A 56342-nucleotide genomic window follows, 5' to 3' on the forward strand; every position below is an offset into this window, starting at 1 on the left:
CTTCATTCGGAATCTCCTCGTTCATCTTGGCGAGAAAATTCTACTTATCCAGCCCCTTAAGAATGGGGGGGATTACCTTGCCACCCCGTGTGACCTCTGTCCGCAGGCCACCTGGGTCTTGGCTTCAAATTGGCAGCGCGACATCCCGCTTTTGGCGGGAAAGGCGTGGCCTCAGAAATTCTGCCACTTCGGGTTTCCGTTCGCGCCCGCCACCTTGGCAGGAGGTAGATATTCCATTTGGGAGAAATCAGGTGCCTGCGCCGCATCAGCCTCATGGCGCGCGCCCTGGGCTGCAGCACGATCATGCCCCAACAAGGGCTTGATCCGCGGCACCTTGAACAGCGACACGATTTTGGCGAGCCCGGTGGAATCCTCCCGCAGCGCGAGGCTTGCCGCGGTGGTTTCCTCGACCATTGCGGCGTTCTGCTGGGTCACCTGATCCAGCTGCGTGACGCCCGTATTGATCTCGTCAAGTCCTGTGGATTGTTGACCGGAGGCTGCCGCGATGTTGGAAACCAGCGCGGAGATCCCGACGACCGAACCCAGCATGGTGTTCAGCGCCTCGCCAGCCTTGCCGACCTCGTCCACCCCCCGGCCGACATGCCGGGCAGAGTCGCTGATCAAGGTCTTGATTTCTTTCGCAGCTTCAAGAGCGCGTTGCGCCAGCGCCCGCACTTCGGAGGCCACGACGGCAAAACCCCTCCCCGCCTCTCCGGCGCGTGCGGCCTCGATCCCTGCGTTCAGCGCCAACAGATTGGTCTGAAACGCGATGTCGTCGATCGAACCGATGATCTGCGAGATCTGTTGCGACGAATTCTCGATTTCGGACATGGCCGACACCGCCGCCTGAACGACCAGCTTGCTGTCTTCGGCCTTGCGTTGCGCGTCCTGCACGATGCTTTCCACCTCGCGGGCGCCATCGGCCGCCTGTTTGACCGAACTTGTCAATTCATCCAGCGCGGCGGCGGCTTCCTCCAGTGCGGCGGCCTGATGTTCCGTGCGACGGGACAAATCTTCGGTGGCCCCGCTGATCACGTTGGACCTTGCATGGATGCTTTGCGAGGCGTCGATGACCTGAATGATCGTCCCGGACAGGGTTTCGATGGCGGCGTTGAAATCGTGGCGCAGGGGCTCATAGTCACGGGCGAAAGTCACCGTCAGCGGACGGGTCAGATCGCCCGACGACAGATCCTTCAGGCCGCCGCCCAGAGAGCTTACCACCTGTGCCAAGGCCACGCGTTCGTCTTTTTGGGCCTCGGCGTAGCTTGTCGCCTCTTGTTGGGCCGTCCTTGCCTCGGACAGCAAAGTGTCTGAGGCGGAAAACAGCCGGACCAATACGGTAGAGAGCCAGATCAGGGGGATGGCCTCTACGATCAGGACAAAGGCATGCAGCGTCACGCGGCCAATCGACGCTTCGCCGGGGAAGATCGCTTCGGTCAGGGTGAAGTTCAACAGCAGGTGATGCACCGCGATCACGACAGCATAAGTTGCAATCGGCCGCCAATCGCAAAAGACGGCGGTCAGGGCAAAGGCGGCGAAAAAGATCATGTGGCTGTCAGCCTGCCAGGGATGTCCGCGCAGCAAATAGACGATTGACGACACCGCAATCGCCAAGCCGGCCGAAGCAGAGATCTGCGCCGACAGGGTCGCCCCTTGCCGTCGGACTTGCACCGAGACGATGGCCGCAATGGCGGCAAGCAACACGGCGCAGCTTACCCCGTCCTTGCCAAGCACATAGCCCAAGGCCGCCACCAGGGGCACATGCACCCAAAGCAGAATGACCGCGTAAGAAACAGCCCGCGTCCGCAGGTCTCCGATTGTGACAATCATATCAAGTCCTTGTTTCTGTGCTTTCGCAAAGCGCTGTTCCCGTCGCATCCAGAAGCCACAGCCCTTGGCTGCGCAGGCGGTCCAGAGCGGCGGGGTCGCCCCCGGTATCCACGACGATGACGTGCCGATCCCAATGCATGGCGACAATCGCCACACCGGTCGAGGCCGCGCGGCTTAATCCATCCGCCTGCCACGGCGGGATCAAAAGGGCGATCTGGCGCGACTGCGCGTTTGGCGCGAAGGTCAGGGCGGTCAAAACGGCAACGCCCAGAACGGCAATGAAAATGGGAGTGGCGGCGGCTGACATGGCGATAACCTCTTTGTCCTTCGCACCCTAAGGCCAAAGAGTGAAAGCAGATTTAACAAGTGGCCGAGAGAAAAGGCGGGTGGGGTGCCCCTGTCACGGGTCACGGCGCGCAGGCTCTTGCTTTAAACCCTGTCGAAATCGGCCGGATCAATCGGCAGGGTAAAGCCTGTCTTGATCCGGTCCATGATCACCATCGTCTTGAAGCTTTTGATATCCGGGTTCTCGTAAAAGAACTTGCGGGTGAATTGTTCATAATCGGCCATGCTTTGCGCCGTCACGATGATGGCGAAGTCCGCGTCGCCGGTGACGTAATAGCCGTTCATCACCTCGGCCGTGTTGCGGATCGACTGTTTGAAACGGTCGATGATATCGGCCCTTTCGCGCTCCAGCGTCACCAGCACGAACATGGCCAGTGGCAGGCCGACATGGGCGGGGCTGATCACCGAGACATCCGCCTCGATCACCCCACCCTCACGCAGCCGCTTCAGCCGCCTTTGCACGGCGGTCGACGACAAGCCGATCATCGCGCCCAGCTCCTCCGAGCCCAGCCGGTTCGAGCCCTGCACCGCATTCAGAAGTTTGGCATCCAGCCGGTCCAGCTTCATCTTTCGCTCCTGCAGCAATTCTGCGCGTGATGGCTATTTTCGCCGGAAATCTGCGTCCGGGCCATGGCCTACGCAGATCATCGGCCCGAAATCGCAGCTAAACTGCTCTAAGTCAGACGAAACGGAGCGACAATGCTTGCGATCCCCTCATGCTCTCAGGCGGCCCTGCGCGGGCTTGGTTGTCCGCAATTGTTGCGCCATGATGCTTTTCTGGGCGGGTCCTGGATCGCGGGGGCGGGCCAGGACCCGGTGACGGACCCCGCCACGGATGAGGTGATAGCCCAGGTCGCGCGCTGCTCCACCCAAGACGCCCTGCGTGCGATAGATGCCGCCGAGGCCGCCTTTCCGGCCTGGCGCGACATGCTGGCGCGCGACAGGGGCCGCATCCTGCGCCGCTGGGCCGAACTGATCCGCAAACATGCCCAGGATCTGGCGGTGATCCTGACCTGCGAACAGGGCAAACCCCTGGCCGAGGCAAGGGACGAGATCCATTACGGGCTGGACTTCATCGACTGGTTTGCCGCCGAGGGCGAGCGGGCCTATGGCGAGACGATCCCCGCCCACAAGCCCGGGCGGCAATTGATGGTGACGATGCAGCCGGTGGGCGTGGTGGCGGCGATCACGCCGTGGAATTTCCCCTCGGCGATGATTGCGCGCAAGGCTGCGGCGGCGCTGGCGGCGGGTTGCACGGTGATCGTCAAACCGGCCGAAGAAACGCCGCTCTCGGCCCTCGCGCTGGCCGTGCTGGCCCAGGAGGCCGGGATGCCCGCCGGGGTGTTTCAGGTCCTGACCGGAGATGGCGCAGAGCTTTGCGGCGTCTTGACCGGCGACACAAGGGTGCGGGCGGTCAGCTTTACCGGCTCGACCCGGGTGGGGGCGATCCTTGCGGCGGATGCAGCGCGCACGGTCAAGAAGGTCTCGCTGGAGTTGGGCGGTCATGCCCCGGTCATCGTCTTTCCTGATGCCGATCTGGATCAGGCGGTCACCGATTGTCTGGCGGCCAAGTTTGCGACCTCGGGGCAGGATTGTCTGGCCGCGAACCGGATCTATCTGCATGAGACGATCCATGACGCCTTTGCCCAGCGGTTCACCGAAAGGGTCGCGGGCCTGCGTCTGGGCCACGGCCTGACCCAGGGCACCGAGATCGGCCCGATGACCCGCCGCTCGGTCGTCGAAACCTGCGATGCGCAGATCACCGATGCGCTGGCCAAGGGCGCGCGGATCCTGACCGGCGGCAGGCCCCCGGCAAGCGGCAATTTCGTGACCCCGACCGTGCTGGTCGATGTTCAGGACGGCATGCGGATCACCCGCGAAGAGACCTTTGGCCCCGTCGCGGCGCTGATGCGCTTTGCCACCGAGGCCGAGGTCACAGCCCGCGCCAATGCCTCCGAGATGGGCCTCGCCGCCTATGTCTTTACCCGCGACCTTGGCCGGGCCATGCGCCTGAGTGCGGCGCTGGAATATGGCATGGTCGCGGTCAACACCGCCTCTTTCACCGGCCCGCCCATTCCCTTTGGCGGCTGGAAAGGCTCTGGCCTTGGCCGCGAGGGCTCTCGCCACGGGTTAAGCGAATTCATGGACCTGAAATACGTCTGTTTTGGCGGCTTGGCTGCCTGAGGAAATGACCATGCAAGATATCGACGCCATCATCGCCAAGGACCGCAGCGCCGTGCTGCATCCTTTCACCTATCTGAAGGGTCATGCCGATGGCTCCGGGCCGGAGCCCATCGTGATGCAAACGGCCAAGGGGGTGCGGATCACCGATGCCCGCGGCCGCCAGCTGATCGACGGCTTTGCCGGGCTTTACTGCGTCAACGTCGGCTATGGCCGCACCGAGGTCGCCGAGGCCATCGCCCGCCAAGCCTATCAGCTGGCCTATTACCACAGCTATGCCGGCCATACGACCGAGGTCCTGGCCGAGCTGTCAGACCGACTGGTGCGGATGGCACCGGGGCGGATGTCCAAGGTGTTTTACGGCATGTCGGGGTCGGATGCGAACGAGACCCAGGCGAAACTTGTCTGGTATTACAACAACCTGCGCGGCATGCCCGCGAAAAAGAAGATCATCGCACGCGAACGCGGCTATCACGGCTGTTCGGTCGTGGCGGGGTCGATGACGGGGCTGTCCTTCTATCACGACCACATGGATCTGCCGGTCAGCGGCATCCTGCGCACCGGCGTGCCGCATCATTGGCGCGGCGCCGAGCCTGGCGAGAGCGAGGTCGATTTCTCGGCCCGCCGCGCGCGTGAACTGGAGGAACTGATCTTGCGCGAAGGCCCCGAGACCATCGGCGCCATGATCGCCGAGCCCGTCCTTGGCACCGGCGGCATCATCGCGCCCCCCGCCGGTTACTGGGCCGCGATCCAGGCCGTCTTGCGCCGCCACGACATCCTGTTGATCGCCGACGAGGTCATCACCGGCTTTGGCCGCACCGGGGCGATGTTCGGCTCGACGCTTTACGGCATGGAGCCCGATTTGATCACCGTGGCCAAGGGCCTGACCTCGGCCTATGTGCCGCTGTCGGCCTGTATCGTCAGCGAAAAGATCTTTGCCGTCATGGCCGAGGGCACGGCCAAGGTGGGCAGCTTCTCGCATGGCTATACCTATTCCGGCCATCCGATCGGGGCGGCGGCGGCCCTGGCCGTGCTGGACATCGTGGAATCCGAAAACCTGCCCGCCCGCGCCGCCGAAAACGGCGCCTATCTGAACCGCCGCCTGCAAGAAGCCTTTGCCCAGCATCCTTTCGTGGGCGAGGTGCGGGGCGTGGGCATGATGGCGGCCGTGGAATTCGTGGCCGACCGCGAGACCAAGCGCGGCTTTGACCCAAGCCTCACCGTGGGGGCCAAGGTCTCGGCCGCCTGCCGCGAACGCGGGCTGATCGCGCGCGCCATGCCGCATGGCGACATCCTGGGCTTTGCGCCGCCCCTGGTGATGACCCGGGCCGAGATCGACGAGATGATGGAGATCACCATCGCCGCCGTGGCCTCCGTCACCGACAGCCTGGGCGGCTGACCCGCGATGCAACACGCCCTCAGGCTCTTGAACCTGCGCAAATCCTTTGGCCCGGTCACGGTCTTTGACGGGATCGACCTGGCTGTGGCCCCGGGCGAGGTCGTCTCTTTGATTGGCGCCTCGGGGTCGGGCAAAAGCACGATGCTGCGCTGCATCAACTTCCTTGAAATGCCGGATTCCGGCACGGTCGAGGTTTTTGACAAGGGGCTTTCGGTCGAGGCGGGGGGCATGACCCGGGGGCAGCTTCACCAGATCCGCGAGATCCGCAAGATCACCGGCATGGTGTTCCAGAACTTCAACCTTTGGCCGCATCGCACAGCCCTTGGCAATGTCACCGAGGCCTTGATCCATGTCCTGGGCCAAGACGCGCCCCAGGCCCGCGACACGGCGATGGCCGCCTTGGAAAAGGTCGGCATGGCGGGCTTTGCCAACCGCTATCCGGCCCAGCTTTCGGGCGGCCAGCAACAGCGCGTGGGCATTGCCCGGGTTCTGGCGATGCGGCCCCGGGTGATGCTGTTTGACGAGGCCACCTCGGCGCTGGACCCCGAACTGGTGGGCGAGGTGCTGAAGGTCCTGCGGCTTTTGGCCCAGGAGGGCAACACGATCTTGCAGGTCACCCACGAGATGCGCTTTGCCCGCGAGGTCTCGGACCGGATGGTGTTCCTCAGCCAGGGCCGGATCTTGCAAGACGCGCCACCCGAAGAGCTGTTTACCAATCCCGCTGACGAGGCCGTCAAGCGGTTCCTGTCTGGCACGCACTAGGCCAGGGCCTTCCATCAACAACAACGGGGAAATACGATGAAACACACGCTTTGCACCTTTCTGACCGCGGGTCTGATCTCGGTCGCGGGGATGGCTTTGGCCGACAACGGCATCTTGCGCATCGGCACCGAGGGCGATGCGCCCAACTTCTCGATGGCGGATGCGGCGGGCAATGTGACGGGCTTTGATGCCGATGTCGCCAATGCGCTGTGCGCGAAACTGGAGATGACCTGCCAATTCGTCGTGCAGTCCTTCAGCACGTTGGTGCCCTCGATGGACACCGACCGGTTCGACGTGATCATCTCGGGCCTTGGCATCACCGACGAGCGCCGCGAGAAGATCGACTACACGATCCCCTATGCCTCGACGCCGCAATATTTCGTGGTGGCCAAGGACTCGCCCCTCGCCTCGGCCAAGGATCTGGACACGATCCTTGCCGGGCTGAAGGGCAAGACGGTGGGCGTGGTCAATGGCACGACCTATGCGCGTTTCGTGGCCAAGATGGCGCCCGAGGCCACGTTGAACACCTATGAGGCCACGACCCAGCAGCTGGCCGATCTGGCCGCCGGCCGCGTCGATGCGGCGCTAAGCGACAGCCCCACCTGGGCCGATTTCTTCAAGACCCCCGAAAGCGCCGGCTATACCAAGATCGACCTGCGCATCCTGCCCACGGCCGACCATGAGACGCTGGGCTATGGCATGGGCGTCGGCCTGAAAAAGGGCAATGCCGCGCTGCAAGCCAAGCTGGACTCCGCGATGTGCGCGCTGATCACCGATGGGACAATTGCGGCCTCGTCGATGAAGTGGTTTGGCGAGGATTACACGCTGCCCTGCGCGAAATAAGCCCAATGACCGCGCGTCCCGCAGGGGGCGCGCCCCCATTCTGCTCCCAAACAACGGCGCGCATCCTTTCGGAAAGACCCAAGATGTCGACTGACCTTCTGACCCTCTTGACCGACCAGGGCTGGGCGCTGGCCTTGGCCAAGGGTTGCGCCTTGACGATTGCGGCGGCGCTGGGGGGGACGGCCCTCGGGGGTGTCATGGGCTTTCCGATGGCCGTGCTGCGCTGGCGGGCGGTGCCGGTCCTGTCGCAGGCCGTGGCGGTCTATTCCGGCCTTGTGCGCGGGGTGCCGGGGCTTTTGGTGATCTATCTGATCTTCTTTGGCGGGGTCCAGGCGGTCGAGACCCTGCTGCACCTTGGCGGCAACAGCGCGATCTTGGGCTTTGTCATGGCGGTGATCGCCATCGGGCTGATCTCTTGCGCCTATTCGGTCGAGGTCTTTCGCGCCGCCCTGCAGGCCATTCCCCGCGGCCAGGTCGAGGCCGCCCTTGCGGTGGGCATGTCGGACCTCGTGGCCTTTCGCCGGATCATCGCCCCCCTGGCGCTCCGCCACGCCCTCGGAGGCCTGAACAATGTCTGGCAGATGACGGTCAAGGACACGTCGCTGGTCTCGGTCGTGGGGTTGCAAGAGCTGATGCGGGTCGCGGCCATCGCGGCCGGTGTCACCCGCAGCGCGCTGGTCTTTTATATCCTTGCGGCGGCGCTTTACCTGGCCATCACGCTGATCAGCCAGGCCCTGTTCCTGCGCGCCGAAAAGGCGCTGAACCTTAGCTTTGGAGGCCGCTCATGACGCTGGATCTGGAGCTGATCGCGATGGCGCTGCCCTTGCTGGCCACGGGCGCGCTGGTGACGATCAAGCTGGCGGCGGTGGGCGTGGGGGTCGGCCTGCCCTTGGGGCTGGGGCTCGCGCTGTTGCGCCTGGCGCCGAACCGCCTGTTGGCCGGGCTTGGCGACGGTTATGCCGGGCTCTTTCGCGGCACGCCGATGCTGGTGCAGCTGTTCATCCTCTATTACGGCCTGGCCGAGGTGCCTGTGATCCGCCAGACCCCGGCGCTGTGGTGGTTCTTTCGTGACGCGCTCTTTTGTGCGGGTCTGGCCGTGGTCTTGAACACCACCGCCTATACCTCCGAGATCTTTCGCACCGCCCTGCGCGCCATCCCCCAGGGCCAGATCGAGGCAGCACTTGCCGTGGGCATGCGCCCCTGGACGCTGTTGACCCGCATCCGCCTGCCCTTGGCCTTTCGCAACGCCCTGCCGGTCTATGCCTCCGAGGCGATCACCGTGGTCAAGGAAACCAGCCTCGCTTCGACCATCACCGTGCTGGAGATCACCGGCCAGGCCAAGCGCCTGATGAGCCAGACCTTCGGCATCCTGGAAATCTTTGCCCTTGCCTCGCTGTTCTACCTTGTCATCAACCTTGCCTGCCTTGGGGCCTTTGCCGTGCTGGAACGCCGGCAGGCCCGCGGCATGCGCCCCTGACGGAGCCCCAACATGAGCCTTCTGACCTTCTTTGCGCTGGACGACCTGCCCGAGCCGCGCCACGGCGCCCCCCTGCCCGAACGCCTGGTCGAGGGCGCGCCCAAGTTCCGCACCTGGGACCTGGCGCAAAACGCCGATGGCACAGTGACCGCCGGCATCTGGGAGGCCACGCCGGGGGCTTACCGGTCGATCAAGGGCGCCACCTGGGAGTTCTGCTCGATCCTCTCGGGCGTCTCGGAGTTGATCGAGGATGGCCAGCCCGCCCGCCGCATCGGACCGGGCGACAGTTTCGTCATGCATCCGGGCTTCGAGGGCACCTGGCGGGTGATCGAGACCACGCGCAAGCTCTGGGTCTCCAAGGATTGACCGCGATGCAGAACACGCCCTTCTGGTGGGAGGCGGCACCGCTTCCCGCCGTTCCCATGCCCCCTTTGGCCGCGGTCGATGTGGCCATCGTGGGGGGTGGCTATACCGGCATCGCCGCCGCCATCGAGCTGGCCGCGGCGGGCAAATCCGTCGCGGTCTTTGAAAAGGCCCGGCTGGGCGAGGGCGCCTCAAGCCGCAATGGCGGCATGACCAGCGGGTCGATCCGGCTGTCCCATGCCGAGCTGACCCGCCGCTTTGGCGAGGCCCGCGCGCTGGCCATCCTGCATGAGGGCCAAGCCGCGCGCGAGGATCTGTGGCGCTATCTGGAGGCGGCACAGATCGCCTGCGACTTCCAGCTGACCGGGCTTTTCGACGGCGCGCTGACGCAAGGGGAACAGGATGCCTTGGACCGCAAGGCCGAGTTGTTGCACCGCCACCTTGGCGTCGAGGCCCGGTCGATCGCCCCGGGTGCGGTCGCCTCCTGCATCGGGACCGACTTTTACCGCAGCGGCATGGTCCGCCCCGACATCGGCGGGCTGGACCCCTCCAAGCTGTTTCGCGGCATGGTCGATCACGCCCTCGCCTTGGGCGCGGCCTTGCATGAGACCACCGCGGTCCTTGCGATCGAACGTCAGGCCAAGGGCTTTCTTTTGACGCTGGAGCGCGGCACGGTGACGGCCGGCCAGGTGATCCAATGCACCAACGGCCATACCGACGGCGCCGACCCCTGGCTGCGGCGCCGCCTCGTGCCAGTGCGCAGCCGCATCATCGCGACCGAGCCCCTGCCCCCCGAGGTCATGGCCCGCCTGATGCCCGGCCGGATGATGTATGGCGACATGCGACAGCTCAGCTATTACTTCCGCCCCTCGCCCGATGGCCGCCGCATCCTGTTTGGCGGGCGCGATGGCACGACCTATGGCGACCCGATGGAACCCACCTTGCATCTGCGCCGCGAACTGGCCCGGATCTTCCCCGAGCTGGCCGATGTGGGCCTGACCCACAGCTGGTTCGGCAATGTCGCGATGAACCGCCACATGATCCCCAAGCTGATGCGCCATGACGGGCGGATCTATGCGACGGGCTATTGCGGGTCGGGCGTGGTCTGGGCGCGCTGGCTGGGCAAAAAGGCCGCCCGCGCCGCCTTGGGTGACGCCGAGGGCGCAAGATCGGCCTTTGACTTTCAGGCCCCGCCCGCCGTGCCGCTTTATCGTGGCAAGCCCTGGTTCATCCCGGCGGTCTTTGCCTGGTATGCCTGGGCCGACCGCCGCACCCAGGCCAAGGCGGGCAAATGACGCTTTTGTTCAACTCCGATCCGGTGCGCGGCGCAAGCTTTGCCGCGCTTATGGCGCAGAGCCTCCCCGACCTGGCCGTGCGGATCGGCGCGGACAGCGTCGAGGGCGCGCAGGTGCGCTATCTGCTGACCTGGGAGGCCCCCCGGGACCTCTTCGACCGCTATCCCAACCTCGAGCTGGTCCTCTCTCTGGGCGCCGGGGTGGATCAGTTCGACCTTGCGGCCTTTCCCCCGGGCGTCAGGCTGGTGCGGCTGGTGGATGAGGATCTGGGCCTGATGATGCGGGATTATGTCTGCATGGCGGTGCTGGGCTGCCTGCGCCAGCTGCCCGATTACATGGGCCAGCAGCGGGCGGGGGTCTGGCAAGAACTCCCCCTGCGCATGGCGCGCGACACAAGGGTGGGGATCCTGGGGCTTGGCCACTTGGGCCGGGCGGTGGCTATGGGGCTTGCGCCCTTTGGCTTTGCGCTGTCTGGCCACAGCCGCAGCCCTCAAGACCTGCCGGGCCTGCGCTGCCTGCACGGACCTGCGGGGCTGGAGACGCTGTTGGCCCAAAGCGACATCCTGGTTTGCCTTTTGCCCCTGACCCCCGAGACGCGGGGGGTCCTGGATGACGCGCTCTTTGCCAAACTGCCCCGCGGAGCCGCCCTCGTCCATGTCGGGCGCGGCGCGCAGCTGGACCCTCAGGCCCTGCTTGGCGCCCTGAACAGCGGCCAGCTGGCCCGCGCGGTCCTTGACGTGACCGCCCCCGAGCCCCTCCCCCCGGGCGATCCGCTTTGGGCCCATCCCCGCGTGATCGTCACCCCCCATATCGCCTGCCAGACCCGGCCCGAGGCCCTGGCCCGCCATGTGACCCAAGTCCTGCGCGCCCATCTGCAGGGGCAAAGCCTGCCCGGCCTGGTCCAGACGGATCGAGGCTATTGACGTCCGCCGCCATTCATCGGCTTTCAGTCCCCATCATCGTCGCCGTGACGGCCCGCGCCCAGCGGTCACGCTTGGCCGCGCGCCGTGGCGCTTCCATCCCGGGATCAAAGCGACGTTCGCAGCTCCAGCTGTCCTGAAAGGTCTCGGGCCTTGGGCAGATCCCGGCCTGCAGCCCGGCCAGATAGGCCGCGCCTTTGGCGGTGGTCTCACGCAGGGCCGGGCGCTCGACCGGCATGTTCAGGATATCGGCGAGGAATTGCATCGCGGCATCGCTGGCCGACATGCCGCCATCGACCCGAACCACCCCGGGCGCGCCGCCATCGGCCCGCATCGCCTCCAGCAGGTCGGCGGTCTGAAAGCCCACGGCTTCCAGCGCGGCGCGGGCGATCTCGGCCCCAGAGGTCGCACGGGTCAGGCCAAAGATCGCGCCCCGGCAGTCGGGACGCCACCAGGGCGCCCCAAGGCCGGTAAAGGCCGGAACCAGGGTGATGTCTTGTTCGGGGTCGGCTTGGGCGGCCAGGAGTGAGGTCTCATTGACCGAGCCGATCAGCCGCAGCCCGTCGCTGAGCCATTGCAGCGTGGCCCCGGCCATGAAGATCGACCCCTCCAGCGCGTAGGTCGGCTTGCCATCCAGCTGACAGGCGATCGTGGTCAGCAGACGGTTTTGCGATGTGACGCGCTGGCTGCCGGTGTTCAGCAACGCAAAGCAGCCCGTGCCATAAGTGGCCTTCAGCATCCCCGGCGAGAAACACCCCTGCCCCACCGCCGCCGCCTGTTGATCGCCCGCAACCCCCAGGATCGGGACGGGACGGCCAAAAAGATCCGGCCTGGTCATGCCATAGTCGGCAGCACTGTCGCGGACCTGGGGAAGAAGGCTCATCGGGATGTCCAGAAGCCCGCAGATATCGGCATCCCAGGCGCCTTGGTCGATGTCATACAGCATCGTTCGCGCGGCATTGGTGGCGTCGGTGGCATGGATGTGCCCCCCTGTCATCTGCCAGATCAGCCAGCTGTCGACGGTGCCAAAGGCCAGCTCTCCGGCGCGGGCACGGGCCCTTGCGCCGGGGATATGGTCCAAGAGCCAGGCCAGTTTCGTGGCCGAGAAATAGGGGTCCAGCACCAGGCCGGTGCGGGCGGTGATCAGGGCCTCATACGGGCGCAACCGGTCACAGAGGTCGACGGTGCGGCGGTCTTGCCAGACCAGGGCGCGGTGCAAGGGCGCTCCGGTCTTGCGATCCCACAGAAGAGTCGTTTCGCGCTGGTTGGTGATGCCGATGGCATCTGGCACGCGGCCATCCAGCGCCTTGCGGGCCGAACGCAGGGCGGTTGCCCAAAGGTCGGCGGGGTCATGTTCGACCCAGGCCGGAGCGGGGAAATGCTGCGGCACCGGCTCGGAGGCTTGGGACAAGACCCGCAGCGCGCCATCGAACAGGATGGCGCGCGACGAGGTGGTTCCCTGGTCGATTGCAAGGATCATGGGGCAAGGATCGTGCGGACCTTGGCGGCCAATGCCTGACCCAGGGCCGCGTTGTTTTCAGTGGTGAAGTGGATGCCGTCGATGCCATCGGTCGAAAGCACGGCCCCGGCGTCCAGGAAATCGACCTTGGCGAAATCGGCCAAGGCGGCATAAAGCGGCGCCATGGCGAGGGTCTTTTCCCGCCCGCCCTCGAACATGCCTTGAAACCAGGGATGCGGCATGGGCGCCAGCGGCGGAGGCGCCACGATCAGCGCCTTGGGCGCCGGATAGGGCGTGCCGACGCCGCCCGCGCTGGTCAGGATCTGGCCCACCAGTTTCGCCATCCCATTGGCAATGTCATAGGGGCTGCGGTGGAAATAGGGCTTGGTGTCATTGGTCCCCAGCATGACGATCACCAGGTCCAGGGGCAGATGGCTGGCCAGGGCGCTTGGCAGATAGGCCGCTCCGTTCAACCGCGGATCGCCCGGGTCGTCCGCGCTGGTCGTCCGCGCGCTGAGACCCTCTTCGATGATGTGATACCCCGCCCCAAGGGCTGCCCCCATCACCCCCGTCCAGCGTTGGGCATAGGGATAGCGGAGCGTGGGCGCCCCAGAGGCCACGGGGATCCAACCCCAGGTCAAGCTGTCTCCGTAACACAGGATGTGTTTGAGGTCGGTCATGTCGATGTCCTTTGGTCAGGTGTTGGAACTGCGAAGGCCGTAAAGGATGGCGGCCGACAGGATGATCAGGCCTTGGAAGATCAGTTTGCCGGGCTCTCCGACGCCCAGCATGGTCATGACGACGAAAAGCAGCGCAAAGGACAGGACGCCGAAGAACGGACCCCAAACGCCGCCCTCCCCCCGGCCAAAGGCCACGCCGCCCAGGATGGTGGCGGCGACGGCCAGGATCGGCAGATCAAGGCCCACCCGCACCGAGCCCACCGCGATCGAGGCGGTCTGCACCAGCGCCGCGACCCCCGCGATGACGCCGGCAAGCGCATGGGCGGCGATCACCGTGCGCTCGACTGGGACGCCGGAGAACTGCGCGGCGGTGGTGCTTTCGCCCACGGCGGCGACAAAGCGGCCATAGACGCTTCGGCCCAGAAAGACCGCAAGGATCAGCGTCAACAGGCCCCAAAGTGCCACCGGCGCCGGGATCACACCAAACGAGGTGTTGTAAAGCGCGCCAAAGACCTCGGGCACATTGCCGGGCGGCTTGCCGCTGGCCAGGTATTGCACCGCGCCCACCAGGATGATGCTGACCGCCAGCGTGACGATCACCGCCGAGACCCGGCGCTTGGCGACCATGACCCCGTTGAACAGGCCGACCGCCAGCCCCAGCCCCAAAGCCAGCGCGACCTGAAACCCCAAGGAGGCCCCGGGAAAGCTGCCCGAGGAAATCGCATAATTGACGGCCAGGATCACGCCTCCGCCCGACAGGTCGATGGACTTGACGCGGATCACCAAAAGCTGACCCAGCGTCAGGATGCCCAAAGGTGCCACCTGACGGATGAAGATGCCCAGCACATGCGGGTCCAGCATCTTGGGCCGCAGGACGGCCAGCACCAGCACCAGGATGGCAAAGACGTAGTAGGCGGGCGGGACGCGCAGGGCTTTGTTCAGCATGTCACAGCCCCATCTTCTTGCGCGATTGCAGGCCCACGACCGCCATCAGGATCACTCCCTTGACCGCCGTCTGAACAAAGGGCGAGACATTGGCCAGGTTCATCCCATTGGCCAGCAAAGCCAGCACGAAGGCCCCGATCACCGTGCCATGCAGCGACCCGATGCCCCCCGCCAATTGCGTGCCGCCCAGGGCCACGGCGGTGATGCTGTCCAATTCCACCAGAAGCCCGACGTTGGGATCACCCGAGACGATCCGCCCGGCCAGAAACACCCCGGCCAGCGCCGCAAAGCACGAACAGGCGACATAGGCCAAAAGCACGGTCCGGCGGTCCTTGAGGCCGAAGTTCCGCGCGGCCTCGGTCTGGCCCGAGGCGATGCCGCCGCCGATGGCGAACAGATGCAGCCCATAGCGGGCGCGATACAGCAAGACCCAGGCCAAGGCGATCACCGCCAGCCCCCAAAGCGCCGCAAAGGGCACGCCCCACAGGCTGCCCGAGACCGCCGCGATCACCACCTCGGGCACCGTCCCGCCCGAGGTCGGACGCAAGATGCGGGTGACGCCCAGGACGATATATTGCGTCGAAAGCGTCACGATGATCGGATGCACCCGAAACCGCGTGACGACGAAACCGTTGATGAAGCCTATCCCCGCAGCCAAGACGAAGACCGCCGGGATCAGCACCCAGGCCGGGGCATCCAGCGCCAGAATGGCCGTGGTAAAGCTGATGACCGACCCCACCGAGAGATCCAGCCCCCCCACCAGCACGACCAGCATCTGACCGATGGCGGTGATGACCAGCGGCATGGCCTGGGTCACAAGGTTCCACAGGTTTTCAGCCGTGGCGAATTGCGCGGTGCCAAAGGACAGAACCGCCCCGATCACCACAGCCACGCCCAAAGGCATCGCCCACATCCCTTGCCGGGAATTTCGCCCCATCAGATCAAACATCCGCGCCCCTCCCGCCCTGCAAGGCGGCCTCAAGTATCTTGTGTTCGCTGGCTTGGTCCGCCTGCATCTCGGCCATGATCGTCGCGTCATGGACGACATAGATCCGGTCGCTGAGCCCGATCAGCTCCAGCGTTTCGCGCGACAGGACCAGAACCGCACCGCCCTTGGCCGCAAAATCCCGCAAAAGCGCATAGATTTCCGACTTCGCCCCGACATCGACCCCGCGTGTAGGCTCTTCGATGACCAGAAGCTGGACCTCGGCCGCCAAGTATCGGCCAAGCAGCACCTTTTGCTGATTGCCGCCCGAGAGGCTGGCCACCGGGGCCCCCGCCCGCCCCTTGACCTTCATCGCGGCCATGATGCGGGCGACCACCGCCTTGTAACTTCGTGCCGGGGCAAGATCGCGGGCCCTGGCATGCAGGCCCATGGTGATGTTCTGCGCGATGGACAGGCCCAGGAAAAGCCCCTCTTCCTTGCGGTCCTCGGGGACAAATCCCAAGCCCTCGCGCTGCATCGACCGGATCGACGGCGCCGGGATCACCTTGCCGTTGATCGCCACCGTCCCGCCATGCGGCAGATGCGCGCCAATCAGGCTGCGCGCCAAAAGCTGCTGGCCCTGGCCCTCCAGCCCGGCCAAGGCGACGATCTCGCCCCGGTTCAGCGTCAGGGACAAAGGCCGTGACCGCGCCGTCAAACGCAGGTCGGTCAGCCGCAGGATCTCGGCGCCCGTGGTCTGGCCGCGCGGCGGAAACAGGTCTTGCAAGGGCCGCCCCACCATCAGCGCGATCAGCCGGTCCGGTGTGATGTCGGCGGTGTCATGGGTGGCGATCCATTGGCCATCCTTCAGCACCGTGACCCGGTCACAAAGCGCAAAGATCTCCTCCATCCGGTGCGAGATATAGATGATCGCCACGCCCTTGTCGCGCAACCGCCGGATGTTGCGGTTCAAGATCTCGACATCGGCGGCGTTCAAGGCGGCGGTCGGCTCGTCCAGGATCAGCACCTTGGCATTGCCCTTGATGCCATGGGCGATTTCCACGAACTGACGTTCCGCGATGGACAGGGTCGAGACCAGCCGCCGCGGGTCAAGCCGCAGGCCCAGTTCGGCCAGGGCTGCGGCGGTCTCGGCCTCCATCCGGCGGTGGTCGATGCCGTGGCGCATCGGCTCGCGGCCCAGGAACATGTTCTCGGCGATGGTCAGGTTGGGCAAGAGGCTGTGTTCCTGAAACACCGTCGAAATCCCGGCGTCCAGCGCATCACGCGGCGCGGCAGGGGTGATTTTCACGCCGTCCAGCAGGATCTCGCCCTGATCGGGACGATGCACGCCCGCTAGGATCTTCATCAGGGTGGATTTCCCCGCCCCATTCTCTCCCATCAGCGCATGGACCGACCCGGCCTGAAAGGCCACCGACACCGAGGTCAGCGCCGCATTGGCGCCAAAGCGCTTGGAGATATCCGTCATCGTCACGCGATCTGGCACGCGATCCCCCCTTCTTGGCGGGCGGGGTTGCCCCCGCCCTTTCCGATCACTTGGCGTAAAGCTTCTGCAACAGCTCTTCGGACAGCTCGCTGGGCCACCAGACATTGGCCGACAGGTCCGCGCGGTAGAATTTCGCGGCCTTGTCCTTGTCCCAGCCCTCGGGGTGATAGCCATAGCTGTGATAAAGCTCCTGGCCCTCCAACAGCGCGATGGCGGCGCGCACGCCTGCCGCACCCTGGGCCGGGCTATATTCCGACGAGATCGAGTCAAAGCCATCCGCCAGCCACTGGCCGAAGTAACCGTTGTTGCCCTCGCCCGAGATCGGCGGGATCGCCGTGCCGAACGACTTGAAGACATCGACACAGGCCCGCGTCATGTCGGCGCCCGAGGACCAGATGCCATCCACCTCGGGGTTCGAGACGAACAGCGTCTCGCACAGGCTTTTGGCCTTGTCATATTGCCAATCGCCATGCTCTTCGGCGACGATCTGGATGTTGGTGCCCTCGATCGCCTGCATCAAGCCGTTGTAACGGTTGGTATCCTCGGGATGGCCCGCCAAGCCGCGCAGCACCCAGATCTTGCCGTCGTTGCCAACCTTTTTCACCAGCCAGTCGCCCATGACCTTGCCGAAATGTTCGGCCCCGCCCTGAATCTCGACGGTGAAGGCATCCGAGTCGATGCGGCCGGTGTGCAGCACGACCGGAATCCCCGCCGCGACCGCCTTTTCGATGCTGGCGTTGGCCGAGGTCGACGACACCGGCATGACGATGATCGCATCGACCTTTTGCGCGATCAGGTCCTCGATGTCGGCCACCTGCTTCTTCTGGTCAAAGCCCGCGTCCAGTGTGATGAACTTGGCAATCCGCGGTTCTTTGGAGGCCGCGAAATCCGCCTCATGCGAGACCTGAACCGTCCAAGTGTTGGCGTTGACGCCGAAATGGCTCATGCCGATGACCCAGGGGCCGTCTTTCTTGAACTTGCCGGCCTCGATCACCGTGGTGTTGTCGGGATTGGGCGTCACACCGTCCATCAGCACAAGGCTGGGCACGGCAAAGGCGCGGCCCGCCAGGATCGTCGTGGTCGTCAGGGCAGCCAGCCCGCAGAAAAGGCGACGTGTCAGCATGGTATCCTCCCTCTGGATAGCGTTTCGGGCGCTTTGGCCCGTGGGTTTCAGACCCGCAGACCGGGGGGCCTGCGGCGTCATGTCGTCAGAATTTCAAGCGATCTCCTCACCGCCGGGATGGGCTTTGCAGCGGTCTCCCTTGGGGTAAATGTGCGCAGATTCGCCTGCCTGTCAATAATTATTCAGAGTGACGGATCAACTTAGTCAGAGTGAATGAATATCTATCCCGGGCTTGCGCGGCCTTGTCCAAGCTGGCAAAAGAAGGGGGAACGTGTGAAAGATCCGGCCATGAGAACTGTCCTCTGCTTTGGAGATTCCAACACCTACGGCCAGATCCCGGGCCGGGGACCGCTGGACCGTTTCGGCTGGGATCAACGCTGGCCGGGGGTGATGCAGGCCGAACTGGGGCCGGGTTGGCACATCATCGAAGAGGGGCTGTCCGGTCGCACCACCGTGCGCGACGATCCGATCGAGGGCGAGCACAAGAACGGCCGCCGCTATCTGAAACCCTGCCTGCAAAGCCATGCTCCGGTCGATCTGGTCATTCTGATGCTGGGCACCAACGACCTGAAACGGCGCTTCTCGCAGCCGGCCTCCGAGGTTGCCATGGGGATCGGCTGTCTGGTCCACGACACCAAAGAGCTGATGCCGGGCCGCGGCGGCCATGTGCCGGAGATCATGATCGTGGCCCCGCCGCCGATGCTGGAGGACCTTCGGGAATGGGCCTCGATCTTTGACGGCGCTCCGGAAAAGTCGCATCGCCTGGGCCTGGAATTCGAGGTGATGGCGGATTCGCTGGAGGTGCATTTCTTCGACGCCGCAACGGTTTGCGCCTGTGATCCGGCGGATGGCTTCCACCTTGGGGCCAGCGCCCATGCCGCCCTGGGCCAGGCCCTGGCGCGTGAGGTCCAGGCCATCGGCTGGCCCGCCGATTAGTTTTTGACAAAGGTTTCCCATGCCCGACATGCGCTTTGCCCCTCCGAATCCGATCAGGATCGCCGACCGTTCGGCGGGGCTGAATGCTGTCTCGGTGCGGGGTCACAACGAAAGGCTGGTCCTGTCGCTGTTGTTGCGTCATGGCGGCATGTCGCGGATGGCCTTGGGGGAAAAGTCGGGGCTTTCGGCGCAGACGGTTTCGGTCATCGTGCGCTCGATGGAGAAAGAGGGCCTGATCGCCAGCGGCGAGGCGCAAAAGGGCCGGGTCGGGCCGCCGACGATTCCGGTGTCGCTGAATGCCGATGGGGTCAGCGCGGTGGGGATCAGCGTCGGCTTTCGCAAGACCGATGTCGTGCTGATCGACTTTCTGGGCCATGTCACGGCCTCGGCCGAACTGGCGCATGAGACTTTGGGATATCACCATGTCCATCCGCAGATCTTTGCGACCGTCTCGGGGCTGATCCGCGCCTTGCCCAAACGCAAGCAGGACCGGATCGCGGGGATCGGTCTGGCCCTGCCCGACGGGTTCGAGGATTCGCCCGAGCTGGCCCAGCTGCAAGGCCAGCTGGAGACGCTGGGCCTTGAGGTCTTCGTGCAAAACGACGTGACCTCGGCTGCGGCGGGGGAAAGCATGTTCGGGGCGGCGCGACCGCTGGAAAACTACCTGTTCTTTTACGTCGGCGCCCATGTCCATTCGCGGTTGATCTTGAACCACCACATCCTGCGCAGCGGGGTGAATGCCAGCTATGATGTGGGTCTGCTGGAGCTTGAACGGCGGCTGGGGTCGAATGCGGCGACCAGCGCGGAGTTCTGGAAAACCGCCCTGGGGCCCGCGACCGATGCGCCGGTCCAAGCCTGGATCGAAGACTGCGGCGCCCTGATCCAGGACAAGGCGGCACAGGCCAACCAATTCGTGCAGGTCGACACCGTCGTCGTCTCGTCCTATCTGCCGCGCCCGCTGATCGAGGGGTTGTGCGACACGCTTGGGGCCTTGAAAGGCGTCGTGGGCGAGGTGGCCCAGGCGCCCAAAGCTGTGGGCGCCGCGAGCCTGGCGTTCTCGTCCCGGTTCTTGATCTAAGACTTGGCCTTGTTGGCGCTGACCCGGTCGCCATGAACCGGACTTGGCGGCACCAAAGTGTGATCCTGCCCCAGACGGGCCGGGGGAAAAGGCGGCTGCTCACATCAGGGGCCTACCTGTGTTCAAACCTTGAGCAATGCGCCTCCTGCCACCAAGCCCCGACCAACCTGACCCTACGGCAACCGGGCAGTTCTTGATCCTGATCAAAGTCTTGCGCTCGATTCGTGGCACCTTCCGCCCCAAGACCCTGATCGCCCCGAAACACTGTTCCCTGACGCGCGAGACTTGCCATGAAATCCCTTCGCCCCCTTGTCGTTGGCGCCCTGATCCTTGCGGCACTTGCCGCGGCGGGCTGGTCGTGGTGGCAGGCCAGCATCTCCAGCCTGCCCTTGGGACTTGCCTCGGGCAATGGCCGGCTTGAGGCCGAAGAGATCGACATCGCCACCACGATCGCCGGCCGCGTGGCCCAGGTCCAGGTCGAGGAGGGCGCCTTGGTGCAGCAAGGCCAGGTCCTGGCCGTGATCGACACCGCCGATCTTGCGGCGCAATTGACCCGCGCCGAGGCCGAGGCCAAGGGGACCGAGGCGCAGGTGGACCAGGTTCAGGCGCTGATCTCGCAACGCCAGGCCGAGCGCGCCTATGCCGCCCAAGAGCATGACCGCGCCCAGGAGCTGACCCAACGCGGCGTCCAAAGCCAATCGGTAAGCGATGCCAAGAAGGCCGCGCTGGACACGGCCGAGGCGACCTTGGCTTCAGCCCTTGCCCAACTGGACACCGCCAAGCGCAGCGTCGAGGCGGCCTATGCCCTGGTCGGCCAATACAAGACCCAGATCGCGGACGCGACGCTGACATCTCCGGTTCTGGGGCGGGTGCTTTACCGGCTGGCCCAACCCGGCGAGATCCTGGCTGCGGGCGGCAAGGTGCTGACCGTGCTGGACCTCTCGCAGGTCTATATGGAGATCTTCTTGCCCGCGGACCAGGCCGCCGCCACCGCCATCGGCGCCGAGGCGCGGATCCGCATCGACAGCATCGACTATGCGATCCCGGCCTATGTCAGCTTCGTGGCTCCCGAGGCGCAATTCACCCCCAAACAGGTCGAAACCGCCAGCGAGCGCGAAAAGCTGATGTTCCGCGTCAAGGTCCGCCTGCCCGAAGAGCTGGTGCAGGCCTATATCGACCAGGTCAAGACCGGGGTCCGGGGCGAGGCTTTCATCAAGCTTTCGGGCGCCGAGGACATGGCCTGGCCCGCGCAATTCGTGGGCCAGCCGATCCCCGCAGCCGCCCTGCCGGGGAATTGAGATGACGCCGCTTTGGGTCGCCCGGGTGGCGGGCCTTGGCCATGTCTACGGCCAGGCGGTCGGGATTTCGGATGTGACGCTGGACCTGCCAGCGGGGCAGATGCTGGGGCTGATCGGGCCTGATGGCGTGGGGAAATCGACGCTTCTGGGGCTTTTGGCCGGGGCGCGGCGGATCCAGACCGGCCAGGTCGAGGTGCTGGGCGGCTCGATGGCCGAGCGCAGCCACCGCGACAGCGCCTTTCGCCGCATCGCCTATATGCCGCAGGGTCTGGGCAAGAACCTTTATGCCGATCTCAGCGTGCAAGAGAACCTGGATTTCTTTGGCAGGCTTTTTGGCCATGACGCGCCCGAGCGCGCGCGCCGCACCGAAAGGCTTTTGCAGGCCACCGGCCTTGCGCCCTTTGCCAGCCGCCCCGCAGCCAAGCTTTCGGGCGGGATGAAGCAAAAGCTGGGCCTGTGCTGCGCGCTGATCCATGACCCGGATTTCCTGATCCTGGACGAGCCCACAACCGGGGTCGACCCCCTGTCGCGCGGGCAGTTCTGGGAGCTGATCGCGGCGATCCGCAAGGACCGCCCGGGGATGAGCGTCCTGGTCTCGACCGCCTATATGGAGGAGGCCGAGCGTTTCGACTGGCTGGCCGCGATGGATGGAGGGCGCATCCTGGCCACCGGCTCTCCGGCCCAGCTGCGCGCGGCCACCGGGACCGCGACGCTTGAGGCGGCTTTCGTGGCGCTTTTGCCGCCCGAGAAACAGCCCCGGGGCGCGGCTCTGACCATCCCGGCCTTTGTCCGGCAAGACGGCGGCCCCGCCATCGTCGCCCGCCACCTGACCCGCAGTTTTGGCGATTTCACCGCCGTCAGCGATGTCAGCTTTCAGATCGAACGCGGCGAGATCTTTGGCTTTCTGGGCTCGAACGGCTGCGGCAAGACCACGACGATGAAGATGCTGACCGGGCTCTTGCCTGCCACTTCGGGCGAAGCGCTGGTCTTTGGCAGCCCCGCCGATGCGGGCAATCTTGCGACCCGCAAGCGTGTGGGCTTCATGTCGCAGAACTTCTCGCTTTATGGCGAGCTGACCTTGCGCCAGAACCTTGACCTGCATGCGCGGCTTTTTCACTTGGACGGGCCTACCATCGCCCCGCGCATCGCCGAGCTTCTCGCGGATTTCGGCCTGCTGCCTTTTGCCGACAGCTTTGCGGCCGACCTGCCGCTGGGCCTGCGCCAAAGGCTGTCCCTGGCCTGCGCGATCATCCACCGCCCCGAGATGCTGATCCTGGACGAGCCCACCTCGGGCGTCGATCCGGTGGCCCGCGATGGCTTTTGGGCGCTTTTGGTGCGGCTGTCGCGGCAGGACCGGGTCACGATCTTTATCTCGACGCATTTCATGAACGAGGCGATGCGCTGCGACCGGGTGTCGCTGATGCATGCCGGGCGGGTGCTGGTCCATGATACGCCCGAAAACCTGGCCCGGGGCGGCTCGCTGGAAGAGACCTTCATCCGCCAGATCCGGGCGGCCAGCGCAGAGGCCGAGGTCAGCCCCCCGCCGGCGGCAAGTCCGCAATCCCTGCCCGGCATCCAGACCCATCCCGGCCTGACCCGGCTTTTCGCCGTCGCCCGTCGCGAGATGCTGGAGCTGATGCGCGACCGGGTCCGGATGGCCTTTGCGCTTTTGGGCTCCATGGTGCTGATGCTGCTCTTTGCCTTCGGCATCTCGACCGATACGTCGAATCTGCGCTTTGCGGCGCTGGACCAGGACCAGAGCCCGCAAAGCCGGGCCTATCTGGCCGAATTCGAGGGCTCGTCCTATTTCACCCGCCAGGCCGATCTGACCAGCGAAGCCGATCTGCAACGTCGCATGGTGACGGGCGAGACGAGTCTTGGGCTTGAGATCCCCGCAGGCTTTGGCCGCGCGCTGACCTCGGGGCAAAAGACCTCGGTTGCCGCTTGGATCGACGGGGCCAACCCGCAAAGGGCCGCGGTGATCGAGGGCTATGTGCAAGGTGTCCATGCCGGGTTCCTGACGGCGCGGGCCAGGGCTGCGGGTCTGCGCGCGACGGCGCTGGTCACGATTGCGCCGCGCTATCGCTATAACCCCAGCTTTGCCTCGCTGCCCTCGATCGCCCCGGCGGTGCCGGCGATCCTCTTGATGCTGTTTCCCGCGATCTTGATGGCGGTCTCGGTCGCCCGCGAAAGCGAGGTCGGCACGATCACCAACTTTTACGTCACCCCCACGACGCGGCTGGAGTTCCTTTTGGGCAAGCAGCTGCCCTATATCGCTGTGGGCTTTGCCAATTGGGTGATCCTGACCGCGATGACCGTCCTCGTCTTTGGCGTGCCGCTCAAGGGATCGGGCCTGGCCCTGGGGCTGGGCGCATTGGCCTATGTCTTTGCCTCGACCGGCTTTGGCCTGATCATCGCGGTCTTTGTCCGCAGCCAGGTTGCGGCGGTCTTTGCCACGATGGTGCTGGCCATGCTGCCCACGGTGCAATTCTCGGGGCTGACGCAGCCGGTCAACACGCTGGAGGGCGCGGCTTGGGTGATGGGGCAGTTGTGGCCCGCGACCTATTTCATGCAGATCAGCCTGGGGGCCTTTGCCAAGGGTCTGGGCTTTGCCGCGCTGGCAGGCAACATCCTCGTGATCGCGGCCTTTGGCCCGGTCTTTCTGGGCCTGGCCAGCCTGCTTTTGACCAAGCAGGAGCGATAGGATGCGCAACATCTTCTGGCTTGCCGTCAAAGAGCTGCGCAGCCTGTGGCGCGATGCATTGTTGCTGGTTCTGGTGGTCTATGCCTTTGGGCCGGGGATCTATATCGAAAGCACCAGCGCCCCCGAGACCCTGTCCAAAGCCGCCGTCACCTTCGTCGACGAGGATCGCTCAAGCCTCAGCCGCGCCTTGCAGACGGCGCTTTATCCGCCGCATTACCTGACGCCGCAGACCACGACGGCCGATCAGATCGACCGCCTGATGGATTGGGGCGAGACGACCTTCGTGGTGGTGATCCCCCATGGCTTCGAGGCCGACGTCCGGGCCGGGCGCGCGCCCGCCTTGCAGATCAACATCGACGCGACCAAGACCCAGGCCGCGGCCGTGGGGGTGGGCTATCTGACCGCAAGCTTCACCCAAGAGATCGCCCGTTTCGCAGCCCGGGCCGATGTCGCAAGCCCGCAGGCCCTGGACCTGGTGGTGCGCCGGTCCTTCAATCCTGCCGGCACCGAGGTCTGGTTGCGGGCGATTTCCGGGCTTTTGAACCAGCTGTCGATGCTGACCATCGTCCTGACTGGCGCCGCCCTGATCCGCGAGCGCGAACACGGCACGATCGAACATCTGCTTGTCATGCCGCTGACCGCCACCGAAATCGCGCTTTCCAAGGTCCTGGCCAATGGGCTGGTGATCTTTCTGGCCTTCAGCTTTTCGCTGTTCACCGTGGTCTAGGGCCTGTTGCAAGTCCCCTTCGCGGGCTCCGAGGCCCTGCTTTTGGGCGGCACCGTGGTTTACCTTTTTGCCGCCGCCTCGATCGGCATCCTTTTGGGGATCTTGGCGCGGACCATGGCGCAATTCGCGCTGCTGATCTTGCTGGTCATCATGCCGATGATGCTTTTGTCGGGCGGATCGACCCCGGTGGAAAGCCAGCCCGCCTGGTTGCAGCCCCTGACCTGGTTGCTGCCGTCGCGGCATTACATGGATTTCGCCATCTCGATCACCTATCGCGGGGCGGATCTGTCGATGGTCTGGCCCGAGTTCCTCTGGACCTTCCTTCTGGGCGGCGCCTTCCTGGTGCTGAGCCTCGTGCTGTTCCGCCGCTCGGTCGCGGGGGGTTAGGGTCAGCCTTTCGCGGCCAGATCCTTTGCGGCCGCGTCCAGCATCGCGACCATGACACCATAGAACCTGGCGTAATGCGCCAGACGCTTGGCGGCGCCCGTGTTCTGCGGGTCGATCTCGGACAGCGAGGCGTCGATCTCGGCCCGGGTCTTTTGCAGACCGGCGGCAAGGGTTTTCAGCATGTCGGGATAGGGGTTCTCGATCAGCTGGAAGAAGTCCTGCCTTTGGCCCGGCCGCCCCACCCGCTTGATCAGCCGGCGGTCCTCCAGGATGCGGGTCGCGGTGCTGATCGAGGCCTTGGAGACCTGCAGTTCGGCGACCAAATCGCCAAAGGACCGGGTTTCGCCGTCAAAGAGAAACAGGCCAAAGACCCGCCCCGCAATACGCGGCACGCCGTCCGATTGCAGGAACAGGCCGACCTTCTCGATGAATTCCTCCCGAACCTCGGCTTGATCCCGCATGCCCCGACTTATCCCCTGCAAATTTTCGGCCCTTGGGTCATAGTTCATTCAGATTCGTCCGCAAGACTGCAAACATCGTGAGGGCCTTGGATCACTTTAGATCAACTTGTTTGTTCAGTCCATGCTAAACAAACAAGTTGACGGACGCCCCCGCCCTGCCCTATCCCCCGCCTTGCCCTATCCAAGACCAAACCAGACCGGAGACCTGTCATGCCCTTTCCCCGCAGCCTTGCCGCCTGGACCCTGGGACTGGCGCTTATGCCGATGATCACCCTGGCGCAGACGGCCAAGATCCCGACCGTGACCGTGGCGCCTGCCACGACGGCAGAGGTGGTGGCGCAGGTCTATGTGACAGGCTCATTGGTCGCGCGGGATGAGGTGCTGATCTTTCCGCAGGTCAGCGGTTTCAGCATCGAAAGCCTGACGGTGCAGGTGGGCGATCAAGTCCAGGCGGGCGATGTGCTGGCGACCTTGGCCACCGGCAATCTGGTCGTGCAGCAGACCACGGCCAAGGCAGAGCTGAACCGGACCGTCTCGGCGATCTCGCAGGCGCAAAGCCAGATTGCCACGGCCCAGGCCGGCCTGACCCAGGCCGAGGCGCAATTGGCCCGGGTCCAGGCGCTGAAGGATCGGGGCGCGGCCACCCAGGCCGACCTTGACACCGTGGTGGCTGCGGCCGAACAGGCGCGGGCGGCGCTGGCTTCGGCCAAGGACGGGCTGGCGGTTGCCCAGGCGCAGCGCGACCAGGCCCAGGCGCAACTGGACCTGGCCGATCTGAACCTGGAACATGCGCAGATCACGGCGCCGGTCGCGGGCATCATCTCGGCCCGCAACGGCCAGATCGGCGCCATAGCGGCCTCGGGCGGCGAGCCGATTTACCGGCTGATCGCGGGCGGCGCCGTGGATGTCGAGGGCGAGGTGATCGAAACCGCGCTGGCTGGCCTGGCCATCGGCAACCCGGTCGCGCTGGACATCGCCAGCATCGGCCCCGTCACCGGCACGGTCACACGGATTGCCCCCACGGTCGATGCCGCCAACCGCATGGCCAAGGTGACGATCGAGGTTCCCCCCCAAGCCGGCCTGCGCCCCGGGCTTTTCGCCCGCGGCACGATCGAGACCCTTCGGCACCAGGCCCTGACCATCCCCGCCGCCGCGATCCAGACCGACAGCGCGGGGACCTATGTCCTGCGCGTCACGGATGGCGTGGTTTCGCATGTGCCGGTGACGGCCGGTCTTTTGTGGCAAGACGCGCGCGAGGTGCTTTCGGGCTTGGCCGAGGGCGACCTTGTGATTGCCCGCGCCGGGGCCTTCTTTTCGCAGGGCGACGCGGTCAACACGATCACCGAAGGGGCCGCCGAATGAACATGTCAACCTGGGCGATCCGCACGCCCGTGCCCTCGCTGGCGCTGTTCCTGGTTCTGACGATCATCGGCTGGGTCAGCTTCAAGGGGCTTCCGGTGACGGAGATGCCCAATGTCGATATCCCGATCATCTCGGTCAGCGTCAGCCAATCCGGCGCCGCCCCGGCCGAGATCGCGACCCAGATCGTCCAGCCGCTGGAATCGGCGATTTCGGATGTGACGGGGGTTGATCACGTCACCGCCACGGCCAGCGATGGCCTGGCCAGCCTGACCGTGGAATTCAGCCTGGAAACCGACACCGACCGCGCGCTGAACGACGTCAAGGATGCCGTCACCAGCGCCAAGAGCGACCTGCCCGAAGCGGCCTCTGACCCGGTGGTGGCGCGGGTCGATGTGACGGGGCGGGCGATCCTGACCTATGCCGTCTCGGACCCGACCAAATCCATCGAAGAGCTTTCGACCTTTGTCGATGACGTCGTGGCCCGCGACATCGCGGGGGCCGAGGGCGTGGGCAAAGTCACCCGTCTGGGCGGGGCCGAGCGGGCGATCGAGGTCGACCTTGACCCCGCAAGGCTTTTGGCGCTGGGGCTGACCGCCTCGGATGTGAACAGCCAGTTGCGGCTGGCCAATGTCGATATGGGCGGCGGGTCGGGCGATCTGGCGGGGCAGACCTTTTCGATCCGGGCGCTTGGCGCGGTCAAGACGGTAAAGGCGCTGCGGGCCACGCCGATCACCCTGGCCTCGGGGCGCAGCCTGCGGCTGGACGATCTGGGCACGGTGCGCGACGGCGCGCAAGAGCCCGAGGGTTTCGCCCTGCTGGAGGGGCAGCCCGTTGTGGCCTTTGGCGTCTATCGGGCGACGGGCAAAAGCGACCTTGTGGCGGGCGACAATGCCAAGGCACAGATTGCTGCGCTGCAAACGGCCTATCCCGGCGTCAGCTTCTCGCTGATCGACGATGCGACGGTCTATACGGCGGGCAATTACGAGTCCGCCATGGGCACGCTTTACGAGGGCGCGGTGCTGGCGATCATCGTGGTCTTTGGCTTTTTGCGCAACTGGCGCGCCACGCTGATCACGGCAGCCGCCCTGCCGCTGTCGATCATCCCGACCTTTATCGTGATGAATTACCTGGGCTTTTCTCTAAACACCGTCTCGCTTTTGGGCATCACCCTCGTCACCGGCATCCTGGTCGACGACGCCATCGTCGAGATCGAAAACATCGTCCGCCATATCCATATGGGCAAACCGGCCTATGAGGCCTCTGAGGAAGCCGCCTCCGAGATCGGCATGACCGTCATCGCCATCAGTTTCACCATCGTGGCGGTCTTTCTGCCGGTCAGCTTCATGTCGGGCATCGCGGGCCAGTTCTTCAAGCAATTCGGCCTGACCGTGGCGGTGGCGGTGCTGTTTTCGCTGTTGGTCGCGCGGCTGATCACGCCGATGCTTTCGGCCTATTTCCTGCGCGACAGCGTCTCGCAGCACGAGGCCCCCGACGGCGCCTTGATGCGCACCTATCTGCGGGTCCTGACCTGGACGCTGCACAACCGGACCGTGACGCTGCTGGGCGGGCTTGCGATCTTTGCCGGCTCGATCTTTTCCGCCACGCTGTTGCCGACCGAATTCGTGCCGGCCTCGGACAAGGGCGCGGTCAATATCTCGGTCGAACTGCCGCCGGGCTCCAGCCTGAACGACACCCGTCTGGCCGCCCGCAAGGTCACAGAAATCATCCGCCAGGTGCCCGAAGTGACCAGCGTCTTTGCCGAGGCCACCACGCGGACCAAGGCCAATATCCTGGTGAACCTGGGGCAAAAGGCCAGCCGCAGCCGCTCTGCCGCCACGATCCAGGCCGAGCTGGACGGGCTTTTGGCCGATTTCCCCGATGTGCGCTTGCGGGTGATGAATGACAGCGGCGCGCGCGACATCAGCCTGTCGATCCTGGGCGACCGGCTTGAGGCCACGACCGAGGCCGCCCGCGCGCTGTCCGAGGCAATGAACGCCCTGCCCGAGGTGACCGGCGCCTCGGCCTCCTCGGCGCTGGCCCGACCCGAGATCCGGATCACCCCCAAGCCAGAGCTGGCGGCAGAGCTGGGCGTGACGGCCTCGGCGCTGGCTTCGACGATCCGCATCGCCACGCTGGGCGACAGCGGCACCAATGTGGCGCAGTTCAACACCGGCACGGGGCAGATCCCGATCGTCGTGCGCCTGTCGCAGGATGTGCGCGATGACCTGTCGCTGATCGGTGACTTGCGGGTGCCGCGCAGCACCGGCGCGCCGATCCCGCTGGGCGTGGTGGCCGATGCGACGCTGTCGACCGGGTCCAGCACGATCACGCGTTATGACCGCCAGTTCCGCACCACGGTCGAAGCCGACCTCGCCCCCGGGGCGCTTTTGGGCGAGGCCACCGCCGCCATCGACGCCCTGCCGCTGGCGCAATCCATGCCCGAGGGCACCCGCCTGCAAAGCGCGGGCGATGCCGAGGTCATGGGCGAGATCTTTGGCCAGTTCGGCCTGGCGATGGGGGCGGGGGTGCTTTTGGTCTATGTCGTGCTGGTGCTCTTGTTCTCCAGCTTTGTCACGCCGCTGACCATCCTTTTGTCGCTGCCCCTGGCCATCGGCGGCGCGATCTTTGCGCTGTATCTTTACGGCGCGGGGATCGGTTTGTCGGTGGTCATCGGCTTTTTGATGCTGATGGGGATCGTGACCAAGAATGCGATCATGCTGGTCGAATTCGCGCTGGATGCGATGGCCAAAGGCGTGGACAAGAACGCCGCCATGCTGGACGCCTGCCACAAGCGCGCCCGGCCGATCATCATGACGACGATCGCCATGGTGGCGGGCATGGTGCCCTCGGCCCTGGCGCTTGGCACCGGCGGAGAGTTCCGCGCGCCGATGGCGGTGGCGGTGATCGGCGGGTTGATCCTGTCGACGCTCTTGTCGCTGCTGTTCGTCCCCTCGCTGTTCAGCGTCATCGACCGGGTCAAGGACCACAGCCGGTCGATCCTGGTTCACCGGCTGGGCGCGAACCGACCAAGGGCAGGCTAAGGGCGCCGACGACCAAAGGGCATCGGCGCCCGGAGGTTTACGATCCCCGGGTCTGGGCCATGATCCAGTCGCGGATGCCGGGGATGTCATAGGCGATGCGCCAGGTGTTGATGTGGTTCGACCCGGGCGTATCCTCTTGATCCGCCGGCACCACGCTGCCCTTTTTCAGGACCGAGTAATTCACCGAAAGCCCCTGCCCCACTTGGTCGGCCACGACGCCTGCAAAATCGGCCGAGGTCCCGTCCCAGAGGGCCTGGGAATAGGCCGTCCCCTCGGCCTCGATCACCGCCATGATGGCGTTTTGCCCGGGGAAGGCCTTGGCATCGCCCTCGGCCACCACGACCCACAGCTTTTGCTTGGCCAGGGGCGCCACAACCGCCGGATCCCATTGACAGGCCACAAGGAAAGCGGCCGCGAAAAGGTCAGGCTGTTTGACCATCATCGCAATCGACATCATCCCGCCGCCCGATTGCCCGGTCGTATAGATCCGGTTGCGGTCGACGCCAAAGCGGGTGGCGATCTCTTCGATCAGATGCAGCGTGGTGTCCAAAAGCGACGAGGCCTCCGAGCCGTCATTCACCGTCTGGGCCGCGAATTGCGGCGCCAGCACGATGGCCGGATGGCGGGCCTGATCCTCGGGACTGGCCCAGGACACCGCGCCCAAGCCCTGCACCAGCGTCGTATCCACCACAGGCGAGGTATTGCCTGCGTCATGCATGAAGATCACCAGCGGCAGCGGCCCCGTGGCGGTCTTGGGGACGTAAAGGTTATAGGCCAGGGTGTCGCCGGTCTGCGGATCGCGGAACTCCTCTGCGGTAAAGTCATCGACCACCAGGTTGCGCGCAGCATTGGTGGGGATCGACCGCGGGATCGTGTTGAAATCCGGCGGGCCTTCGGTCTTGACCTCGCCCTTCGGCGTGATCGTCACGGTGGTCGCAGAGGGAAGCCGCTGCGTCGTGCGCCCGGTGGTGACGAAAAGCGCCGCGCCCGCGTCTTCGGGCGCAAGGTCCAGCGTGATCCAGGCCCCCGCGGCATCCGCGACCCCCGGGGCGGAGGAGGCATAGACCCGGGTGATCGTCCGCCCCTCGACGCTGTAAAGCGTGGGGTCCAGGGCCTCGGCCGTCACGGGGCGGTCTTGCTGGATCGCCACGCCGACCAGTCTTTGACCCGCGCCAAAGACCTGGGTGATGGCCGTGGCGCCCAGGATATAGGGCGGCGCCTCGGCGGCCAAAGCCGGGACAAGGGCGGCCACGGTCAGGCCAAGCCCGGACAGAAGAAAGCTGCGACGCATCATAGGGGAAAGCTCCATCATTGCTTGCGCGTCATACGGCGCAAAGGGTTTAGTCCGTCGCAACGCCCGGTCAAAAAGGCGGTCGATTTGCGAAAAATGTGGGGGACGCAGGGGCAGAAGACCCCAGTGTCGATCTGCTGCGCAAGATCATAGGCTTCGCAGCCCCGTCATCATCCGATTTTCCAGGATGACCGAAGCAGAAGGGTCCAATGTCGCAGAACCCGTCGACCCGCCGCGCAAGGGCGAGGTCTATGCACAAAGGCGCCGGCAGGACAAAGCCCAGGAGGGGCGAACCCCTATTGTGGCCCCTCGGGACCTGCGCACAAATTGCAAACAGGCCCCCCGTCTTCCTTCAAGCCATTCTTTTCAAATAGATTTTCCTCATCCGCTTGAGCCTCCCTCAACACGGAAACACCGCTCAAGTGTTTTTGTGGATCAAGCAGTGCTCAGGAAATCACAAATCCCCGAAGGCAGCCGATGAGCGGGATAAAGGCATACCAGAGACGTCACGTCATGCCCAAGCGGCTCGGCAGCCGTCTGCGTGCGCATCTGCAGGAGACATTCCGCCACGGCCGAGAGAACCTTCGGCGCTTTGCCATGCGTGAGGCGGCCGACCTTCTGCGGATCAACCTGAGCCCTTTCCGGCACCACGCGTCAAACCCCGAGGGTTTCCCCGAAGGTGCGCTGGAAGGTGGCAATCGGCGGTGTTTCACAGCCGCCGAAATGGTCGAAGCGCAGAAGGTGCTGCGCGCGCCCGGGCGGATGAAGCCGGAAGGATACCCGCATCGCTGACCTGATGCGCGGGCCCGGGTGCGGAGGGTCTTCAACCGCAAGGGTGGGTCTGCCAAGACTCGACGGTGACGCCTTCGGCCAGCTTCCGGGTCTGCGCGGCTACCGCGTTCTGCTGTTTGACCTGAACAGTCAGGCCAGTCTGACGAATCTCTGGTCTGACGCACCTCTTGGGGGTCACGCGAGAGCTGGACCCAGAGATACCAACCCTTCGACCCGATCCGGACGGAAAGCCCCCTGCCCGCCACCCAAGTCATCGGCCGGACCAACGTCCCGACCGATGACTTGATCCCGACCTACGTGGACCGCAGAGGCCCGGCCAGCAAGCCAAGGGCCCTCTCCAATCCCGGAGGGAAGACGGGGCTCAGGGCAGATTCCATAATCAGGCCATACCCGGGTCAGTTCTGCGTGGATCGTCACACAGGGCCTCGGGTCTCTACTTTCGTTTCCCTGCGTTCTCTTTTGCCGCCGTCGCAGTGCCTTCCGCGCAGTTGCGAAGAACAGGCAGGACAGCGACACTGACCAAAGGCGTAATCGTCACCGAGGGCAATTGGCCCACTGAAGTGAGGGAGGCACGGCGGTTCGGGTCACCTCACTGCCAGGTGACTGGCGTTCCGCATGTCCCCAAGAGAATGCCCGCCTCGCCCGGATGTCCCCAAGCATCCGGGCGCCTTTTATCCATGCATGACACGAGGCCGGCGCGTCCCGTCGCCAGGGAGGCGGCCGCGCAGAAAGACCCCCGGGCGGCACCCTGGCGCAGGACCTTAGGGGCAAGACCCGCAGACCGTCGCGGCAACCCGAACGGCGCCCAGGATCTCATGGACGAAGGCGTCCCATTCATCGGCCGAAACCTCGGCCCGATAGCGGTCCAGCACCCGATCCAGCGCCGAAGGGTCCAGGACCCGGACACGCCGTTCGTCCGGGGACCCGAAGGTCCCGAAATAGAAGGTGCCGGGAAAGTCGAAGTTCTTGCGATGCCAAGCCTTGATCCGGGCCTGAACCTCATCCGCCGCGCAGAGCCTGTCGCCAAGGCGCCACAGCGTGACATCGGTGGGCTTGCGGGATTGATAGAGGGGGCGCAGACTAAAGTTCATCACATCGTCTCGTCTGAAGGGTGTCGAAAGGGGCCGCGCCGGAAGGGCATGCAAACACAGAGGTCGAGTTTGCCACAAACCGCCACTCCGGTGCACAGTGCCTAAGTGCTGCCTGCCTCTCGAAAGAGCATCGCGCCCTGTCCAACGAGACTTCGGGCCGGGCGGTCATGGCCCCTGCCTGCGCCACAGCGACTTTCAGGGGCCGACCAGATCCGCCACAAGGTGGGCGGCGGCGTCTGTAACCTCACCCATGTTTCCGGTCAGCGAGGCCGTCAGCATCCCCGTTTCCATCGCCCCGATTGCCGTCGTGCCGACCTGCCCCAAGCGCGCCTGCGTGTCGGCCAGCGTGATCTGGACGCTGCCGTCGATATCGCCCAGGTTGACGGCGACGTTCTGCAAGATGACGGCGCCCGCGACCGAGCCATTCTGTTCGGCCCGCGCCGTCGCCCCCTCGGTCAGCAGAACCACCCGGCCCGCCAGGCCGGAGGTGTCGACCGTGCCCGTCGTACCGGTCGAGCCGATCAAGGCGCCCGATTGCAGGGCCCCGATGGCGGTGGTCGTGATCTCGCCACTGGCAAGCGTCGCGGGCTTGAACAGGTCAAAGACCCCTTCCCCCTGCTGCGACGCCCGAATCCCCGGGGCGATCCGGCTGACGCTGGCCAGGGTCTCGCCATGGATCAGCGCATCGACCTCTGCGACAAGGTCGGCGCTGGTGTGACGGGTCTGGATCACGACGGAGCCTTTGACCTGCCCCAGGTTCTCGGCGACATTGGTCAGGCTTGCCGTCAAGGCGGCCGCCTGGCTCAGAAGGGCGCTCAGCAGCTCTTGGGGGTGCGGGCCGGGGTTTGCCGAGGCCGTGGCGGCGCCAAGCCCCAATAGGACAACCGCTTTCGTCAGCGTACCGGCCATGGTGGCGTCCTTGTCTGAAAGGGGTCGGGGTCTGAAAGGGGACAGGCGAAAGCCTGATGGGCGCCGGAACGCCCATCAGAGGACCCAAGTTCACGGGGTCGGACCCGGCGGCGGCGACGGAGGCGTCGTGCCGACCAGGGCATTGATGATGCCGACGGCAGAGTTGTCGACATGCGCCATGTTGCCCGAGATCGTCGCGGTCAGGCTGCCCGAGCCCATGGCGCCGATGGCCGTGGTCCCGATCTTGCCGATCGTGGCGTTCACGTCGTTCAGCGCCAGCTGGACCGAGCCGTTGACGTCGCCCGAGTTCACCGCGATGTTCTGGAACGAGACCAGATCGCTGATGCCACCGAAGCTATCCGCCATGGCAGTGGCCGAGGTGGTCGAGGCCTCTGCCGTCGTCGACACGCGGTCGACGATGCCCGTGGCGTTGATCGTGCCGGTGATCGAACCCGACTGCATCGCACCGATGGCGGTGGTCGACAGATCTCCCAGCGCCAGGATCGTCGGGTCCAGCACGCGCAGCACCGAATCCGGCAGGTCGCGGGCAAAGACGTTGGCGTTGGTTTGGCTATAGGACTGGAAGGGGAAATCCAGCCCGTTCAACGCGTCGATCCCCGCCGCCACGCCGTCGAAAGAGCGGCTGGTGGTGACGTTGATCGAACCGTCGACGTGGTTCAGGTTCTCTGCCACGTTCGACAGGCTGGCCGAGAGGTTGGCTGCATTGTCCAGCAGATTGTCCAAAAGCGAAGCCGAATCCTGCGAAGACGACGGGGCGGCGTGGTTGGTCGCCGGGTCGTCGCCGGTGGCCGCAAAGGCCGCTCCGGCCAGCAGGGTCAGCATCGCCGTGGAGACGAGAAGATGCTTCATCTTGTCCTCACAAGTTGAAAGGATGTCGCGCCACGAGAGGCCGTGGCGCGACGGTTGAGCTTAGTTGCCGACCAAAGCGGTGACGATGCCCGCGGTCGAACCTTGGGTCGCCGCCATGTTGCCGGTGATCGTCGCGGTCAGGCTGCCCGAGCCCATCGCGCCGATGGCCGTGGTGCCGATCTTGCCGATCGTGGCGTTGACGTCGTTCATCGACATCTGGACCGAGCCGTTGACGTCGCCCGAGTTCACCGCGATGTTCTGGAACGAGACCAGACCCGAGATGCCACCGAAGTTTTCCGCCATGGCAGTGGCCGAGGTGGTCGAGGCTTCTGCCGTGGTGGAAACGCGGTCGACGATGCCGCCGGCATTGATCGTGCCGGTGATCGAGCCCGACTGCATCGCGCCGATGGCGGTGGTCGACAGATCACCCAGCGACAGGATCGTCGGGTTCAGAACCGTCAGCAGGTTGGCGGGCAGGTCCTGGGCGTAGACAGCGGCATTCACCTGGCTGAACGAGCCGAAGGGAATGTCGCCATTCGACGAAAGGGCGCCGATGCCGTCAGCCAGACCCGCATAGTCGCGGCCGGTGGTGACGTTGATCGAGCCGTCAACGGCGTTCAGGTTCTCGGCGATGTTCGACAGGCTGGCCGACAGCGCCGTCGCATTGTCCAGCAGGCCCGACAGCAGCGATTGCGACTGCTGCGAGTCGGAGACGGTGTGGTTGGTCGCCGGATCGACGGCCTGAGCGAAAGCGGTGCCCGACAGGGCGGCCAGGATAGCGGTAGAAACGAGAAGATTCTTCATCTTGTCCTCAACAGTTGGTGTGTCGCTGCCCCCACCGGCAGCGTTACGATTTCGGGCTGGGGGTTGGGGCCCGTTTCACCTGGCGCCAGTTCTTGACGGCAGGATTGCGAAATTCCTTGGAGGAGGCGCCTCAATAGAGCCCCCCGGGTTTTTGTTGCGCGCCCAGGCTGCCCGGCGCGGGAACAGCGGGTGCGGTCTTCGGAGCCGGTGCGGCGCCAGCGGTCCCCGAAGGCCCCTCGGCGTCCGGCGCGGGCTTGTCGCCCGGCTGCTCGCCTTGCGCGCGCTTGGCGGCGGCGGTCCCGGCCTCTTTGGCGGCCTGCAGGGCCTGTTGCACGACCACCGCCGCAACCTCGCCCTCATCGCCGCCAAAGCCCTCTTGCGCCGCCTCTTTCAGCAGCAGCAAGGACAGGTTCGACAGCTTCAACGCCTCGGCCGCCTTTTCGATGGCGGTCTTGGTGTCGGTCGCCGCCATGGAGTCGTTGGCGGCGCGAATGGCCATCGTCGCGGCGGTCGTCGCCTTTTCCGCCTTGAAGGCCGCCGGACTGACGGGCGGCGCCGCCGGAGCGGCGGCCCCGGGCGCTGCCGCCGCGGGTTGCCCCTGGGGTGCCGGGGGCGCCGCCGTATGGACCGGAACCGACAGCGGCCGGGCGTCTTCGGTCCCCGTGTCATTCATCGCGGCGATGGCATCGCGCAGCGCCTGCGGGTCCGCCGTCCCCGAAGCCGTGATGCCACCATCCTCGAAGCCGATCAGGGCCTTGCACGGCGCAAGGCTGCTTTGGTCCATGATCTGACCCAGGACTTCAAAGGTCGCGAGGCTGATCATCTGGCGCAGGGCGAAATTGATCGCCTCGCGTTGCATCCCCCCGGCGTCCATCTGCACCAAGGTGTCGCCAAAAAAGTTGTTGCCGCTGCCGCCGATCTCGCTGGTGAAAATCTGCTTTTGCAGCGGGATATTGGCGACGATCCGACCCGTGTAGGCATCGGTCATCGTCAGATCCAGCGCCACCAGGATACGGCTTTGGCGATAGCGCGGGCCGATCCCGGCGACCTGTGCCGAAAAGCCGCCGCCGGGAATGAAGTCCAGACTGTTGATGCTGCCCGAGACATAGAAGTTGACCGGCACCTGGCGCGTGATGTCGCGGATACCCCAATTGGTCTCGGAGACCATGATCGCGTCGTCGCGCCGGTTGACCACCGAGACCCCGGCCTTGAAGAGGGCCGATTGCACCATCTCTCCGGCGCCCTGGGTGACGAACTTGCCAGCATTGCCGTCGGCGTAGCTTTCCTTGCCGGTGGAATCGACCACGGTGCCGACGCCAAAGATGACGTTGCGCGGCACCTTGCCGTTCAAGCAGGTCAACGCCCGGTCAAAGGCGGTCACGACGTCCTGGATCGGAGGCCCCTGCACGAGGTCAAGGTTCTGGTCACGGGGCGTGAAAGCTGCCGAGATGTAGGAACATCCGGTCAGGACCAAAAGCGCGGGGATCGCACGCCATCGCATGTGTTTGTTCTTCATTTTATACCGTCAGCCCGGGCACGCAGCCGTCGCGCCCAAGCCAAGGGCGGACAAGTCAAGCGGGCCCAGCGGAAAGGCGTTCACCCCCTCGACGGTCGAGGTCGACAGGCTGCCGTCGACGCAGCCGGTGTTGTCGGCGCTGTTCGTCGCCGAAACGGTGTTCTGGTCGCCGGTGACTTCGATGTTGGTGGTCCCGGTGTTCATCGAACCGACAGAGCTTGTGGTGTTCGTGGTGTTCCAGGTGTTGTAGATCGGCGCCTGCGGTTCGACGCGCTTGGCCGCGATGGCCTGCGCGGTTGCAAGGCCAAGGCTGCGGTCGGCGGCGGTGGCATAGCCCCAGGACGAAGACCAGCTGGAGCCGGTCGAGCTATAGGCCTGCGCATGGCAGCACTGCCCTGCCCCGCCAAGGAACAGCGCCAAGATCACTCCGAATACTGCTTTCATCTGCCATTCCGCCATATTATTGTTTTTGTGTGCTTTTTTAGTTCAGTTCAGTGATTGCGATTCCGTTTTCCCCGACGCTGACCGCATAGCCCTTGCCGTCGACCGTGTAAGACACGGCTGTCCCGCCGCTGCCGTTTGCCGAGGCGGCCGCTGCCTCCTTGGGCGTCGATCGCGCGGCGTTGGCGCCGAAATATCCCGCGGCGGCCGCTGCCGCCTCGGTCGGGCCGGACTGCGCGGCCGAGGTCACACCCTCGTCCGCGGAGGCCGACCTCGCGACGGCCTGACCACCGCTCGGGTGGGCTGCCGATTGGGCCAGGTTCGACGTGGTGCGCGGCGCGGTGCCTGCCCCGGACACCGCATGAGACCCACCCGCGCCGGTCGGAGCGAACACAGTCCTGCCCTCCGGCATGACTTCGGTGCAGGCGATGTCCGTCGCCCCGACATCCTGCCAGCACAGCGCACGGCCAACCTGCATCTGCCCCTGCGGATCGGTGCAGCCTGCCAAAATCACCGGCAAGGTGATCGAGGCCGAACATAGAAAACGAAGCGCCGCGGCAGCACGCATGATTGATTCCGACCTTTATCAATGCTCTCTCGATTTACTGACATGGCGGCGCGGATAGCGCAAAGTTCCCATGGATAATTTCACCTATCCGAAGATAGTCAGCGCAATGGATCAAGGAGTTACCGGGGGCCTTGGGCCGGGAAGTACCCGTTCAAAGCTGCCAGTGGGACTGGCAAAGGCGGTATCAGCGGGCCGTTCATAAATCTATGGACTGATCCCAGAATTAAAATACCACCCCGGAGATCAAACCGGTGTGGTATTCGCAGGCGCGTTCTTTTGACCATGTCAAGGCGGAAGATCAGCCGCCCGTGCCGGAGACGGATACCGCTGTCGTTCCACCGCCGGCCGTTGCCGCACTGGCCCCACCGGGTCCGCTGACCGAGGTGGAGGCGCCCTCCGGCCCGGCCGAAGCGGATGCGGCCCAGTCCTTGCCACTCGCCGAGGTCGATGCCTCACCGTTGCCCGCAGTTGCTGCCGCAGCACCGGTGGCAGAGCTGCTTGACGCCGAAGTCATTCCAGAACCGGCACTTGCTGCCGACGACTCCCGGGACGGCCGGGTATGCTCTGGCGCCGACTCGGGCGAAACATGGTCCTGCAGAACCGCCGGCATGCGACCCAAGGGGGCGCAGTTGCGGTAATAGACCTCGACACGCCGGTTCAGCGGCTCGGAGCCCGGTGCATTGACCGCGAGGTTCATCTTGCCCTGCCAATCCGTCGCCAGACTGACCGAATTGCTTTTGAACTGCTCGATGAAGTTGATCACCGTCATCGCGCGCCGTTTCGACAGATCCATATTATAGGCCTGCGACGCCAAGGCATCCGTATGACCAATCACCGACCCATAGGCCCGAGGATTATTGGCCACGAATGTCGCCAAAACATATTGCATGTCGGGGGACAAATCGTCTTGGTCAAGCCCGAAATACACCGTCAGCTTGCAATCGCGCGCCATACCGGGATGCGCCGAAAGTGCAAAAAGGGACAAGGCCAGTGCCTTGATTATTCGAACAGCCATCTGCTCACCTGAGTCTTTCGGTTTATTTTACGGCGTACCGTTTTCGTGATCTAGGCGCGTGCAATGGGCCAGGTCAATCAATCGAAAGTATCCCGGATCAACGCTTCAGTGCTTCGCCAATCAGACTGCTTCGGCATAGCGCAGTTGAAATTGTGCAGCCGCATCCGCTGCGTGGGACAGGTTCGCTGGCGTCAGGGTCACGGACGCGCGGGGGGCCTCACCCGCGGCGGCGCGGTCTTCAGGCCTGACCGCGGGGGTTTTGACGGTGCAATCAATCAGGTCGGGGCCTGTGGCTTCTTGATCCCAGAACATGTTTTCCTCCTGATGTTGCGCCAGACGATGCGTCCAAGAGGATTTCCGTTGCAACGGATCAAAAGGCGATCAGCCGCGATCCAAAGAGACCATTTGCACCCAAAGCGCACCCGCCGCCCCTCTCCTGTCAGGGCACCGGGTGAAACCGCCGCACCGCGGTTGCGACATGGTCCAGGTGGCCCAGGAAATCGCCCCTCGTCACAAGGCTGGACCGAGGCCCGTCGTGCAGCTGCCGCAGCATCGCATGCAAGGGCTCCAGCCCAAGCGTCGCGGCCACCCCGATGGCCTCATGCAGAAGCTCGCGGAAGGCCGGGTCCTGTTCGGAGGTCGCAGCAAGGCGCTCCGGCAGGGCCTTGGCCCAGGTCAGGAAGTTGTCGACCAGGCCGCGCCTCCCCCTGTCGCCAAGCGCCTGTCCAAGCTCGCGCCAGCGGTCCGGGTTGAAGGGAAGCCCCTGGTCCTCCGGCGCAGGGGCCTCAGTATGTCCTTGAGCGGTCAAGACCAGCCGAAGGGCGTCGCGCGTCACCGGCTTGGCCAGATGGGCGTCAAAACCCGCGGCCCGGAAGCGCTCCAAATCTGCGGGCAGGGAATGGGCGGTCAGCGCGATGATGCGGGTGTCCCGCGAGGCACCCTTTTGCCGGATCACACCCGTTGCGGTCACGCCGTCCATGCCGCGCATGGAGATATCCATCAAGATCACGTCATAGCGCCGGGCCCGGGCCAGGTCGCAGGCCTCTTGTCCATCGCAGCAGGTCGTTACGACGTGACCAAGGCCGCGCAGAAGCTCGGCCACCACGACACGGTTGATGTCGTTGTCCTCGACCAGCAGGACTTCGGTCCCCGGCGGTGCCATGTCCTGCCCATGCGGCAGCGTCAGGCGGAACCAAAAGCAGCTGCCCTCACCCGGCGCGCTTTCGACGCCGATTTCGCCTTGCATGGCTTCGACGATCCGGCGACAGGCCGCCAGCCCGATGCCGCCGTGGCTGTGGTCGCAACCGGGATCGACGCCAACGAATTCGTGGAAGATCCGCTGTTGATCCTCTTCCGGGATGCCTGGCCCGCTGTCGCTGACGCGGAATTCCAACACGACCTGCCCTTGCAGAACCTCGATCACCTCCGCCTCGACCAAGATTGCGGCGGCCTCCGAGACGGCCAGCGCATTCGCCACCAGGCTGCGCAGGACCTGACCCAGCCGGAGCGGATCGCCGTAAAGCGGCGGAAGGTCGTTCAGGAGAGCCGCTTCGATGCGGTTGCCCCGCGTCAGGGGCTGCAGGCGGTCAACCTCGTCCATGACCGTCCGGCGCAGGTCGAAGGACTGGCTCTTGATGGCCATCCCGTCCGCGTTGGCAGCGGTAAGGTCAAGGACGGAATTCACCTGGTCCAGGATCTGGGCGGCCCCCAAGCGCGCCGCCGCTAGCCAAGGCGAGGGCGCGTCACGCTCCATCACCTCCAGCGCTGCGAAGATGCCATTCAGGGGGGTGCGCATCTCGTGGCTCATCACGGTCAGGAAATCCGACTTGGCCTTGTCGCTGGCCAAGGCCGCATCCCGGGCCGCGACAATCGCCCGTTCCTGCGCGGCCCGCAAAGACATGTCGCGCAGAAAGACCGTGAAATGCAGCCCGCCTTCCGTCTCGTTGCGCGAAACCGAGAGCTCTACCGGGAAGCTCTCGCCGCTGTGGCGGATGGCTTGGGCCTCGACGCGCCCCTGGGCCGAGGTCAGAAGCCGCGTCAGGTCCTGCGCCTTGAGGAGCTGTGCAAAGTCCAGCCCGACCGCGGCTTCGCGTTCACAGCCAAAGACCAGCGCCGCCGCAGGGTTGAAGCGTTTGACCCGCCCGGCCTGATCCAGCACGATGATCGGGTCCAGCGAGGCGTCGATGATCTGCGACCGCTCTGCCGCCAGCCGCGAGATCTGCGCCGCCCGGTCTTCGGCCACGACCCGCAGCCGTTGCAGCGCCCGCGCCCAAAGGAACAGCGCCGCGATCACCGTCAACGCGGCACAAAGCGACCCCCAGACCAGCCGTTGGAACCGCGCGCGTCGGATGTCGTCGATCTGGGACATCTCTTGCATGACGGTGATCGAGACCCGGCGGATCGTGTCGGACAAGATCCGCGTCTTGACCATCAAATCCAAAAGCGCCCCGCGCAAAAGCCGCTCGTCGCCGTCCATCAACGGGACCGCCTGCGCCAGATAGTCGCGCAGCGCGCGCCGCAGCCCTTCGATGGCGCCGCCGCTGTCCACACCCCCCAAGGCCCGCCCCTCGGTGATCGTCATGATGCGGCTGTACAGGATGTCAAAGCGCTGCCTTGCGGTTTCAAGCGACTTCTCCGGATGGTGATTGGCCAAGTCCAGCTCGAAGTCCAGCCGCAGGGCCTCGTTCTCGGTCCGCGACAGCGTCCAGGCCGTGCTGTCCAGCGAGGCATCGACATAGTCGTCGAAATGGAAGCCCATCCGCCATGTCAAAGAGACAACGATAAAGATGGCGATGGCTGTGACAAGGCTGACCGCAAGCTGTCCCCGGTTCGGGTGGCGGGTCGGTCTGATCCAAAGGGGCATTGCGGTGTTAGCCCTCAGGCGCGACGAACGAGATCCTGGTGACTTGCCAGATGGCCCGGCCATAGGTCGTCTCGTTGCGGTATTCGGGGTGGGTGTCGAAGGGATACAGAACCCAGATCGGACCGCGTTCCCGCACGCTCATGGGTTGGCCGTTGCGCAGATAGGCCAAAACCGGCGCATCGAGACCAAGCTCCGCCAGGGGGATCGTCACCTCGTAGCCGTCCAGCGCCTGCAACCGGACAGACCCGCCCAAGGTTCCCACCGCCGCCACAAGGTCGCGCAGCAGGACGCCTTGGAAGTCGTCGACCTGGTGCGTCCAGATTGTCGAGGTGCGGATGGATTGCTGCGGCAGCGCCCGCAGCCAGGCCATGTTTACCTCCAGCTCTTTGTCCGCGCCGCTTTGCAGGCGGCTTCCGGCGATGGTCAGCAAGGTCGCCCCCGGGTCCTGCGCAAAGGCAGCCAAGGGCAGAAGCAGGAACAGAAGCAGGGCCCTGATCATCGCCTCACCCAATCCCCGCCTCTTTGGCGATCATTGCCGCATGGGTCCGGTTGCGCGCCGTCATCTTGCGGCACAGCGACTTCACGTGCAGCTTGATCGTCACCTCTTGCAAGCCCAGTTCCAGGGCGATTTCCTTGTTGGCCATGCCGCGGCACAGGCTTTGCAGCACGCTCATCTCGCGCTTGGTCAGCTGGACAGGGCCTTCGCGGGTCTGGATCGTGTCGACATCCGCCATCAGCGAGATCGGGGCAAAGACCTCGCCCGCGGCCATGAAGCGGATGGCGGCGCAAAGCGACTTGGTTGACATGGTCTTGGGCACATAGCCCGCCGCCCCTTCGGCCAAGGCGCGCTCGATCACCGGACGCGGCGCCACGCCGGACATCAGCGCAACCGGAACCGGCTCGGCCGCTTGGCGGATCGCGGTGAACCCGTCCAACCCGTTCATCCCGGGCATGGCGTAATCCACCAGGATCAGGTCAAAGCCCGCATCCGGCTGCAGGGCCTCCATGACGCGGGCGACGCTGGGGGCGGTCACGACCTCGACATTGCCCATGTGGCGCAGCAGGGCCGCGAGGGAATCGCGGACCAGCTCGTGGTCGTCGGCGAGCAATATCTTCATGTCTGGGGGGCTTTCTTGGCACAGATGCGGAGGCCCTATCACGGCGGCTCCCCTGCGCCACGTTTTTATAAGGTTACCAAAAGCTTACCAGTCATTTTCACGCACTGGGCCACGGGCCGCGGAAAGGCCGGGGCGGCCCATCGGGACAAAAGCCTGTGCCCGACGGTGTCAAGATCAATGGCCCTGTCGTCGTCGACCAGGATGAAAGGCAAGTCCGGCATCAGGTCCTTGATGCGGCGCAGGCCCTGGCGGCAGCGCGCAAGGCCGCCCAGAGCCGCGACATCAACCAGAAGATGCGAGACATGATGCAGGGCCCAGGTGCGCGAGAACCACTGCCGGCTTTGCACGTCGATCAGGCGGCGGCAGCGGATCAGGACATGACCCTGGGCGGCGAACAAGGCGCCCAACTGAGCGACGAGGCCCGCTTCGCAGCCGACGGCCAGCACGGCAGAGCCTATTGCCCCCGCGCCCCGGTCCTGATGCCCAGCCTTGGTCGAAAATTCGGTCGCCGAGGCCACCATCGTGGCGACCTCGGATCTTTTCAGATACATGTCCATGGTGATCGCACCTCTTTCACAGGGCGCGATTTTCGGCGGAAGCCCTGTTCCAGACAATCTTGGCAAGAGAGTAACGGGCCCATCCAGAATACCGATCCGAACATCCTTTCGATGTGATCCGGTCCGAAGGGATGGGAGGCCCGCATCGTCTTTGCCGGGATTGACCGTTTGCGCCATGACCCCGCAAAGAGAAAGGCGGCCGAACCCGCGCAGTCGAGCGCCCTTTTGGCAAGCGGGGATGGCCCCAGGTTCGGTGTTGACCCCCCGACTCGTCGCGATCGGGGCCTGTCAGGGTGCCCCGTGACACCCTTATGACACCGCCGCCAGACTTTCGGATGGGTTCACCGACGCTTGCCCGCCCTTTGGCTCCGGATGCCGACCTGTCGCCGGCGTCGGACTTCGGCAAGATCAGGCTTCCCAGAACCGAGGACAGCCATGGCCCCCCTGCTATTCACGCCGCACCACACGTCCAAGGCCCGCACCACGGCGGCCGAGCAAAGCTGGCCCGCCGGATGGTGGCTCTTGCCTGCAGTCGTGCTGGGATGCGGCCTGTGGGTCTTGATCTTTCGGCTTGTGGCAAGCTTGTTCTAGGCGCCCTCAGGTCAGCCCCAGGACGCCCGCGCGAACCACGGCCTGCGTCCGGTTGCGCGCATCCAGCTTGCGACAGATCGCGGTGACATGCATCTTGATCGTCGGTTCTGCCAAGCCAAGGTCGAGCGCGATTTCCTTGTTCTGCCGCCCGGCGCTCAATCCCGACAGGACCGAAAGTTCGGTATCCGACAAGAGCCCCACGCCCGGCCGCGACGCCTGGTTGCGCATCAGCTCCATCGGCAAATAAACCTCACCCGCGAGCATGAAGCGGATCGCATTGGTCAGGCTGCGCAACGGCGTCGACTTCAAAACCACCCCCGCCGCCCCGCCGCCCAGGATATCGTCGATCAGCCGCGCCACCGACGTGCCGGTCAGGATCGCAACCGCCCGCCCGCCATTGACCGCGATGGCCCGCCGCAGCCCCTCCAGCCCGTTCATCCCGGGCATCTGCCAATCCAGCAGCACAAGGTCAAAGGGCCCCTGCTCCGTGATCCGGGCCAGGGCCTCGTCCAGGCTGTTCGCCTTGGTCACAGCGAATTCCGCCGAATTCACCAAGTAGTTCTCCAGCATGTCCAGCACCATCTGGTGGTCATCGGCCAAAAGGATGCTCAGGGGGAGGGTCGCGGCCATGGAAGTCACTTTCGCCAAAGGCAAGGAATTTGTAACCGTGTTTTGGCAATATTATTCCGCACAGGAAAGTCCAACCCACCCAAAGGTATAGCGCGTATCAACCTTTGAGTGTCTTGCCACAAGACCGCCAAACGACCGAAGATGCGCGCCCAGCGACTGGCAAACCGGGGGCGCAACGGCATGCGGCCAAGTCAGTTTCTTTTCGGGGCCCACAAGGGTGCTCCGCGGCGACGGACCCTGGCGGTCTTTGCAATCGCTTGCGGCGTCGTGATCCTCGGAGCGGTCGTCCTCGCCCGACTGGACCGGCAGCTGACCCTGCAAAGCCAGGCGCAGTCCGACAACCTGGTCTGGAACCTGACCCAGGTGGAGGTCGACCTACAACGCCTGCAAATCGCCCTGCTTGTGGCGCGGCTCTCTGGGGCGAACCAGGCCGCCTTGGGCCGCGTCGCCCAGAATTTCGACATCCTCTTCAGCCGGGTCCAGACCATTCGCCACGGCACCGCTGTCGCCGACCTGCCCATACGCCAGACGGAAGGCTGGCGACGGCTTGCCGGTCCGCATGGGCTGATGGACCAGCTGCAAGAGGTGCTGGACCACGACCCCGCCCAGCTTGGCGCCAAGCTGGACCGCTTCAGCCAGCTGGCGGGCCAAGTCCAGCCGCTGATCCACCACGCCGTGACCGGGTCGCTGCAATCCGCCGCCGAAACAGCTGACGCCGCCAAGAGCGAGCTGCGCGCGACCCTGATGGTCTTTGCCGGCGCGCTTTTGCTGACCATCGGGGCGCTGGCGCTCTTCCTTTTGACCATCCACCTGCAGGGCCGGGCGCTGGCCGCGCGCGCCCGCAAGCTGGAACATGCCCTGCGCAGCCAGCGCCTGATGATCGAAGCCGCTCAGGATGGCGTCCTCGTCATCGCCGACAATGGCCGCGTCATCGTCGCCAACAAGGTGACTGAGGCGCTTTTGGGCCCGCCGCTCCAGCCCAAGCGGCGCCGCCACCTTTCTGACCACCTCGACCCCGAGGTTTCGGCCCTGACCGCCTGCACCCAGCGCCAGACCATCATCCGCCGCGCCGATGGCGCCCGCATCCCGGTCGAACTGACCATGCGTTCCATGCGCTCGCCCGACAGCCGCAGCTTTCGCATCGCTTTCCTGCGGGACCTCTCCGACCAGATCGACCGCGAGACCCGCCTCGCGCGCGCCCTCGCCGCTGCCCGCGCGGGGGAAGAGGCCAAGGCCCGGTTCGTCGCCGTGATGAGCCACGAGATGCGCACCCCCCTCAGCGGCCTTCTCTCTGCCCTGGACCTGCTGCGGGCGACACCGTTGGACCCCGCGCAAGCCGACCTCGTGGGGATCATGGAGGCCTGTGGCCACACAACGCTTGAGCAGGTCAACAACGTGCTGGAGCTGACCCAGTTGACCGCGCAGGACAAGGGTCATGCGGCGCTGGACTTCGACTTGCGCGGGCTCTTGCAGCCGCTGGTTCGCCAGTTCCAGGCGAGGGCGCAGCAGCACGACACCGCCCTGACGCTGGAGACCGGTCCGAATGGGCGCGTGCAGCTACATGCCCCGCTGCAGCTGGTCAAGCGCGTGGTGGGCAACCTTTTGTCGAATGCCGTCAAGTTCACCCAAGGGGGGCGCATCGTCGTCAGCTGCCTTTGCACCCCGGCCGAGACCCCGGGCAAGATGCTCTGCCAGATCAGCGTCAGCGACACCGGCATCGGGATCAGTGCCGCCGACTTCCAGCGCATCTTTCACGCCTTCGAGACGCTGGACAGCACGTTTTCGCGCACCCAGGACGGCTCGGGCCTGGGGCTGGGTATCGCAAAAATGGCCGCCGAGGCGCTGGGAGGGCGCATCACGGTGGACAGCACACCGGGCAAGGGCAGCCGCTTTGCCCTGTCCTTCGAGGCCGCCCTTGCCCCACCCGCCGCCCCACCCGCAGCCTTGGCCCCGCCCGAGCCTGTGGCGCCCAAGCTGGCGGGACTGCGGCTTCTGCTGGCAGAGGACAACGAGATCAACCGCCTCCTCCTGGTCCGCCAGCTGGAGCGCCTCGGTCATCAGGTGGTCGCGGTCGCCGATGGCGCGGCGGCGGTCGAGGAGATCCAGTTGGATCAGCCCTTCGACGTGGTGCTGATGGATGTCTCGATGCCCAAGATGGACGGCATGACCGCGACGCGCCTTCTGCGGGGCGAGGATGCCTGCCTGCCCATCATCGCCCTGACCGCCCATGCCGACGAAAACCGCCGCGCCGAGTTCCGTGCGGCCGGCATGGACGACGTCATCACCAAGCCCGTCGACATGGCCCATCTGCAAGAGGTCATGGCAGCGTTTGCCCACCGGACCCCACCGGGCTTGCCCTCCGATCAACCGAGGCCAGCGCCGCTGCTGATCGACGACCAGGTCTTCGACGACCTCATCCAATCGCTTGGCGCCGACTTTCTGCGCCAGACCCTGACGCGCTTTGCCGCCGAGGTTGACACCGCGCTTGCGGCCATCGCCGCCGCGCAATCGGCGGGCGAGGCCGAGCAGCTGGCCCTTTTGGCCCACCGCGAGGCCGGATCGGCGGCCATGCTGGGCTTTGCCGCCCTGGCCGCCGCCCTGCGCAAGCTGGAGACCGCCGCGAGGACCGACCCAATCGCCAGCCTTGGCGCCCAAATCGAAAGCCTTGGCCCGCTGCACGCGGCGGGGCTGTCCGAGATCACCCGCCGTCTGTCGCTTTGGTCCGCCGAAGGGCGCCCGCTCTGACTGCCGACGCGCTTTCAGACCCGAAGGAGTCTCGGACCTATCTTTCGCGACCTGCGGCGCACTTGTGCGACACTGGTCGTGCCATCCCGGACGTCGCAGAGTGAACCCCTTGTCAGCGCGAGGGAGTGCCATGGTCGCCTTGACCGAGACCCATAAGTCAAAGGCCGGACTGCTTCGTCGGCTCTTGGCGCTTTTGGCCGACCCAAAGGCCCCCTTGTCCCGCCCGGCGCCCGACGTCAACTTGCGCTTCCCGGAGATGCCCAGCGTCGACGGCATCGAGACCTTGACCATCCTCATGGTGGGCCGTGTCGATGGCGCGCTTTTGTCGCCTGCGCTATGGCTTGGAGATCTTGGCGCCCTTGTCCAATGGATCGCGCCGGACATCGACGAGCTGAACGGTCTGGCCCGGGATGGCCTGATGGCGCCGACCCATGTGGTCATCGACCTTGACGCCATGGGCGGCATCCTGCCCGCCTTTGACAGTTTGCGAAAGCTGCGCGACACGCGCCCCGACCTGCCCGTGATCCTGGTCTCCGGCGACCTGGCTGTGGATGACTTCAGCCTGGAACGCTTGGCCCTTTGCGACGCCTCCTTGCGGGCGCCGGTGGCCTTCTCGTCGCTGGAATATGCTTTGACAGAGGCGCGCGAGGTGAACAATCCCGCTTGGGTCGCCCGTCTGAAGGACTTGCGCGCGGGGCTCTGACCCGCCCCGGGTTGCCGGCGCAACCGCCCGCCCTTTCCACACCGCAGCCGAAACCCGCCGCCGCACAGGCGCCTTACCCTGCGAAGGGGTGGAGGCGCCTGTGCGGCGTATTCCAGACGGATGGCCGCCACACCCGTTCGGAGCGCCCCATCCCCTTCCGCACTTCCATAGCCCATTTTTCAGCCTTCTCAACCGCTTGCGCGTCTGTAACTCGGCCGGGTCCCCGGCAATGATCCAAAGGGCACGCGTGGCTCGATTCGAGAGGGCGAGCCATCGGAAGAAGGACCCCATGGAAGATTTCACCCCTGCCCTCACGACGATCCTGATCGCCGACGACCACCAACTGCTTATTGACGCTGTGACCCAGGGTCTGCGCAACGAGACCGATTTGACACTGCGCACGGCCCACAGCCTGGCCGAAACGCTGCGCGCCCTGCAGGAGGCGCCGATCGACCTGGTGCTGTTGGACGTCAAGATGCCCGGGATGAACGGGATGGAAAGTGTGATCGAGGTGATCCGGGCCGCCAAGACCGGCGCGGTGGCGCTGTTCTCCGGCAATATCGACGAGGCCTTCGCCCGGCTTGCCCTGCGCGAAGGGGCGGCGGGCTTCGTGCCCAAGACCCTCCCGATGCGGGTCCTGCCCTCCGCGATCCGGCTGATGTGTTCGGGCGAGGTCTTCATGCCCGTCACCCGCCGCGATGCGTCCGACCCCGAAGAGCCAGAGGCTCGCCCCCTGGTTGAACGCGAGCTGCGCATCCTGCACATGGTCCAGGCCGGGCTGACCAACAAGGAAATCGCCCGGCAGATCGAAAGTTCGGAGGTCCGCATCAAGATGTATCTGCGGACGATCTTCGCCAAGATCGGCGCCAAGAACCGCGCCCATGCCGTCAGCATCGTCCGCGCCCAAGGCCGGATCTGATGCGCATATCAAGGATTAACCACATGACTTTGCTGAAATTTCTGGCCGCAGCCCTTCTTGTGGCGCAGGGCGCCACCGCAGCCACCACCGAGGGCCAGTTTGCCATGCGCGGCCTGGGGTCAGCCCAGTGCCGCGCCATGATCGAAGCCTTTGCGACAGACCAGGGCCCTGCCCTGCGCCAATCGCTTGGCCTGTGGATTTCGGGCTATGTTTCGGGCCGCAACGAAAGCCAGCCCGACACGTTCGAGGTCGTCCCGCTGCAGGACCTGCGCATCCTTCAGGCCCTGCTGGAGGCCGCCTGCACCAGCAATCCCGATGCGCTGGTTCAAGTTACCCTGTCGGCCCTGGTCGGGAAACTGGATGGCGCCCGCATCCGCAGCGCCGCCGCCCCCCTGTCGATCGGAGACCCGCCCATGCCGCTGCACCCCGAAGTCCTGGCCTATGTCCAGGCTCGGCTGGTGACGCTGGGGCTGATGGCGCCGCCCCAGACCGCGGGGAGCTTTGACGCCACGACCTCGGCCGCGTTGCAGGCCTTTCAGGGCTCGGTCGGCTTGGCCCCCTCTGGCATGCCCGATGACACGACGATCCTGATGCTGCTGGGCCAACAATGACCCGCAAAAGAAAGCGCCCGGATGCTGGGGGGCATCCGGGCGAGGCGCGGCATTTCGGGCAGTACAAGCGAAATGCCGGGGTCGATGGACCCTTCCGGTCGTCCCTCCCGCACGATCCAGCCCACGACGCGCCGTCCTCCCACGGGGCGCCGCAAGCTGTCAGGGTTCAGGGTCGCCGGGCAACGCCTACAGGACTGATACCTGACCCATCGCGGACAACAACCGTGCGGAGGGTGCAAAATCGCCCTCTGACGAGAGGCGACTTGATCGAAGGATCACCTCTTGGGTCCGGCCATGCGCATCCTCTTGGCTGACGACCATGCTTTTGTGCGTGACGCCATCGCCCATGTGCTGCGCCAGCATCTCTTGGCGCAGGTCGAGACCGCCCGGGACCTGGCCTCGGCGCTGGACCGCGTGGAGGGCGCGGGGGGCTTTGACGTCATCCTTCTTGATTTGCGGATGCAGGGGATGGACGACCTTGCCGGCCTGAGCGCGATGCGGGCCCGCGCGCCCGGCGTGCCGGTGGCCCTTTTGTCGGGACACCTGACCCGAGGCGTGGTCGATGCCGCGTTGCAGCTGGGTGCTGCGGGCTGCCTGTCCAAGGCCATGTCGGTGCAAAGCCTTGTGGCGGCTCTGCGCCTTATGGTCAGCGGGGCCGTCTTTGTCCCTCTGTCCGAGGCAAATTCCTTTAGCGCGGGCCCGACCCTGACCCCGGGCGAGGACCTGATGGTCCGGGGCCTTGGCAAGGGGCTGTCGAACAAGGATCTGGCACGAGAGCTTGGGCTTCGCGACGTGACGATCAAGCGACATCTGAAAACCCTCTTCCGCAAGATCGGCGCGCGCAACAGGACCGAAGCGGCGCTTTGGGCCGCGAACCGGGGCCTGACCTAAGGTGCGGTCAGGCCGGGGCCTTCAGGGCCTCGTCCAGCCAATCGGCGGTGCAGGTCTGCGCCATGATCCGGCGCGCCCCAAGGTCAAGCGCCCAGGCCCCGCCGCCAAAGCTCTCGACCTCACGGTAGGAACACCAGCGGGCAAATTGAAATCCCCAGTGCCCCACCAAGTCAAACTCGCCGGCAAGGCGCAAGACAAAGGCCACAAGGGCATCGGGATTGCCGCCATCATCGTCATGCAGCCACAGCGTCGCATGGGGTGGCGCATCGACGACCGAGACTTCAAAGCCCCGGACCAAGGGCGCGGCCCGGAAAGCATCCTCGGCCCGGCATTGCCGAAACAGCTCCAACGCACCTTGAGCCTTGGCCGGAGTGGCCATGTCGAGGTGGCACGAGAAATGGATGAAATAGAGCGGCATAGCGGTTCTTACCCTCGCTGACAGGCCCCGGAGGGCCAAGGTCAGGAAAGCGGCAATCCCGGGTTTTGCCAAGGAACCCGAAGTGTTCATGCCCTATCGAAAGACACCTGAAGGCAAGCGGGCCGGGAGCCATGGGTGGGACCTGGCTGACATTTTGCCGTGGACATGTCGGATCAACCTTGCGCGCTGTTCAACTGGTGGGCCTCGTGATGACGACATCAGCGCCTTCGTGCCGCCAAGCCTTCCGCCTCAGGCCCGGTCGGCGCTGGTTTGACGGCCCGTGGGGATGTGGATAAGTTTTCGCACCATACCTAGATTCTTCTTGCCGGACTCACGCGTTCATGTCATTTCCGTTTTGACGAAAGAACGCGTCAGAACGGCAAAACGCCGTCAGAACCACAAAGAGCCCTGCCAGGGGCCCGAGGGCAGCACATGAGTGATCTAGGTGGGAAACTCAATCAAGGCGTCAGCTCGTCAGATATCGGGGCCTATGCCGACAGCCTTGCGGAGTCCCTGAACCGCCAAATGAAGGCCGCGCTTCAACCCGAAGAGCGCAAATCACTGCGGCGCTTCAGTTCCACCGAGGTGGCCGAGCTTCTGCGCGTCAGCCCCTCGAATCTGCGCAACCGCCACAAGGACGGCAGCTTCCCCGAGGTCTATTCGGACAATCGTGGCCATCGCTTCTATTCGGCCGAAGAGATCGACGACCTGCGTGGCATCCTGGCGCGGACGGGGAAGAACGCCGATGCCTATCGGCCCGGTCGGCGCGAGGGCGACAAGCGCCAAGTCATCTCGGTGGTGAATTTCAAGGGCGGCTCTTCGAAGACGACGGCCACGATCCATCTGGCGCAACGCTTCGCCCTGCGCGGCTATCGGGTGCTGGTGCTGGACCTGGACCCTCAGGCAAGCTTGACGACCTTTTTCGGCTTTCGACCAGAGCTGGAATTCGCCGAAAGCGGCACGATTTATGACGCGCTGCGCTATGAGGGCCGGGTTCCGCTGTCCTCGGTGATCCAGAAGACCTATTTCCACAACCTCGACATGGTGCCCGCAGGCCTTTTGCTGTCGGAATACGAGACCGAGACCGCCAACGCCCTGGCCCGCCGCCAGCAGCCGATCTTTGCCGAGCGGCTGGCCCTGGCGCTGGACGAGGTCGAGGCGGATTACGATCTGGTCATGATCGACTGCCCGCCGCAGCTGGGCTTTCTGACGCTGACGGCGCTGGCGGCATCGTCGGGGCTTCTGGTGACTGTCGTGCCGGGGATGCTGGACATCGCCTCGATGAGCCAGTTCCTGAAACTTGCCTCTGAAACCGTGAAGGCGGTCGAAGAAGCCATCGGGCGGCGTGTGACCTGGGATTTCGTCAAGTTCCTGATCACCCGCTATGAGCCCTCCGACGGGCCGCAGACACAGATGGCCGGTTATCTGCGCTCGATCCTTGCCGGTCAGGTCATGACCGAACCCATGCTGAAGTCGACGGCGATTTCCGATGCCGGGATGACGCAGCAGACGATCTATGAGGTCGATCCCGGCCAGCTGATCCGCAAGACGATTGATCGGGCGCTCGCCAGCGTGAACAACGTGGCGGACGAGTTGGAGCAGACGATTCAGATGGCATGGGGTCGACGCTGATGGGCCGCAACATCTTTAACCAGCCACCCAAGGAAGATGCGGCCGCCCCCCCTGCCCCGTCGAAGCCTGTGAAGTTTGGCGGCTCGGTCGGGGGCTTGCGCGACTCGCTTCGCGAGATCACGGCCAATTCGATCCGCGATATCGACCCTGAGATGATCGACATCGACGGGCTGCGGGACCGGCTGGCCTTCGACGATGACGGGATCGCGGATCTTGCCGAGAGCATCCGCAAGCATGGACAGCAAGTTCCGATCATGGTCCGCCCCTCGGATCGGCCGGATCGGTATCGCGTCGTCTATGGACGGCGCCGCCTGGCGGCCATTCGCAAGGTCGGGGGCCCGGTCAAGGCCATCGTGCGGACCTTGGATGACGACGCTTCCCTGATTGCACAGGGGCAGGAAAACAACCTGCGTCTGGACCCGTCCTTCATCGAAAAGGCGTTGTTCATCAAAGAGATGCAGGAGGCCGGATATAAGCCTGGCGTCATCCAGGATGCGCTTGGCCTGACCCGGCAGGGCGTGTCGAACCACAGGGTGGTGGTCGAACAACTCCCCGAAGAGCTGATCCGGTTGATCGGCCCGGCGCATGGCACGGGGCGTCGGCAATGGGGCGACCTTGCGGACCTTTCGGCAAAGATCTCGCTTGTCACGGTTGCCAGGACCGCCTTGAGCGCCCTGCCCCAAGAGGCGACCAGCGCGGAACGGTTTCAGATCGTCTTTGACGCCTGTTCGCGCGCGGCAAAAGAACCCAAGGCCAAGTCTTTGGCCCGAAGCATCCTCGTGAAGGACCACAGTGGCGAGGTGGTTGGCCAACTGTCCCTTGATGCGAAATCCGTGGCGATCAAGGTCGCGCGGAAGGACAATCCGGAATTCGGCCTTTGGCTGGAAGAACGCGCTGAAGCCGTGCTTCAGGACCTCTTCCAGCAATGGCGGAATGAGAGCGGCCAGAGGGCTTAACCCTCGGCCAAAATGAGGCAACCCCGAGCAGAAGGAGAGTAGCGAAGGCCAGAAAGAAAAGAGCCCCCCAAGGTTTCCCTCGGAGAGCCCATCGTCGATTTGCACCCATGATGTAGCAATCTCCCACACAGCGGTCAAGAGTCACCGATTCGGTGGACGTGATTTTGTTGTCTTTTCGCGTGAAAAACCGCGGAAGGCGCCGGGAACCTGTGGGCCGACGTGGCCGTCGTTCAGCACACATGACATTCAATCAGATTACCGCAAGGACCTCCGGCCCCGCGCATCGCGACCGGCAGGATAAGGACTTGTCTCCCGATCCCTGGGAGGTCTTCCGCGCCCTGCGCGATGCAAGGGCCTGCTTTGGGCTCAAGCCCGGGCATATCCAGAGCCTTCAGGCGCTTTTGAGCTTCCTCCGGCCGGGTCAGGGCACCACGGTCTTCGCGTCAAATGTCGAGATTTGCCGCAGGACGGGCGGCGTCGACGAGCGGACCCTTCGCAGGCACATCGACCGCTTCGTCGAGCTTGGCTTCATCGAGCGGCACAACAGCCCGAACGGCAAACGCTATAGGGTCAGCGCCTGCGATGGCCAGACGCTCAGCTTTGGCCTGTCCCTGGCCCCCATGATGGCGCGCGCCGAGGAAGTCCTTAAAGCCGCGAGCGACCTGCAAGACACCCTGCGAGACCAGGTTTTTCTTCGCAAGCAGCTCTTGGCAAAGCTCGCCATCGTCGACACGACAGAGCCGGACAATGCCGTTGCGCAGACGGTTCGGAAGATGCTTCGCCGCAAGCTGTCCGCCACGCAATACCAGAGCTTGATTGACGACATCGACACCACGCTTCAGCAGATGTCCACCGCGGTGGACGCCGTCCGTCCGGTGCATTTGTCCGGCAATGACGGGCAAATTGTCCGGCATCTTTCTAGGTCTGAAGAAGTAAGAAAAGAATCTGAAACGGTCGCCGACACAGAACTTCCGAATCTGCAAGACCTGACCGCGGCTTGCAGCGAAGCAATGGTCTACACCACGGCCCCGCTGGCGACCTGGCACGACGTCGAACGACACGCAGCAACACTGGCTCCGATGATGGGAATTCACCGCCAAGCCTACGAAGATGCGGGCCGCACCCTTGGCTCCAGGAAAGCCGCCGCGACGATTTTCATCCTGCTGCAACTCAGCAACCGGGTAAGGAATTGCGCGGCTTATTTCCACAGCATCACGCTGGGGCGAAAGGCCGGCCAGTTCCGACCTTGGCGCCTTCTTGCGAGGATGGGTCAACAGCAAGCGGCGGTGGCATGATGTCCACCGCGGTGGACGTTTCGCGTACCACTTATCCAACAGGCACTGGTCCGTCACCAAATACGGTGGCCGAAACTGTGCCAGCCAAAGCACGCAAGTGAAGGAAGGGATTTGGACGATGGCTGAGATCAAGAAAGTGGCTCGTGGCGATACCCTTATGGCCACGGCCGCTCAGAATGTCATCTGTCGCCCTCACGCGAAATCCCCGTCGCCCGACATTTGGCACATCAGGGCAGGGGTCTCGGTGAAGAGGCTGGCGAAGGACATCGCCCACAGCGAGCTCCTTCAGAGCCAGAACGCCCGGCACGTTCTGCACGAAGCGGAGGCGGAGACCGGCAAGCCCAAGATCCTGGCCGGTGGGCGCCGTTTCCAGCCCCAGCCCCGGCTGTTGAAAGAGAAGCGCGCGTCAAGGCGGCCCCTATCCCTTGCATCGAGCGCGACGCCGGGTCGGCAATCCTCGCCGAGGATGACCCGCGGGCCGAAGACATGCCGCGCGTCGCCCTTTGCCCACTCGACCAATTCCGCGCCCTCTCAACTCGACGCGAGACGTGTCGCGGAGGATCTATCGTCACGCTGCAGGTCGTGCGTTAACGGCTGAAGTTCCCTCCCTGATGTCTGCCGAGGATGATACGACGTGGGAGCAACTCATGGAAATCCCCATGCGCGCCGAGGCCAGGCGTTGTCGTCCAAGGGCTGACCTATGGCTTTGACAATGGCCGGGGTCGTCAGTCTGGTAAAGCTGCACCTATGACCTGGGCCACAGGACATAAACACGCGGCTCGAAGACTTGGTCGCGGCGATGGACGTGCTGGAAACCAGGCCGCTGATCTTCGATCCTCAGGAGACCGCAGGGGCAGGGGGCTTCGTCACCTTGGACCGCGAGGGCAAGCGGGGCCGTCATCGCGGCTATGTGCGTCCTGAAGACCTCAAGTGCGGCGAGACCGATGGGCAGAGAGTGCGAGGGTACCGCACGTCATCCACGCCAAAGGTCTCCATCTCCACCACGTCGTCGAAACTGGCGGCAAACGCGGTGAAGACGGCTCGGTTGCGCCGTTATGCTCTTTTATGATA

At 64.9% G+C, this 56342-nt stretch carries 52 protein-coding genes and 1 pseudogene; 27 read left to right on the forward strand and 26 right to left on the reverse strand.

Going from position 1 to position 56342, the window contains the following annotated elements:
• Positions 1-171: 171 nt before the first annotated feature.
• The 3 genes from NX862_RS19400 to NX862_RS17260 form a co-directional block, all read right to left on the reverse strand.
• Positions 172-1830, reverse strand: a complete 1659-nt coding sequence (locus NX862_RS19400; RefSeq protein WP_319800895.1) for a methyl-accepting chemotaxis protein — start codon at positions 1828-1830, stop codon at positions 172-174.
• A gap of 1 nt (position 1831) precedes the next feature.
• Positions 1832-2137: a hypothetical protein gene (locus tag NX862_RS17255; RefSeq protein ID WP_264495180.1), complete on the reverse strand. Its 306-nt coding sequence runs from the start codon at positions 2135-2137 to the stop codon at positions 1832-1834.
• 122 nt (positions 2138-2259) lie between these two features.
• The gene (locus NX862_RS17260; protein ID WP_264495181.1) at positions 2260-2742 is read right to left on the reverse strand and encodes an Lrp/AsnC family transcriptional regulator; all 483 of its coding nucleotides are present in this window, start codon (positions 2740-2742) and stop codon (positions 2260-2262) included.
• Between the two features lie 192 nt (positions 2743-2934).
• On the opposite strand from NX862_RS17260, the gene NX862_RS17265 reads away from it, so the two are divergent.
• The 9 genes from NX862_RS17265 (at position 2935) to NX862_RS17305 (ending at position 11418) form a co-directional block, all read left to right on the forward strand.
• Positions 2935-4359 (forward strand): NAD-dependent succinate-semialdehyde dehydrogenase, encoded by a 1425-nt coding sequence (locus NX862_RS17265; protein ID WP_264495182.1) that lies wholly within the window; start codon positions 2935-2937, stop codon positions 4357-4359.
• Positions 4360-4369: 10 nt separating this feature from the next.
• A complete protein-coding gene (locus NX862_RS17270; protein ID WP_264495183.1) occupies positions 4370-5755 on the forward strand; it encodes an aminotransferase in 1386 nt (461 codons plus the stop codon).
• A gap of 6 nt (positions 5756-5761) precedes the next feature.
• On the forward strand, positions 5762-6517 hold the full coding sequence (locus NX862_RS17275; RefSeq protein WP_264495184.1) for an amino acid ABC transporter ATP-binding protein: 756 nt from the start codon (positions 5762-5764) through the stop codon (positions 6515-6517).
• Between the two features lie 36 nt (positions 6518-6553).
• A complete protein-coding gene (locus NX862_RS17280; RefSeq protein ID WP_264495185.1) occupies positions 6554-7360 on the forward strand; it encodes a transporter substrate-binding domain-containing protein in 807 nt (268 codons plus the stop codon).
• 83 nt (positions 7361-7443) lie between these two features.
• Positions 7444-8148, forward strand: a complete 705-nt coding sequence (locus NX862_RS17285; RefSeq protein ID WP_264495186.1) for an ABC transporter permease — start codon at positions 7444-7446, stop codon at positions 8146-8148.
• The gene (locus NX862_RS17290) at positions 8145-8837 is read left to right on the forward strand and encodes an ABC transporter permease (protein ID WP_264495187.1); all 693 of its coding nucleotides are present in this window, start codon (positions 8145-8147) and stop codon (positions 8835-8837) included. The genes NX862_RS17285 and NX862_RS17290 overlap by 4 nt, the downstream gene beginning before the upstream one ends.
• A 12-nt stretch (positions 8838-8849) precedes the next feature.
• On the forward strand, positions 8850-9203 hold the full coding sequence (locus NX862_RS17295) for a cupin domain-containing protein (protein ID WP_264495188.1): 354 nt from the start codon (positions 8850-8852) through the stop codon (positions 9201-9203).
• Between the two features lie 5 nt (positions 9204-9208).
• Positions 9209-10495 (forward strand): NAD(P)/FAD-dependent oxidoreductase, encoded by a 1287-nt coding sequence (locus tag NX862_RS17300; protein ID WP_264495189.1) that lies wholly within the window; start codon positions 9209-9211, stop codon positions 10493-10495.
• Positions 10492-11418 (forward strand): 2-hydroxyacid dehydrogenase, encoded by a 927-nt coding sequence (locus tag NX862_RS17305; protein ID WP_264495190.1) that lies wholly within the window; start codon positions 10492-10494, stop codon positions 11416-11418. The genes NX862_RS17300 and NX862_RS17305 overlap by 4 nt, the downstream gene beginning before the upstream one ends.
• Before the next feature lie 13 nt (positions 11419-11431).
• Here NX862_RS17305 and glpK read toward each other — a convergent pair whose 3' ends face one another.
• From glpK to NX862_RS17335, 6 genes are read right to left on the reverse strand one after another with little or no spacing between them, the layout of a single operon-like run.
• A complete protein-coding gene (glpK, locus tag NX862_RS17310) occupies positions 11432-12895 on the reverse strand; it encodes a glycerol kinase GlpK (protein ID WP_264495191.1) in 1464 nt (487 codons plus the stop codon).
• A complete protein-coding gene (locus tag NX862_RS17315) occupies positions 12892-13554 on the reverse strand; it encodes an SGNH/GDSL hydrolase family protein (protein ID WP_264495192.1) in 663 nt (220 codons plus the stop codon). The genes glpK and NX862_RS17315 overlap by 4 nt, the downstream gene beginning before the upstream one ends.
• 15 nt (positions 13555-13569) lie before the next feature.
• On the reverse strand, positions 13570-14499 hold the full coding sequence (locus tag NX862_RS17320) for an ABC transporter permease (protein ID WP_264495193.1): 930 nt from the start codon (positions 14497-14499) through the stop codon (positions 13570-13572).
• Position 14500: 1 nt separating this feature from the next.
• Positions 14501-15448 (reverse strand): ABC transporter permease, encoded by a 948-nt coding sequence (locus NX862_RS17325; RefSeq protein ID WP_264495194.1) that lies wholly within the window; start codon positions 15446-15448, stop codon positions 14501-14503.
• Entirely contained in the window at positions 15441-16928 is a 1488-nt protein-coding gene (locus NX862_RS17330; RefSeq protein WP_264495195.1) for a sugar ABC transporter ATP-binding protein, read from the reverse strand. Before NX862_RS17330 ends, NX862_RS17325 begins: the two co-directional genes overlap by 8 nt.
• 46 nt (positions 16929-16974) lie before the next feature.
• Entirely contained in the window at positions 16975-18051 is a 1077-nt protein-coding gene (locus NX862_RS17335; protein WP_264495196.1) for a substrate-binding domain-containing protein, read from the reverse strand.
• Between the two features lie 288 nt (positions 18052-18339).
• Here NX862_RS17335 and NX862_RS17340 point away from each other — a divergent pair, with 288 nt between their 5' ends.
• The 5 genes and pseudogenes from NX862_RS17340 (at position 18340) to NX862_RS17360 (ending at position 25181) form a co-directional block, all read left to right on the forward strand.
• Complete coding sequence (locus NX862_RS17340) at positions 18340-18987, forward strand: SGNH/GDSL hydrolase family protein (protein WP_264495197.1); 648 nt, start codon at positions 18340-18342, stop codon at positions 18985-18987.
• Positions 18988-19006: 19 nt separating this feature from the next.
• Positions 19007-20065: an ROK family transcriptional regulator gene (locus NX862_RS17345; protein ID WP_264495198.1), complete on the forward strand. Its 1059-nt coding sequence runs from the start codon at positions 19007-19009 to the stop codon at positions 20063-20065.
• A gap of 290 nt (positions 20066-20355) precedes the next feature.
• Complete coding sequence (locus NX862_RS17350) at positions 20356-21363, forward strand: HlyD family secretion protein (protein ID WP_264495199.1); 1008 nt, start codon at positions 20356-20358, stop codon at positions 21361-21363.
• A gap of 1 nt (position 21364) precedes the next feature.
• On the forward strand, positions 21365-24067 hold the full coding sequence (gene rbbA, locus NX862_RS17355; protein WP_264495200.1) for a ribosome-associated ATPase/putative transporter RbbA: 2703 nt from the start codon (positions 21365-21367) through the stop codon (positions 24065-24067).
• Between the two features lies 1 nt (position 24068).
• Positions 24069-25181, forward strand: a pseudogene (locus tag NX862_RS17360) (ABC transporter permease).
• Positions 25182-25183: 2 nt separating this feature from the next.
• On the opposite strand, the gene NX862_RS17365 reads toward NX862_RS17360, so the two are convergent.
• Positions 25184-25642, reverse strand: coding sequence for a GbsR/MarR family transcriptional regulator (locus NX862_RS17365; protein ID WP_264495201.1), 459 nt, complete (start codon positions 25640-25642; stop codon positions 25184-25186).
• Between the two features lie 210 nt (positions 25643-25852).
• Between NX862_RS17365 and NX862_RS17370 the strand changes: the two genes are divergently transcribed.
• On the forward strand, positions 25853-27004 hold the full coding sequence (locus NX862_RS17370) for an efflux RND transporter periplasmic adaptor subunit (protein ID WP_264495202.1): 1152 nt from the start codon (positions 25853-25855) through the stop codon (positions 27002-27004).
• Positions 27001-30045, forward strand: coding sequence for an efflux RND transporter permease subunit (locus tag NX862_RS17375; RefSeq protein ID WP_264495203.1), 3045 nt, complete (start codon positions 27001-27003; stop codon positions 30043-30045). The genes NX862_RS17370 and NX862_RS17375 overlap by 4 nt, the downstream gene beginning before the upstream one ends.
• A 37-nt stretch (positions 30046-30082) precedes the next feature.
• On the opposite strand, the gene NX862_RS17380 is transcribed toward NX862_RS17375, so the two are convergent.
• Positions 30083-31354 carry a prolyl oligopeptidase family serine peptidase gene (locus NX862_RS17380; RefSeq protein ID WP_264495204.1) on the reverse strand — a complete coding sequence of 424 codons (1272 nt, stop codon included), beginning with the start codon at positions 31352-31354 and terminating at the stop codon, positions 30083-30085.
• A 495-nt stretch (positions 31355-31849) separates the two neighbouring features.
• Between NX862_RS17380 and NX862_RS17385 the strand changes: the two genes are divergently transcribed.
• Positions 31850-32128, forward strand: coding sequence for a hypothetical protein (locus NX862_RS17385; RefSeq protein ID WP_264495205.1), 279 nt, complete (start codon positions 31850-31852; stop codon positions 32126-32128).
• A 761-nt stretch (positions 32129-32889) separates the two neighbouring features.
• Here NX862_RS17385 and NX862_RS17390 read toward each other — a convergent pair.
• From NX862_RS17390 to NX862_RS17450, 13 genes are all read right to left on the reverse strand, one after another.
• Positions 32890-33219 (reverse strand): hypothetical protein, encoded by a 330-nt coding sequence (locus tag NX862_RS17390; RefSeq protein ID WP_264495206.1) that lies wholly within the window; start codon positions 33217-33219, stop codon positions 32890-32892.
• Between the two features lie 195 nt (positions 33220-33414).
• The gene (locus NX862_RS17395) at positions 33415-34128 is read right to left on the reverse strand and encodes a hypothetical protein (RefSeq protein WP_264495207.1); all 714 of its coding nucleotides are present in this window, start codon (positions 34126-34128) and stop codon (positions 33415-33417) included.
• Between the two features lie 90 nt (positions 34129-34218).
• Positions 34219-34998: a hypothetical protein gene (locus tag NX862_RS17400; RefSeq protein WP_264495208.1), complete on the reverse strand. Its 780-nt coding sequence runs from the start codon at positions 34996-34998 to the stop codon at positions 34219-34221.
• A gap of 60 nt (positions 34999-35058) precedes the next feature.
• Positions 35059-35802 carry a hypothetical protein gene (locus tag NX862_RS17405; protein WP_264495209.1) on the reverse strand — a complete coding sequence of 248 codons (744 nt, stop codon included), beginning with the start codon at positions 35800-35802 and terminating at the stop codon, positions 35059-35061.
• Positions 35803-35932: 130 nt separating this feature from the next.
• Positions 35933-37303, reverse strand: coding sequence for a CsgG/HfaB family protein (locus tag NX862_RS17410; protein WP_264495210.1), 1371 nt, complete (start codon positions 37301-37303; stop codon positions 35933-35935).
• Positions 37304-37327: 24 nt separating this feature from the next.
• The gene (locus NX862_RS17415; protein ID WP_264495211.1) at positions 37328-37762 is read right to left on the reverse strand and encodes a hypothetical protein; all 435 of its coding nucleotides are present in this window, start codon (positions 37760-37762) and stop codon (positions 37328-37330) included.
• A 37-nt stretch (positions 37763-37799) separates the two neighbouring features.
• Positions 37800-38327 (reverse strand): hypothetical protein, encoded by a 528-nt coding sequence (locus NX862_RS17420; RefSeq protein ID WP_264495212.1) that lies wholly within the window; start codon positions 38325-38327, stop codon positions 37800-37802.
• A gap of 298 nt (positions 38328-38625) precedes the next feature.
• Entirely contained in the window at positions 38626-39342 is a 717-nt protein-coding gene (locus NX862_RS17425) for an OmpA family protein (protein ID WP_264495213.1), read from the reverse strand.
• Positions 39343-39462: 120 nt separating this feature from the next.
• Entirely contained in the window at positions 39463-39654 is a 192-nt protein-coding gene (locus tag NX862_RS17430) for a hypothetical protein (RefSeq protein WP_264495214.1), read from the reverse strand.
• 127 nt (positions 39655-39781) lie between these two features.
• Positions 39782-42100, reverse strand: coding sequence for a response regulator (locus NX862_RS17435; protein ID WP_264495215.1), 2319 nt, complete (start codon positions 42098-42100; stop codon positions 39782-39784).
• 112 nt (positions 42101-42212) lie between these two features.
• The gene (locus tag NX862_RS17440) at positions 42213-42704 is read right to left on the reverse strand and encodes a putative pterin-binding protein (RefSeq protein WP_264495216.1); all 492 of its coding nucleotides are present in this window, start codon (positions 42702-42704) and stop codon (positions 42213-42215) included.
• A 4-nt stretch (positions 42705-42708) separates the two neighbouring features.
• Positions 42709-43323 carry a response regulator gene (locus tag NX862_RS17445; protein WP_264495217.1) on the reverse strand — a complete coding sequence of 205 codons (615 nt, stop codon included), beginning with the start codon at positions 43321-43323 and terminating at the stop codon, positions 42709-42711.
• Between the two features lie 65 nt (positions 43324-43388).
• The gene (locus NX862_RS17450) at positions 43389-43874 is read right to left on the reverse strand and encodes a hypothetical protein (protein WP_264495218.1); all 486 of its coding nucleotides are present in this window, start codon (positions 43872-43874) and stop codon (positions 43389-43391) included.
• Between the two features lie 441 nt (positions 43875-44315).
• Between NX862_RS17450 and NX862_RS17455 the strand changes: the two genes are divergently transcribed.
• A complete protein-coding gene (locus tag NX862_RS17455; RefSeq protein ID WP_264495219.1) occupies positions 44316-44471 on the forward strand; it encodes a hypothetical protein in 156 nt (51 codons plus the stop codon).
• A 6-nt stretch (positions 44472-44477) separates the two neighbouring features.
• Here the strand turns inward: NX862_RS17455 and NX862_RS17460 are convergent, their stop codons facing one another.
• On the reverse strand, positions 44478-45101 hold the full coding sequence (locus NX862_RS17460) for a response regulator transcription factor (protein WP_264495220.1): 624 nt from the start codon (positions 45099-45101) through the stop codon (positions 44478-44480).
• 267 nt (positions 45102-45368) lie between these two features.
• Here NX862_RS17460 and NX862_RS17465 point away from each other — a divergent pair, with 267 nt between their 5' ends.
• The 5 genes from NX862_RS17465 to NX862_RS17485 all read left to right on the forward strand — a co-directional run bounded on the left by NX862_RS17465 (position 45369) and on the right by NX862_RS17485 (position 50970).
• The gene (locus NX862_RS17465; protein ID WP_264495221.1) at positions 45369-47846 is read left to right on the forward strand and encodes a hybrid sensor histidine kinase/response regulator; all 2478 of its coding nucleotides are present in this window, start codon (positions 45369-45371) and stop codon (positions 47844-47846) included.
• Positions 47847-48102: 256 nt separating this feature from the next.
• Positions 48103-48549 (forward strand): hypothetical protein, encoded by a 447-nt coding sequence (locus tag NX862_RS17470; protein ID WP_264495222.1) that lies wholly within the window; start codon positions 48103-48105, stop codon positions 48547-48549.
• A gap of 289 nt (positions 48550-48838) precedes the next feature.
• Entirely contained in the window at positions 48839-49468 is a 630-nt protein-coding gene (locus tag NX862_RS17475; RefSeq protein ID WP_264495223.1) for a response regulator transcription factor, read from the forward strand.
• Positions 49469-49491: 23 nt separating this feature from the next.
• On the forward strand, positions 49492-50079 hold the full coding sequence (locus NX862_RS17480) for a peptidoglycan-binding protein (RefSeq protein WP_264495224.1): 588 nt from the start codon (positions 49492-49494) through the stop codon (positions 50077-50079).
• A 294-nt stretch (positions 50080-50373) separates the two neighbouring features.
• The gene (locus NX862_RS17485; RefSeq protein WP_264495225.1) at positions 50374-50970 is read left to right on the forward strand and encodes a response regulator transcription factor; all 597 of its coding nucleotides are present in this window, start codon (positions 50374-50376) and stop codon (positions 50968-50970) included.
• 7 nt (positions 50971-50977) lie between these two features.
• On the opposite strand, the gene NX862_RS17490 is transcribed toward NX862_RS17485, so the two are convergent.
• Positions 50978-51388: a hypothetical protein gene (locus tag NX862_RS17490; protein WP_264495226.1), complete on the reverse strand. Its 411-nt coding sequence runs from the start codon at positions 51386-51388 to the stop codon at positions 50978-50980.
• Positions 51389-51820: 432 nt separating this feature from the next.
• Here NX862_RS17490 and repA point away from each other — a divergent pair, with 432 nt between their 5' ends.
• The 4 genes from repA (at position 51821) to NX862_RS17510 (ending at position 56340) form a co-directional block, all read left to right on the forward strand.
• A complete protein-coding gene (gene repA / locus NX862_RS17495) occupies positions 51821-53020 on the forward strand; it encodes a plasmid partitioning protein RepA (protein ID WP_264495227.1) in 1200 nt (399 codons plus the stop codon).
• Between the two features lie 95 nt (positions 53021-53115).
• Positions 53116-53976 carry a plasmid partitioning protein RepB gene (repB, locus tag NX862_RS17500; protein ID WP_264495228.1) on the forward strand — a complete coding sequence of 287 codons (861 nt, stop codon included), beginning with the start codon at positions 53116-53118 and terminating at the stop codon, positions 53974-53976.
• Between the two features lie 239 nt (positions 53977-54215).
• Positions 54216-55271: a plasmid replication protein RepC gene (repC, locus tag NX862_RS17505; protein WP_264495229.1), complete on the forward strand. Its 1056-nt coding sequence runs from the start codon at positions 54216-54218 to the stop codon at positions 55269-55271.
• A 799-nt stretch (positions 55272-56070) separates the two neighbouring features.
• Positions 56071-56340 (forward strand): hypothetical protein, encoded by a 270-nt coding sequence (locus NX862_RS17510; protein WP_264495230.1) that lies wholly within the window; start codon positions 56071-56073, stop codon positions 56338-56340.
• Positions 56341-56342: the final 2 nt, after the last annotated feature.

It is taken from the genome of Stagnihabitans lacustris, assembly GCF_025950525.1.
GTDB lineage: Bacteria > Pseudomonadota > Alphaproteobacteria > Rhodobacterales > Rhodobacteraceae > Stagnihabitans.

Excerpts from the sequence above, each read along its gene's own strand:
- NX862_RS19400 (WP_319800895.1), bottom strand. The coding sequence starts at position 1,830 with ATGATTGTCACAATCGGAGACCTGCGGACGCGGGCTGTTTCTTACGCG.
- NX862_RS17255 (WP_264495180.1), bottom strand. The coding sequence starts at position 2,137 with ATGTCAGCCGCCGCCACTCCCATTTTCATTGCCGTTCTGGGCGTTGCC.
- NX862_RS17260 (WP_264495181.1), bottom strand. The coding sequence starts at position 2,742 with ATGAAGCTGGACCGGCTGGATGCCAAACTTCTGAATGCGGTGCAGGGC.
- NX862_RS17270 (WP_264495183.1), top strand. The coding sequence starts at position 4,370 with ATGCAAGATATCGACGCCATCATCGCCAAGGACCGCAGCGCCGTGCTG.
- NX862_RS17275 (WP_264495184.1), top strand. The coding sequence starts at position 5,762 with ATGCAACACGCCCTCAGGCTCTTGAACCTGCGCAAATCCTTTGGCCCG.
- NX862_RS17280 (WP_264495185.1), top strand. The coding sequence starts at position 6,554 with ATGAAACACACGCTTTGCACCTTTCTGACCGCGGGTCTGATCTCGGTC.
- NX862_RS17285 (WP_264495186.1), top strand. The coding sequence starts at position 7,444 with ATGTCGACTGACCTTCTGACCCTCTTGACCGACCAGGGCTGGGCGCTG.
- NX862_RS17290 (WP_264495187.1), top strand. The coding sequence starts at position 8,145 with ATGACGCTGGATCTGGAGCTGATCGCGATGGCGCTGCCCTTGCTGGCC.
- NX862_RS17295 (WP_264495188.1), top strand. The coding sequence starts at position 8,850 with ATGAGCCTTCTGACCTTCTTTGCGCTGGACGACCTGCCCGAGCCGCGC.
- NX862_RS17300 (WP_264495189.1), top strand. The coding sequence starts at position 9,209 with ATGCAGAACACGCCCTTCTGGTGGGAGGCGGCACCGCTTCCCGCCGTT.
- NX862_RS17305 (WP_264495190.1), top strand. The coding sequence starts at position 10,492 with ATGACGCTTTTGTTCAACTCCGATCCGGTGCGCGGCGCAAGCTTTGCC.
- glpK (WP_264495191.1), bottom strand. The coding sequence starts at position 12,895 with ATGATCCTTGCAATCGACCAGGGAACCACCTCGTCGCGCGCCATCCTG.
- NX862_RS17315 (WP_264495192.1), bottom strand. The coding sequence starts at position 13,554 with ATGACCGACCTCAAACACATCCTGTGTTACGGAGACAGCTTGACCTGG.
- NX862_RS17320 (WP_264495193.1), bottom strand. The coding sequence starts at position 14,499 with ATGCTGAACAAAGCCCTGCGCGTCCCGCCCGCCTACTACGTCTTTGCC.
- NX862_RS17325 (WP_264495194.1), bottom strand. The coding sequence starts at position 15,448 with ATGTTTGATCTGATGGGGCGAAATTCCCGGCAAGGGATGTGGGCGATG.
- NX862_RS17335 (WP_264495196.1), bottom strand. The coding sequence starts at position 18,051 with ATGCTGACACGTCGCCTTTTCTGCGGGCTGGCTGCCCTGACGACCACG.
- NX862_RS17340 (WP_264495197.1), top strand. The coding sequence starts at position 18,340 with ATGAGAACTGTCCTCTGCTTTGGAGATTCCAACACCTACGGCCAGATC.
- NX862_RS17345 (WP_264495198.1), top strand. The coding sequence starts at position 19,007 with ATGCCCGACATGCGCTTTGCCCCTCCGAATCCGATCAGGATCGCCGAC.
- NX862_RS17350 (WP_264495199.1), top strand. The coding sequence starts at position 20,356 with ATGAAATCCCTTCGCCCCCTTGTCGTTGGCGCCCTGATCCTTGCGGCA.
- rbbA (WP_264495200.1), top strand. The coding sequence starts at position 21,365 with ATGACGCCGCTTTGGGTCGCCCGGGTGGCGGGCCTTGGCCATGTCTAC.
- NX862_RS17365 (WP_264495201.1), bottom strand. The coding sequence starts at position 25,642 with ATGCGGGATCAAGCCGAGGTTCGGGAGGAATTCATCGAGAAGGTCGGC.
- NX862_RS17370 (WP_264495202.1), top strand. The coding sequence starts at position 25,853 with ATGCCCTTTCCCCGCAGCCTTGCCGCCTGGACCCTGGGACTGGCGCTT.
- NX862_RS17375 (WP_264495203.1), top strand. The coding sequence starts at position 27,001 with ATGAACATGTCAACCTGGGCGATCCGCACGCCCGTGCCCTCGCTGGCG.
- NX862_RS17380 (WP_264495204.1), bottom strand. The coding sequence starts at position 31,354 with ATGGAGCTTTCCCCTATGATGCGTCGCAGCTTTCTTCTGTCCGGGCTT.
- NX862_RS17385 (WP_264495205.1), top strand. The coding sequence starts at position 31,850 with ATGCCCAAGCGGCTCGGCAGCCGTCTGCGTGCGCATCTGCAGGAGACA.
- NX862_RS17390 (WP_264495206.1), bottom strand. The coding sequence starts at position 33,219 with ATGAACTTTAGTCTGCGCCCCCTCTATCAATCCCGCAAGCCCACCGAT.
- NX862_RS17395 (WP_264495207.1), bottom strand. The coding sequence starts at position 34,128 with ATGGCCGGTACGCTGACGAAAGCGGTTGTCCTATTGGGGCTTGGCGCC.
- NX862_RS17400 (WP_264495208.1), bottom strand. The coding sequence starts at position 34,998 with ATGAAGCATCTTCTCGTCTCCACGGCGATGCTGACCCTGCTGGCCGGA.
- NX862_RS17405 (WP_264495209.1), bottom strand. The coding sequence starts at position 35,802 with ATGAAGAATCTTCTCGTTTCTACCGCTATCCTGGCCGCCCTGTCGGGC.
- NX862_RS17410 (WP_264495210.1), bottom strand. The coding sequence starts at position 37,303 with ATGCGATGGCGTGCGATCCCCGCGCTTTTGGTCCTGACCGGATGTTCC.
- NX862_RS17415 (WP_264495211.1), bottom strand. The coding sequence starts at position 37,762 with ATGAAAGCAGTATTCGGAGTGATCTTGGCGCTGTTCCTTGGCGGGGCA.
- NX862_RS17420 (WP_264495212.1), bottom strand. The coding sequence starts at position 38,327 with ATGCGTGCTGCCGCGGCGCTTCGTTTTCTATGTTCGGCCTCGATCACC.
- NX862_RS17425 (WP_264495213.1), bottom strand. The coding sequence starts at position 39,342 with ATGGCTGTTCGAATAATCAAGGCACTGGCCTTGTCCCTTTTTGCACTT.
- NX862_RS17430 (WP_264495214.1), bottom strand. The coding sequence starts at position 39,654 with ATGTTCTGGGATCAAGAAGCCACAGGCCCCGACCTGATTGATTGCACC.
- NX862_RS17435 (WP_264495215.1), bottom strand. The coding sequence starts at position 42,100 with ATGGGCTTCCATTTCGACGACTATGTCGATGCCTCGCTGGACAGCACG.
- NX862_RS17440 (WP_264495216.1), bottom strand. The coding sequence starts at position 42,704 with ATGATCAGGGCCCTGCTTCTGTTCCTGCTTCTGCCCTTGGCTGCCTTT.
- NX862_RS17445 (WP_264495217.1), bottom strand. The coding sequence starts at position 43,323 with ATGAAGATATTGCTCGCCGACGACCACGAGCTGGTCCGCGATTCCCTC.
- NX862_RS17450 (WP_264495218.1), bottom strand. The coding sequence starts at position 43,874 with ATGTATCTGAAAAGATCCGAGGTCGCCACGATGGTGGCCTCGGCGACC.
- NX862_RS17455 (WP_264495219.1), top strand. The coding sequence starts at position 44,316 with ATGGCCCCCCTGCTATTCACGCCGCACCACACGTCCAAGGCCCGCACC.
- NX862_RS17460 (WP_264495220.1), bottom strand. The coding sequence starts at position 45,101 with ATGGCCGCGACCCTCCCCCTGAGCATCCTTTTGGCCGATGACCACCAG.
- NX862_RS17470 (WP_264495222.1), top strand. The coding sequence starts at position 48,103 with ATGCCCAGCGTCGACGGCATCGAGACCTTGACCATCCTCATGGTGGGC.
- NX862_RS17475 (WP_264495223.1), top strand. The coding sequence starts at position 48,839 with ATGGAAGATTTCACCCCTGCCCTCACGACGATCCTGATCGCCGACGAC.
- NX862_RS17480 (WP_264495224.1), top strand. The coding sequence starts at position 49,492 with ATGACTTTGCTGAAATTTCTGGCCGCAGCCCTTCTTGTGGCGCAGGGC.
- NX862_RS17485 (WP_264495225.1), top strand. The coding sequence starts at position 50,374 with ATGCGCATCCTCTTGGCTGACGACCATGCTTTTGTGCGTGACGCCATC.
- NX862_RS17490 (WP_264495226.1), bottom strand. The coding sequence starts at position 51,388 with ATGCCGCTCTATTTCATCCATTTCTCGTGCCACCTCGACATGGCCACT.
- repA (WP_264495227.1), top strand. The coding sequence starts at position 51,821 with ATGAGTGATCTAGGTGGGAAACTCAATCAAGGCGTCAGCTCGTCAGAT.
- repC (WP_264495229.1), top strand. The coding sequence starts at position 54,216 with ATGACATTCAATCAGATTACCGCAAGGACCTCCGGCCCCGCGCATCGC.
- NX862_RS17510 (WP_264495230.1), top strand. The coding sequence starts at position 56,071 with ATGGACGTGCTGGAAACCAGGCCGCTGATCTTCGATCCTCAGGAGACC.